Raw genomic sequence first — 55,313 nt, forward strand, 5'->3', positions numbered from 1 at the left:
GCCACCCTGAGGTGGATGGGACGAAGTAGGGGAGGGTTCACTGATTCATTTCTGCGGACCTTTGAAATAATCATATGCCAATGCCACCTTTTCATCGATGATACCAGAGAACGTATCGTCATTGGTCCGGTAATAATAATGTAAGGCTCCTGCAATGAAGTCGGCGGCCTGGATAGAGGGTTCGTTCTTTGAATCGGCATGTACGATTTCTATCGGGATCGCGGCGAGGTCGTTTGCCTGGTTCTTTTCGAACGTTTTGTACACGAGATACTGGTCGAAGGCTTCCCGCTGGATCCCGTTGAGAGATTTATCTACGGTAATCTCAACAGGGCCACCATCAAAGAACCGCTGGACGATATGGGAGATGAGAGACCCGGTCAGGTAGTTGTATACGATCTGGTGATTCGATCGCAGATGAGGATAGACTTGTTCTTTCCTGAGTACACAGTATGCAATATCTACATCTGCTGATGCGATGCATGAGAGGATTCGTTTCCTGATCTCCGGGCCGGAATTATTGAACTTGAATTCAGGGAGTTCCCGGTATTTTTTCTTCAGTTTGTTTCTCCGGACTTTTGCAAAGCACCGGCGGATTGCGAGGGGGTCATGGACGATGAGGGCCGCAATGACGAAGTAGGGCGATGAACGGTCTGTGAACCCGAGGTCTCCCGATTCGTCGATATAGATCTTCACACGGGAAGTATTGTACGGGGAAGTATATTTGTATGGGGTTTTGACGCTCATCGGGGCTCCGCCCCAAGCCTGCGTGGGCTAGCCCCTCGTTTCCCTGGGGTAAACAGAAAAGAGAAAAGCGTGGACGGATACTTGTTCATTATGGAATCACCCGAACGCAGGACCCGGGGGTTTGACGAATGGAACCTGTAAAATGCCCGTTCTGCAATCCTATCGCCGAGGATATTGTCGCCCGGAATGAACTGTGCTATGCCCTCTGGGACCGGCACCCGGTCAGCCGTGGCCACCTGCTGGTCATTCCGTTCCGCCATACGCCGGATTTTTTTTCTCTCACACCGGAAGAGAGGGCGGCTGTGATGGCGTTGATCACTTCATGTAAGGATGTGATTGAGGAGAATTTTTCACCGGCCGGGTACAACATCGGGTTTAATGTCGGCGAGGCGGCGGGGCAGACGGTGATGCATTGCCATTGTCATGTGATCCCGCGGTATGTTGGGGATGTTGGCGATCCGCGTGGGGGGGTGCGGGGGGTTGTGCCGGGGAGGAGGGGGTATTGACGCTCAAAAGGGGCTCCGCCCCTTGCCGCGTGGGCTAGCCCCGTTGTTTTTCACGGGTGAAAAAAATATCTAAAAAAATAAATTCTTCATTTTCAAAAAAAATTTGACAAACGCTAGGAATAGTAATCAAAAAGAATCACTTTGTAAATTATCTATTTTTTATGGAATACATTTCTTTTAGGACCAGAACCTGTACTCCAATAGGGATATTGTTTTGGGGAATAATTTTTATTTTGATTATTCAAATTTTCAAACCAATTGATTTTTGATTTTTTATCCAAACTTCCCTCACGTGGAAGATCTAATTTACTGGTATTTTCCAGGTTACTAAGTGATGTCAACCCTTTTTGGCAATTATGAAATACTGCCATTTCCACATCCCTTGCCCTCCAATTTATCTGAGTTTTTGAGGTTAATATTGAGGCATATTTTTGACAAAAATTTGTCCATTGATTAAATACCGTCCAGTTATTTTCAATATCTTCATCCTGGCCGCTGATCATTCCATATGGCCAGAACTCATGCGATGACCTCAATCCAAACCGCTCTTTGTTATTACACCACCAACGAGCAATTACCGAATCTGCCATTGGATATTTATCTGGTGTAAAAAAACTGAGAAATGTTATAGGTACGGCAAAACCATGAGGTTGACCGCAGATTTTCCGAAAATCTTTAAAATTCTCCAAAGTCGGACTTTCAGATAAATTGTGAAGACTGATACAAAAATTGTTAAAATTTTTCGAAGATTTGAATCGATTTAACATTAGTTTCGTCAAAGAATGTGGATCTTTTTTGGTGAAAATTTTCCAAAAGCACACTTCTCCGATAATAGAATATTTTGGAAAATTTTGCTCTTCAATCACCGTTCTGAATGAATCTTCAAAAATTCTTGTATTGGAACCATTTACTTGAGCTTGAAAACTTGGAGTTGTAAACCCGCAGGCATATTCATCTCTATCTCTGAATTTAGCGAGGTCCGCATAGTAATCATAATTTGCTAATGCGGTACTCCACGATAAGACCATTAAAAATATCCTTCTATTTGGAGGGATGTTAAATTTTTCTCTTAAAAATATAAAATTACTTGACTTTTTTTCTTTGAGGATGCAACTTATATTAAAACCGGATTAATGAAAGTTCACTTCCACTTTCACAGAGCGACTTCCAAACACATAAATACAAACTTCCACATATTAAAAAATCATGAAATCTACGGCGCCAGAGGAAAGCGAAGATCTGGACACCGCAGTGTATTCTTTTCCCGCAATACGCGGCATGCAAGCGGGGCGAGAATATTACTCTGCTATGGTCCAGCTCAAGCTGATCCCCACAATTTTTCGTTTCAATGAATCCGAAGTACCCCCCCAGATCCGTTCGCAGAGAGTGTTAAATCAGGCCAGAATTCCGGAAATTGCAAATTATATCGTGAATAATCCCAGGGATTATGTTTTTTCGTCAATATCTGCATCAATAAGCGATGGCCGTGTAAAATTTATCCCGATAGATTCAAAAAATCATGCCAGTAAACTGGGAAAACTGGTCATACCTATGGAAGCAAAAGTCCTCATTAATGACGGACAACACCGGCGGGCTGCAATCGAAGTTGCTCTTGACGACCGACCTGAACTGGGCAATGAAACCATCTCGGTTGTTTTCTTCATTGATGCGGGATTAAAGCGTAGCCAGCAGATGTTTTCAGATCTTAACCGGCATGCGGTACGGCCCACGAAATCGATCAGTATTCTCTATGACTCACGGGAGACCTTTGCACAATCTGTAAGAGAGATGTCCAATATACTTCTCATCTTCAAAGACCTCACCGAATTAGAGAAAACATCAATCTCAAACCGGTCAAGGAAGATGTTCACACTCTCAACAATTTATCAGGCCACTGCAGCTCTATTGGGGAAGAAAACGAAAGTGAAAAAAATCACTCATGAAGAAGAGAAACTTGCCCATGAATACTGGAATGAGGTAGCAAAGAACATCCCGGAATGGCAATTACTCATCCGGGGTGACGTCGCCAGCAGTTCACTTCGGTCTGATTTTATTCATGCACATGGTATCGCTCTTCACGCACTCGGTGTCGCAGGTCACGATCTTATTCAAGAGTATCCTGATTCCTGGAAAGAACAACTGAAGGAACTCCACTCTGTTGACTGGTCACGATCCAACTCGGAGATCTGGGAGGGAAGAGCAATGGTCAACGGAAGGATCCTGAAGAATCAGATGAATCTTGCCCTTACAACAAATTACCTGAAGCAGAAACTGAAGATCCCGCTTAAACCCGATGAAGCAAAGATTGAGAAACGATTCATGAAACAATATCCCGGGTCGGTACAATGACGGCCCAGCAAACCCTGAACGGGAAAAAATTATCAGTGTTTGACAGGAAAGGCCTGGCAAATCTCCATAAGGAAATTCAGGAAGTCTATCTCAGCGACACCCGTCCATGGGTTATCGGGTATAGTGGGGGGAAGGATTCAACAACTGCGCTCCAGCTTGTCTGGTATGCCCTCTCCGAATTACCGGAAGAGAAACGAACAAAGCCGATTTTTGTCATCTCTTCCGATACCCTTGTGGAAACTCCGGTGATTGTTGATTATATCACAAACACTCTCGACCGGATTAACAAAACCGCGGCCGAGCAGAAGATGCCCATTAAGGCATTCAAGCTCACGCCTCGTATCATCGATTCCTTCTGGGTGAATCTCCTCGGTAAAGGATATCCGGCCCCGAGCACTCAGTTCCGCTGGTGTACTGAACGACTGAAGATCAGTACCGCAGACCGGTTCATTCTGGAAAGTGTCACGAAATATGGTGAAGTCGTGATGATTCTTGGCGTGCGGAAAGGGGAGAGTCAGACCCGCGATTCAGTCATGGATCAGTACAAGATTGAGGGATCGAAACTTTCCCATCACTCACGGTTTCCTCAGTCATATGTGTATACGCCCATCGAGGAATTCTCGGTTGATGATGTCTGGACATATCTGTTACAGAAACCTTCCCCATGGGGGAACAGTAACCGGGATCTCCTTGCTCTGTACAAAAGTGCTTCGGATGGCGATTGTCCGCTTGTGGTTGATAAGGACACGGCACCCTGCGGCAACAGCCGTTTTGGCTGCTGGGTTTGTACGGTTGTCCAGAAAGACCGAAGCATGACCGCACTTATTGAGAGTGGTGAGGACTGGTTAGAGCCACTTCTGGAATTCCGCAATGAACTTGCCGAGACCCAGGTTCCTGAGAACAAACATCTTTACCGGGATCACCGGCGGATGAACGGGAAGATCAAGGCAATGCAAAAGGGCGATAACTGGGAGATTATCCGGGGACCGTACAAATTTGATTACCAGAAGGCTCTCCTCCGTAAGCTTCTGGAAGCCCAGATGAAAGTCCGGAAAAACGGACCCAATCCGAACTTCACCCTCATCCTTCCCGAAGAACTCTTTGAAATTCGTCGTATCTGGATGACTCAGAAGAGTGACTGGGATGACTCAGTTGCAAAGATCTATCAGGAAGTCACAGGTGAAACGCTTGACTGGACCAAGGATGATCTGGGATCGTTCTCAAAGGCCGAACAGGAATTACTGCAGAAGATCTGCGATGCAAAAAAACTCCCGCTCCGCCTTGTTACGAAACTGATCGATGTTGAGCAGCAGATGCAGGGAATGACGAAACGCTCATCAATTTACAACAGGCTTGGGGAAGTTCTGTCTGAAGACTGGCTGACCGAAGAAGAGGCCAAAAGACAGATTGCAAATCCAAACGCCGTGGACAAAAAACGCCGGGGTCTCCGGCATGAGTGAGGTGTCGGGATGTTACTTCATTCATTAACCCTGGAAAATATCCGGATCTTCAAAGGAAAGAATGTCCTGGATTTCACCCCGGTAAATACCAAAGACTCCCAGAAACCAATCATCCTGATCGGCGGAATGAACGGCGCCGGCAAGACTACGCTCTTCGAATCGATCCTTCTCTGTCTCTATGGCCAGAAAGCCCCCGGCAGCAGGATGAGCAATCCGAAATACGAGCAGTATATCCGTCAGATGGTCCCCCGTGGTAAAAAGAATGAGTCCGAATTACTTCCGGCCATTGATGTGATGTTTGATTTCACGCATTCCGGCCTGCGCCAGACCTATCATGTGAGACGTGAATGGACATTCACTCCGAAATTTTCTGAAAAACTGATCATCAAACGCAACGGGGAGATCCTCCATGACCTCGAAACGGACCAATGGCAGGATCTTCTGAATGAACTGATCCCTCCCCGTTTCGCCCGGCTCTTCCTGTTTGATGGTGAGAAGATCCAGAATCTCGTAGAGGACAATGCCGAGAATGTGTACCTCCGCGATTCGTTCAAGTCCCTTCTCGGTCTCGATCTCATCGATCGTCTCAAAGCGGATCTTGGAATTTACCTGAGTCAGAGTCTGAAAGGGACGGAGCTTACCGCGATCGGGAAGAGACTGGAAGAACTCCAGTCAGATATTGAGAAGGCTGAAGGAGAGAAGGAACTGATTGAGCAGGAACGTGCCCAGACCCAGAGCCGGAGCGATCAGATTCACGGCGATTTGGAGCGGCAGGAACAGCTTGTTGCCAGTGAGGGAGGAAGTTTTGCCCGGAAACGGGAGGACTTAAAGAAAGAGAAAATTCAGCTGGATCACGATATTCTGAAGAACCAGAATGATATCCGCGATCTTTGTGCCGGTCTCTTCCCGTTCTCCATAACCCCGAAGTACTGTGAAATTCTCCGGAAGAATCTCATCGAGGAGGATTCGGTCCAGTCCCGTATCCGGTCGCAGGATATTATTCACGGAAATATTGAGGAACTGAGCAGGATCATCGAGTCTCCGGCATTCTGGTCTGATATCTCGGTTCCCGATACCCAGAAGGCGAAGATGCGTAGTAAACTCATCAGAATCATGCATCAGCAGCTGACCGCTGATCCCACAGTCAAAAACAAGCCCCTCATCCACCATCTCTCTCAGCACGAGTACCATCAGCTCCTTCAATGGATTGAGGAAGCAACAAAAAATACCCCGAAGAAGATGCAGACATTATCCGATCAGCTGGAGAAACTGACCGGGCAGCGTCTTAAGGTTGAAGAGAAGATCAATCGTGCTCCCACCGATGAAGTCATTGGTCCGCATATCACCAGACTCAACGACCTGAACCAGAGTCTTGGCCGGTTCACTGAGCAGCTCCATACCTTTGATGAAAAAATCCATCAGCTGGAAATCCGGCTGATTGATCTGAATCGGAAGCGGGAGAGAGTCGAAGAGGAGATCCAGGGGGCAAAGGGCGGGTCCCGGAAAATGGAGCTTGTCAGGGATGTTACGTCGGTGCTGAACGAATATTCAAAGGAACTCCAGCAACAGAAGATCACCCAGCTGGGTGATAATATCCTTTCCTGTTTCAACCGTCTGATCCGGAAGGACGATTATGTCCAGAATATCCTGATTGACGATCATTACAACATCACGCTCTTCGAGCCGGATGGTCACCCGATCCCCAAGGACCTGCTCTCTGCCGGAGAGAAGGAGATCTTCGCAGTCTCCCTGCTCTGGGGTCTTACCCTGACTTCTGGCCGGCAGCTCCCGTTCATCATCGACACTCCGCTCGGCCGGCTTGACAGCGAGCACCGGGGCAACCTTGTGATGGACTTCTTCCAGCATGCCGGGGATCAAATGATCATCTTCTCGACCGATACGGAGATCGACAAGGAATATTTCCGGACACTCCAGCCCCATATTGCCCGGGCCTATCATCTTGACTACAACAAGAAAGACCGGATAACCTCAATCTCGCCGGGATATTTCTGGCAGGAGGCTGAATCATGAGCGGTAGCAGCGAATTCTACCGGCTCCGGATCAGCGAGAAGGCAACGTTCCGGCTGACGCAGCTGAAAGGAAAGACCGGTCTCACGCCTAATATTCTCTGCCGGATTGCGATTTGTTACTCGCTGAATGATCCCTCGGTTCCGGACCCTGCTGAGTACGATGAGAAGGGGCAGGAGCTGAACCGGTATACCCTTACCGGGGAATGGGATACTTTCTTCATTGCGCTCGTGAAAGAACGTTGTATCCACGACAAGCTGGACCCGGAGAAAGACCTCTATGATCAGCTCCGGGCGCATCTCAACCGGGGTGTATTCGGCATATTCCCGCAGATCAAGAGTCTGGCGGATTTCCAGATCCTCCTGAAGCATAAGGCAGCAGGGATCAAGTCCGGCATGTTATCCGAGGAGCGTAAAGATGGAAAGTAAACGGCCCGTCTACATGGATCATCATGCAACAACACCGGTGGATCCCCGCGTGCTGGAAACCATGCTTCCCTATTTTTCCGAGACGTTCGGGAATGCCGGGAGCATCGATCATGTATACGGGGCAGTTGCAGCCGACGCCGTGAGGAAAGCCCGGGAACAGTGTGCCCACATTCTCAATGCCTCAGCTGATGAGATTTATTTCACAAGCGGGGCGACCGAGTCCGATAACATCGCCATCCTCGGTGTTGCAGAGCAGTACGCTTCGAAAGGCGACCACATCATCACCTGCGTTACCGAACACAAAGCGGTCCTCGATACCGGCAAGCATCTCCAGAAGACCGGCAAGTCCGTGACATATTTGCCGGTCGATAAGTACGGGCTTGTTGATCCTTCAGCAGTTGAGGCCGCCATCACGGACAAAACGGTCCTGATCTCTATCATGACCGCGAACAATGAGATCGGTACGATTGCTCCCATCAAAGAGATCGGGAAGATCGCCCACGACCATGGCGTGATCTTCCATACCGATGCCGCGCAGGCCGTCGGTCACATCCCCATGGATATGAAGAAGATGAATATCGATCTTTTGTCGTTTTCCGGCCACAAGATCTACGGGCCTAAAGGTATTGGGGGCCTGTATGTCAGGAGCAGCAGTCCCCGCGTGAAACTTTCGCCTGTTATGTTTGGCGGAGGGCAGGAGAAGGGGGTTCGTTCCGGTACCCTGAATGTGCCGGGGATTGTCGGGATGGGGAAGGCTTTAGCTATTGCTGAGAAAGAGATGGGAAAAGCCGAGAAGCAGTACCGGCAGTGGACCACGCAGATGTTCGATTCATTTAAGGACGTTTATCCCTCGGTCATGCTGAATGGCCACCCTACCAAGCGGCTGGCTCACAATCTGAACGTCTGCTTCCCCGGCATTGAGAGCAAGGCATTGATACATCTGCTGAAGGATGATCTGGCGATCTCAGCCGGATCTGCGTGTACGACAACGAGCGTGGAGCCGTCGCATGTGTTGCTGGCGATTGGCCGGACGGTTGAGGAGTCACACTCGGCGGTGCGGTTTGGGCTGGGGAGGGGGAATGATGGGGATGATTTTCATTTTAGTATTGATATGATCATCAAATGCATACAAGCAATTAAAAAAATTTCATAGGTCTTTTTAAGTAATAAATAAAATGTAGAAATACATGGGCGATCCTGTTCCAGAGCATAAAACAATAAATGAGTTATTATTTGCATCAAAATTTAATTTTTTTATTCCGAAGTATCAACGCAATTATATTTGGAAAAATGAAAAAATCGAAGAATTGATTAATGATATTAATGGGGATCCTAAACATTTTTTAGGGACATTTTTATTGATCGATAGAAAAGAAAATGATGATGCGGATCCCAATTTTGAAATCGTAGATGGCCAACAAAGAATAATTACAATTAATTTGATTTTACTCTCTATAAAAGAAAGAATCGATTTATTAATTAAAAATAAGGAGACCAAGAGAAAAACTAAACAATTGAAGGCAATTCTAACCGAAGTGGAGAAAGCTCTTCTTAAGGTCGATAAAAAACAAATTCGTGTAAAATTGTCAGAAGAAGTTAAAAATGATGTAGATTATAAGTCACTTTTACGTGAAATGAAAATTGTCAAAAACGAAAAAATTGAAGAAAACTATAAAAAACGAAAATTATATAAATCATTCTTATTTATAACAAAACAGATGAATAAATATGATCCAGATGAAATCATTGGTTTGTTTAATAATATTCAAGCCGTTTCAATTATAAAAATAACCGTTGACGATAGTTCATCCGCAAATAAAATATTCACGTGCTTAAACGACCGCGGGCAAACATTGGCATCAATCGATTTAATCAAAAATGATTTGTTCTTCCATTTTGAGAGAGATATTGTAAAATCTTCGAAAATTTCAAAAATTTCTGAAAAGAAATCAAAAGAGCAGATTGTTGAAAAGATCAAATGGGCTTCTGATGAGTGGAAAAATTTAATCAATAATATTACAGAATCGGATTGGCAGGATCGCTTTTTAAGACATTATTATTTAGCTTTTCATTATGACAAAACAATTTTTATCGAAGGAAAGACGTTTATTCGGGATTCCGAAACACCAAAGATATATGAAAAATTGGCTGAAAGAAACATTGAATTTATTTTCAATGAGTTGGTTGAAAAATCCTCCGTATATGGAAAATTTTCTAATCCGGATAGAATTATCGATAAAGAATATAAAATTCAAGATTATGAATTACGAAAAAATTTGAATCTTTTAAAAATAATATCCGCAAAACCTGCATACATTTTATTGTTATATTTGTTTACAAAATTTGAAGATAAAATAGAATTTCAAAAAGAAGTTACAGACTTTTTGATAAAATATTTTATAAGGCGTCATTTAACTGGATTACCCGATACCAATACACTTGATAAATTATTTATTGAAATCGTTAAAAAATGTGAGAAAACTCCTAACAAAGTAAATGAATCGTTCATTATTAATGCAGTTTTAAATTCGAAAACCGCACCTCATTCAAATTATACAACACTTGAAAAAACATTAAAAGATGATATTTATGATATCAATCCGTCAGTTACTCGTGCAATTCTGATATTAATTGAAAGTCTTACATATGATAAAAAAATAGGAAGAGATTTATGGGATTCAACAAATTTTCAGGTCGAACATATCTTACCTCAAGGACCCAAACTCCCGCCATGTTGGGTAAACATGTTGGCAGATGGAAATATTGATGCGGCCAATAATATCAAAACAGAATATCAGCATAAATTAGGGAATCTTACACTCACAGCACACAATCAAGAATTATCAAATATGTGTTTTGATGAAAAGCAAAAAAGGGAACATAAAACATCAAAAATTAAGATTGGATATAATAATAATTTAACTTTAAATTCTGATCTAGTAAATGCAAATGAATGGAAAAAAGAGCAGATTATTAGCCGTACGATTGATTTAGTCAAAGAATGTGAGCGTGTGTTAAAGTTTAAAACTGAAATAAAAGCTTAAAACCTCTTTTTACAATATTCCACCATTTGTTTACCTTCAAGTCCTCGGGTCTCAGCATCCAAGCGAATGAAGAAATAATCAATTTTTTGAATAGTCACGAAGGCAGGAACTTCCGACTTGGAAATATTGATCCAACAGAGAATTTTTTCATCGATTTCCGGAAATGTAATCTTGATATAGTCGCTGAAATGGTTGTAAATATCTGGATGGAAATATTTCCGAATGATGTTATCAACGATCATTCTTCGATATCCATCCGTGCATTGATCCTCTAATTTTCCGAATTCGCTCTCAATGCCAATGATGTCGTCTGCTTCCTGAGTTTTGTTTTCTTTTACACCGATTACGAGATTCCCACCTTGAGTGTTTAAAAATCCAGAAATGGCTTTGGCAATGATTACTTTAGATGCTTCCCGACCGAACGCTCGTACTTCGCGGGATGCAGTCGGGGCTTTCAATTGTTCTTCAGTGAGATTTTTACTCCAAAGAACACTCGATTTGAATTCCACAAATTCATTCTCGCCATTTTTCACAAGTTGGACAAAATCTATCTCTTCTTGTTTTTGATATATTTTTGAGGGGATAGGTCGTTGTGATGACGTTTGTCTTTCTCCTAAATGGTTTACAATTTTATTTTTTTTACAAAATTTGCATATTTCTCGTTGACGTGTGATCATTCCCTGACTCTCTAAACTTCGGCAAGTTTGGTTGATTGTTTGTCTCGGATAAATTGAAAGAGATTCTGATAGACAATCGTCACAATATGGCTCTCCTTTTTCGACAAGGAATTGCTCTATCTTTTCTGAATTATTTCGGGTATTACGAAGATGTGAATCTTCTCGACCATAGGATGATGTGTTTTGTTGCTCTACGTCGGGGACTTCTGTAAGAATCCTTTGCACTCGGCCAATCTTTCCATCACCTAATTGCACCATTATTCCATGGGGATGAAACGATGAGTGTGTAAGTATTTCCCTAACTTTACCAGGTATCGGATTTTTACCGGCACGATCTTCTTTGAGAAATATTTCAACAGCAAGTCCAATTTTAATATTCTCCAGGTGTTTTCCCGCATCATCTGATTCTGCCATTACTTCACCCGATAAAGTCGTTCTGAATGTCGAGGTCGATCTACCTTATACGCTCCATCACTTAAATCTGCGATCCATTTATAGAGAACCTGAATATTTCCTGTAAGATCCCTTCTACTTGGAATGGGAACATCCTCACAATTCTTCTGAATCCATTCCTTCACTTCACCAAAATATCGACCTTCCAACGGTAAAAATTCCAATAATTTTTGAATAAACTTTGATGTAAAAAATCTCTCTTTTAACAATTTCCGGAATTGTGGGTAATCGAGATTCGAAGGAAGATTATACAGAACAATATCATGAATCGCACAGTCTCGTTTCTCCTTTGAATCGTGCTTGAAATTGTGTGAATAAATCTCGAACAATTCATTCACATCATAACTCATTGGGAGGGCAGATATAAGAAATTCAGATTTTTTCGGTATGGAAAAGATATCCGGCTCTTCTAATTCGGGGAGAGGTTGTAAATTTTCAATAGCCTCCAAGAATATTTTATAAATTTCTTCAGTAACTAGAACTGATTCATTCAATATTTTCTTAAAATAAATTATAGACTCTGTATCAATGAATTCAACTTTTGCATCTAGTTCATAATTATGGTCTGTTACAAGCGCAAATCCTTTGTTTGAGATATTTGCACTCCCAAAGACGCATTGAGAATAATCATTCACAAACGCTTTCAGATGAATCCGCGGATGTAAATAAAGAAAGATTCCTTTTTTCTTACAATAATTATACAGTTCAATATCAGAAATTCCAAGTTGAATATCACGTAATTTCCATGTCGTGATGATACTAATTCTCGCCGAATTTTTCTGTAAAAGTTTTTCGAGTACATTCGTGTTGATATAGGGTGAAATTATTAGAATTTCGCTATCAGCTGAAGATATAAACGTCTGGACTTTTTGAAATAATTTCTCTTTTTCAGAGAGGTAGAATTCACTCATTCTGCTCCCAATATTCCGTGAAATAATCGTAGACGTTATCAGGGCTTTTATACACTTCCAAATTATCAATTACATCGATCAATTTGCATTTTTCTTTACCGCCAATAGCGGGACCTCGCAATCCTCGTCCTACCATCTGGCTATAGAGAACAACGGACATGGTCGGCCGGGCGATAAAGATGACATCTGTTTTGGGTGCATCGAAACCGGTTGTAAGGACACCAAAATTACAGATAATATTGAGATCCCCGTCTTTGAATTCCTTAATCAAATTTCTTCGGCGATCGCGCTTTGTTGACCCATCTAAATGTTCAGCTCTGAATCCTAGGAAGTTCAGTGTCGCACAAATAAATTTCGATTGATCGACACTACCAGCGAATAAGATAATTTTCTTATTCATCTCGCATTCACGTTTCAATTTATTGATGATCTCGATATTTCTCACATCATCGCTGGAGATTTTTTCCACAAATTCCATTGGGAAATCAAAATGTGTCCGAATATATTGCCGCTCTTTATCCGTTAAATCGTATGAGCGGTTCGTAAAGAGGGGATCTTTTTCAATATGTGCTAGGATTTTTTTTCGTCGTAAATATTCAAAAACTGTCTTATCTCCAGAATCAATTTCTATTTTATTGCCAGCGAAATACTGAATTAGTAAATTTGTTCCTTCATTAGTAATGTTACCCCGACCTGGAGTAGCCGTCAACCCGATAAAGTGAGCAACATAATTACCCTCTTGTAATCGATCAACAACGTTTTTGTAGGTAGGGGCAATCACTTGATGAGCTTCGTCTACGACCATTAAAACCAGTTGTTTCGAAATAATAGGAATTAACTCGGGTTTTCGTTTGAAAATCGAATGTAACTTTGAAAATCCTCCGACAATGAACGAACTTCGAATAGGTACTTTCAGATCATTCGATCCCCATGCTCTGATGATATCAACATCGAATTGTCCTACATGTGACCAAACGTCCTTATAACATTCGATAGCTTGTTCACATAATTCTTCAGAATTGGCAAGCCATATGACAGATTTCCCCGGATTTCTATTCAAATGTGAACAGATGACCTCCATCGCAGTTCGTGTCTTGCCGGATCCCGTGGGCATCTGGATGAGGAATCTCTGGAGAGGATTATCCATTTTGGCCAAAGATTGTTCAAACACAGCAATCTGAAAGTCCTTCAGAGGTTTGAATGGTACATCGGGTTTTGTGATATGCTCAATATTTGGTATAGATTCTTTAGGACTCGGAATGTAATTTGGAGGAAGTTTAAAAAAATCAACAATGATTTTAGTCTCTGAATTATTGGTCCATGGAATTTTTGAGATTGTTTCCACAATCTCTTTGAAAGAGACTTGAGAGTTTAATCCCAATCGTTTTGCTAGATTTCGAATTTCTGTATCCGACAGCCGGCTAAGTAATTTGTTTCTGAAAGATTCAGTATAAAATATATCCTGGCCTGAGAATGAGAGAAAAATTTTCAATAAATTTTTTTTATCATAAATATCATTTGGATGTTGAATTCCACTATTAGGAATAAAATGAACAATTTTTTCGAGTCTTGAAAGTGTTTTTTCCCCGATACGTTCTTGAAGCTCCTGAATCGGGAGCCGTTCGATCATAAATCTTCCTCAAATAACTGTTCTTTTTGATAAGCTTCTGAATAGGATTTAAGATATCTTCCCCAATCTCTTATCAGATAATCAATAGAATCCGTGACAGAAAACTCATCTGAATGCGTCCAATTTTTTCTTGCCTGGACAAAAGACATCAATAAAATATCAATTAATTCATTCATCTTTTTTGCATATCGAATCGCCATTGATGGATCTTCTAATGCTTGTAATTCCGTCCGAAGTCTGCTGAGTTCATCAAAATAATAATGATTTAAATTGTATTCAAGAACTGATTGTCCATCGAGGAATGTCACTTGTATGAATGTGTCACCTTTCCACCGGGTATCTTTTATTGAGAACGGCTGACTTTTAAATTTCGCCCGCCATAATGCCCCGTTGGCTTCATCAAGCTCCCGCGTTAATTCCTCAATCCTTGAACTCTCTTCTTCCTTTGTAATTACAGGTAATTTTTTAGGAGATTCGGTAATTTTTGTTTCTGATGCAATTTTTTCTGCAACAATATGATCGGTAGGTAGCTTAGATAATCCGTCTGGAGAATATTCAACCTCTTTCTCTCTCACAATAATACTTTGATATTCTTTCCAATATGCGGAAACTTCTTCAAGACAGCGTCTTCGATATTCGATAATTTTATGGTATAAAGTAACTTTGAGTTCTTTTGCTGGTAACGCGCCTCTTTTAATATTTTTAACCGTGAAATGTTCGTCAAGTTCTGGATCAAAGGAGATTTCACAACTCCACCATCGATCTTTATCCTCCCAGGATAATTTTTTTGAATTACTCTCTTGAAAAAACGGGATAGTACTGTACAATACTTCTCTCCCGCTCCTCATAATCGATACACCCTCGTTTTCTTCTATGTATCTTCCCTTGAAATCCTGACCACCCCTACCAATTATCTGACGATATTGTCGAGGCAAGAATGAGATTTTAATATGGATTTTTGAAGTATCACCAATATCTGCATTTCTTTTAACAGATTGATGAATCGGCCATTCGATTTCATCCTCAAAAACCAGAGTTGCTACTTCATCATCAGGGAATTGATTCCGCTTTTTATTCAAGAACAGAGGATCAAAAGCAAAAATTTCATTCGTATTTACAGTCAGGTTGAGACCATCCCAGATAAAATTTCGATATGTCCTTCCAATCCAGTGGTTAAGATATCCATAAGGATCTAATGAGGCGGAAGCTTCCAATCCATCATCATAGGTATACGCATGCAAATCCTGTTCGGCAAATTTATCAAAACCTGACCAGATAACAAGAGTCCCATGATCTTGCCCACATAAATTTTGATACTCCTCGGGGGGATCTTGTTGAATTGGAGGAGCAATTCCAATTTCAATATCTTCCGTATTATTCAGATCAAAAACGATGTAATACCAAGGCTTGCCAGACTGTTTTGAGAAAACTTCAATTTTTGTTGCAAAACGAATGCCGGCTAATGTCATTCCGACACCGAACCGGCCAATACCTGACCTGTCATTAAATCGACTTGAATATCCTAATTTGATACAACAATGGAGTACCCCTTTTAGAGTTCCATCCATACCATAACCGTCATCGCCACAGAGGATTTTACTGATCAATTTGTATTTTTTCCGACCTCCGGCAAACATATCTTCAACTTTCACATGGACATTTTTTGCATCAGCTTGAATAGCGTTATCAATTAATTCTCCTATAGCGCTTGGAATATCAAAATCTGATGCTCGCAAAGATTGAAGGAGGTGCGCTCCTTCAATTGCTGAAATCCTGCCCTCATCTACCATATTTCATCCCACATTGTCCAAAGATTCTTGATAATTAATATTTTCATTCCGAATGGCTATTTTTACGATATTCCCCGATATATGTTTTGTTTTGACTGTGAAGGAAAAATAAATATTTTCTATATTGCTCATTGTAAAGAGTGATCGGATTCTATAAAAATAACTTATAAAAACAATTTATCCAACAATCAATCCCTTATTTATTTCAATACATCTGTTATTTTCTGAAACTAACTCTCTTAATCCCGCCATCACGAGTGCTTCATACGTCGAACGCATCCCAATTTCATTCGGCACAAAAATAAAGAATCCATCCCGACCTCGGGATAACAACACTCGATAACTATTCACTCGCAATTGATGAGGGTCTTTTGCCTTATTCATCCTTGTTTTCTTAGGACTCTTCCATGCATTATCTACCCAAATGAAATCATTTCCCCAACAAATAATTGGAAAATCTAATTCTAATCCTTGACATCCAAACTCGGTGACGACTTCTCGAAGTGAGCAACAAGAAGTGAATGAATTTGGAGGATCGTTATACCATTGGCCTACTTTGAGATTCTTCGTGCAATTCCAATCGTTATTGATACCCCAAGCAGGCAAATTTTTTCCTTTTGAAGACGCGAGAAGCCCAAAGCGTTTCTCTTCTTGTCCATGATATCTTTCCTTCACGTAATTCGCTGCAATATTGATGTCCTGCGTGATATAGATATTAAATCCTTGGCTCGTTACGCGTTCAGCAAGCGTTTTTGCCAATGTAAAGTCTCCGGCGAGAATCGCAGAAATCCATTGGGCGACATCCTCGGCAAGATGAGAACGGAGGGTAATGGTGAGATCTAGGACATCGGTTGTTTCAAGTTTTCTTGCTGCAGGGAAATTGCCGGCAATTTTCACGGGGCAATGCACAACCCAGGGCTTCTGCATTGTTGCAAGGGCATCGTTCCATTGCGGTAAACCGGACTCTTCCCCGAGATGGATCTCTTGGCCTTCACCAATGAGGGCGACCATCAAAGCCCACGAGTTCATCCGCTCAGCAAGTTTGAGGAAATCTTCCGGCTCACTTGTCGCATGGCCGCGTTTCTCATTCACGCGATCCGCATCCCAGGCTCGCTGCGCCTCATCATATACCCAGATATGTTCGTGAGGGATCTTAACAGTCGAACCGCCGTACTCTTTCAAAAATCCATGAACATCTTGAACAAAGATGTTGTTCTTCAAGGCATGTTGGAGCACTTTCACGAGAGGGCCGTTACCAGAAAGGAAGACCGCAATATTCCGAGAGGAATTTTTCTGATCTCTCTTCTTCTTTCCATATGCTTGCTCCCCGGAATCAGCAACGGCTTGCGAGGAAAATGTTTGAGTCAATCCTATGGGAGAAGTTGCCATTGAATACGCAGCGGAAGTTTGAGCAATCGTATCCAGATGATTCTCGTACACTAATTGAATCCCGACAAGCGTCTTTCCCGCACCGGGAACTCCAGTCACTAAAGCGAGATGTAACTCATTCTTCTCTTGGGCTTCTTTGGCAATCGCGATCAATTCAGCGATAGTCTCGGGTATACCGGCACTCAAGGCTCGTTTGATCTGTGGGAGGGGTTGCTTATCCCAAATAATCCGGGCTGCTTGAATTAAGGAGGGGAGGGGAGCATATTCAGCGGAGATCCAAACTTGAGGATCAATCAGTGGCCCATTCTCCAACTCCACTTCGAGATGGAAGACATCTGCAAGATGATCCGGTGAAATAACCAGCACTTCTTCATCTCTTTGAATGAGATCCTTCGAGCGGGCAAGAACGAGAATCGGGAGAACGGTATGCCGATGCGATGCTGCGTGATAGTTTTTCAGATCTCGAGCATAGGCAGCGACCTGATCGCTATGAGCTGCTAAGAGTTTTGTATAATCCTTGAATTCGAGGACAAAGACGCATGGCCCTAATATCACAACATCTGGCCGTCGTCCTCGTTCCCGGGGCAATTCATATTCAAAAATAATTGTGTAATTGCCAATCACCGGTTTAATCTGGACGAGTTGTTTCACTTCTTTTTGTAAAATATCAAACGAATGATCCCATGCAAGGATCTGGCTTTGATCTGCCGGGCTCGTCATGCAGCGTTGATGATGCTCTTGCATTGTAATGAGCCAGTGAGGTTTGAAGAGGTGGAGAAAATCGTGAATGGTGCCGGACCAACCGCAAGGGTTTCGAAGATCCATTGAGAAAGCAACTCGTGATGAGGAGTAGTTAGCCAGGATGAATCGATAAAGATTCGGGTATTAGTATGGGGTAAGCGGTTCTGATGCCTCTACGGTAGATCAACCATGCGAATGGTTGGCGATGCATCGCGGGTGGTTAGAGCGTTTACACTAAGAAAAGAAATTTCTGAATTTACACTGATCAACTGCATAAGCGGTTGGCGATGCGTTATTTAGAAAATCAGAACATATTCACTTTAATGAAAGGGTGGATCAATGACAAAGATTTCTGATGCTTTGAAAAATATCACTAATACTGAATGGGCCTTGATTGGTATAGCAGTGACTATTATTTGTACAATAGTAGGATTGACAATTCACCCATTTTATTTTTCTGATAGCACAGTAGTAGCCCCCACCCAGACACCAACTCCAATAAATACAGCGATACCAACTCCTGTGCAAACATCTGAACCAATAGTATCTATTATCGGAGTGAATTACCGTTATTCCTGGAACACCCCGCACTTTCTACCCTATTCAAAAGATTACTGGTATACATCGGACCAGGGGGCGTTAACCACGAATACAGGAGAAACTTTTACCTATGATATAACATTCACCAGTCATGCATGGACGTTATCACATTCTATAGAATCAATAACAATTGGTACTAATGGATTTACATTGGAGAGGATAGATCCACCAATACCCTCAGAACTAGTGACGACAGGTTCCAGTATTACAGAAAAATTAACTATACAAGCACCCAACTCGGCATATAATGGACCGTTGGAAATTAATGTAATTTCACAATAATTTTGGTGAGGTTCTGATAACTGGCAGTCAATTAATCATTCCACACGCTTCCGTAACACCAGCAGATGAGGGAAAAATCAGATTATTCTTTCTTTGGATGTGCCTGGTAGAATTCAATCAGACGGTTGATGATAGTATCATAGCTCTCCGATTTTTTCCCAAGATCCGCAAGCTTATCCCGTGTTTCCATTTGGATCTTGATCGTAGTCAGAGCCATCTCATTCTTTTATACCGGATTATACCAAGTATGTAATTATCATACCTTTGGATAAATTTATCCTGTTTCCATACCAACATTTCCTCCGGTGCACTGGTGACTCAATCTTCGTCAATCCCGGAAATCCAAAATCCCGAGTGGCCACCCCCGGCTGTAAACCAATATTCTGACATGGCACTCCGGCAGTCCGGGAAATGCTCACCAGTCACCGCACAGGAATTTTTCCCGTAAGCAAACGAACAACATCTGAAAAATTAAAAAAATCACGGACGGTGATCGCAACTGCCAGACCTTTTGAAAATCCCGGGATTCACGCCAAAACTCCTCACCGGCGCCTGCATTGCCGGGCCGGTCCTCGGCCTCATACTCTACGCCGTGCTCCGGATAAGCGACGGGTGGCGCTATACGCCGGTCGTGTTCGCAGCGGTGTTTCTGCTCGGCGTTGGTTCATTCAGCGTGTGGGCAGGGTATTACGGCCGGGAATAATTGAAGAGAATACTTGTCGAAGAATCTTGGTTGGCATGGCCCCACTGAAGACCCCACACAAGCTGCTTTATACGACTTCAGATAAACACCTGAATGACACAGGCATGACAGCAATACCCCGGAAATATATCACCGATGCCAGGAACCAGAAGCAGGCAGTAATTGTCGATCTGGAAACATTCAACCGGATGGAATCAATCATAGAAGACAATGGGCTTGCACGGTTCATGGAAGAGGCGGAGGGCGACGAAGTTCTCTCCGTGCAGGAAGCAAAGAAGCACTACCGGGCATTGAAAAAGGATTGAAATGCCGGCATGTGGATACAAAAAGATCTTTTTGAAAGATCTTGCGGCGATACCTGCCCGATATCGTTCACGGATTGAACGGCTGGTCTTTGACCAGATCCCGGAATCGAAAAACTTTTTTCACGATTTTGATGTCCACAAGATGAAAGGATATGAGAATTATTATCGCATCCGGACCGGACACTATCGGATCGGTTGTGAGATTACCTCAGATAACAGGATCATTTTTTGCCGGGTTAAGAGCCGGGAAGAAATTTACCGGGTCTTTCCCTGAATATTTCGCGGGCTGCATGCTGGAGCTCGACAGAGGTCGTACTCCCTTTCAGGTGTGCAAGGCCCCCGGCCCAGGATAAACTGAACTTCTTATGCACCACGCTTCGCTTCTTTTTTGCGAGCTCCTCGATGAAGTTGATCGCTTCCTGCGGAGGTCCGGGGGAAGGTCCTCAATCATGCGGTGAACTGAATCTGCCGAAGTCATACGAATGCTGTCCTGAAATTCCTTAAAATTGTATAGCATTCACGGCAATATATTATTCTTACCGGTGAATGGTCCCCGCGGGTTTCTCCACCGGAACCCGGAGTACATCCACATCCGTGAATCCCATCTTCTCCAGATGATGCCTCGTTTTAGCATTACGGACAAAAGCATGTTGTGCCAGGTGGAGGGGGAGTTCCGGAGCTACCAGCTGCACTGAATGAGTACCTTTGAGAGCTGCCAGCATCCAGCGTCTGCGTGTCCACGAAGGCTTAAAGATCATGCGACGTTCATAATCGGTTACACTTCGGTCATTCAGAGAAGCATTGAGCGCGATATGCCAGCTCATGTAATCCATAAAGATCCCATCAATATGATCGAATGAAAATAGGGCGAGATTCGGGAATTCTCCCGTCCCCCGGAATTTTTTCCTGTACGTACCCTCATCAGAATCACCACCGATCCATACAGACCAGTTATTTGCATACCCTGTCATGGAAAGTGCTTTGTCACAGGGTCCGACCGCATAAAATATCGGAAAGAAACCGGTATGTTCCCCCACCCATTCATATGCTGATAAGAATCCGGGATCAGAAAATTTCCGGTCCGGCCGAATCATGCCACAAACGATCTTATCGACATCAATACAATGATGAAAAAGGAGATTACCTGACAGATTTTTACAAGCGGGATCTATGGGATCGCCTCATAACGATCTCTTCCGGAGGGTATGACTCTTTTTTGGTCTGATGTGATTAGTTTCACTTTCACCAGTAGGCACAGCCTCCAGGACAAGCCAGCATGGCCCGTACATCAGGTTCCTCCCGGATTATTTTCACCCCACAGCCCTACACTATAAAAAGCCAGACATCCGGGTACGATCAAGAACAATAAGAGCGCCGAACAATGAGCACCCCTCCCGTCCCGGAACCGGTCACCCGGTCGCAGATCCTCTTCTACCAGTCCGAAAACGGGAGCAGCCGCATCGAAGTCAGGCTCGATGAGGAAACGGTCTGGCTCACCCAGGCACTCATCGCGGAACTTTACCAGACATCAATTCCGAATATCAACATACATATCCGGAACATTTTCAAAGATGGAGAATGTACCCCGGCTTCAACTGTTAAGGAATACTTAATAGTTCAAACTGAAGGATCCCGTAAGGTCCAACGCTCTATCGACTATTACAATCTCGACATGATCCTGGCCATCGGCTACCGGGTCCGCTCCCACCGGGGCACGCAGTTCCGCAGGTGGGCAACGGAACGGTTGCGGGAATACCTCATCAAGGGTTTCGTGCTCGATGATGAGCGGTTAAAAGACGGCCGCATGATCGGGGCGGACTATTTCGACGAACTCCTCGAACGCATCCGTGATATCCGGGCCTCCGAGAAACGGTTCTACCGGAAGATCCGGGACATCTACACGCTCGCGATCGATTATGATCCCCATGCGGAGACTACGCTCGAATTTTTCCAGATCATACAGAACAAACTGCACTGGGCAATCACCGGCCATACCGCCGCGGAGATCATCGCGGCACGGGCGGATGCCTCGCAGCCGAACATGGGGCTCACCACGTGGAAAGGCGCGAAGGTACGAAAAGGCGATGTAACCGTCGCGAAGAATTATCTCAATGAGGCCGAGATCAGGCAGCTGAACCGCATCATCACCATGTACCTCGATTATGCCGAGATGCAGGCCGAACAGAAACAGCCGGTTTACATGAAGGAGTGGAAAGAGAAGCTCGACGCATTCCTCAAATTCAATGAGCAGGAGATCCTGGACGACAAGGGAACCGTATCGATGGAGATTGCCCAGGCCCTTGCGCTTGAGGAGTATGAGACATTTTCCAGCCGGAGAATCGCAGAAGAATCCACCGGGCCTGATACGGAATTCGAGCTGGCAGTAAAACAGATCGAACGGAAGAGCCGGGCCGGGAAAAAATCCTGATAACCACAGGGAAACGGACCCGTCAAAATGACAATGTGGTTTCGACCAGAGACCCGTGTTTTAACCCATCGAATTCGATGGGATTAAAATCCGGATTGCAGATATTTCCGGACAACCGGGCACCCAGTACCGGGGGTACTCCAAAAATGCGACCAGCTCAATTATCCACTCAGTGAGTGGACTTTTTGTCGTTCCGTGAAACCTTCATGGACCTTTTAAAAATCCGGTTAAATGACAACCGAAATGACAACCGAAATGACAATCATCATTTCATGATATACCGGGCCCCACGCCGGTCACCTTCGCGTTGGATCAGATCTTTTTCCAGAAGAACGGTCAGCTCTTTGAGAGCCGCCTGTCGCGAGATCTTAAACATCGCGACGAGATCGCTCGATTTCACCGACCCGTTCGCGTGGATGAACTCGATGATCTTCATCTGCCGATCCGACAGCGCAACCTGTCCCCCGGTGACCTTCCTGTGCTCATCGGACGAGAGCAGCAGCACCCGCTCCTTCACCCGGTGCAGCGAGATCTCCACCCCTTCCAGGAAATATTCGAGCCATGGGGTACAATCCGGGTAGGTCCCGTTCACGCGTTTCAGCACTGCGTAGTACGCGGCCCGGTCGCTGTCGTAGAAATCATCGAGAGTAAAGAACCGCTTGATATCGAACTCCCGCATCGTGAGGATAAGTGTCGCGAGTGCCCGGGCGGTCCGGCCGTTGCCGTCCACGAACGGGTGGATCCGTACCAGCTCATAGTGTGCAATCCCGGCAACGAGGACCGGGTGCATCTGCCGGGCTGCCTCAGAGTTCAGCCACACGATCAACCCATCGACAAGGGGCCGGACATCTTTTGGTGCAGGGGGAGAATACACGACCTCCTGTGTGCGCCGGTTCCCTACCACGACCCGGACCATCCGGAACGCGCCTTCTGTTGCCGGATCATCAAGAGTATCCAGCGTGACGTCCCGGTGAAGCGAGAGAATGTTTTTTCCGGAGATCACCCCCTTCTCCTGGTACGACTCAATATGCTCCAGCACCCGGAGATAATTCAGCACCTCGGCTTTCGCCCGCCGGGCCGCCATCACCTCCCGGCCCTCTGCAAGCTGGCTGACTTCCTCGAGCGAGAGCGGGTTGCCCTCGATTGCGGTGGACGCGTGAGCCGCCCGTACGAGCTCTTCCCGCCGTACCGATACCTCCCACTTCGGAACAAGATGCGCATGGAGGATAATTTCCCGGTCGGCGGTGATACCGGTAAGCCGTTTTACCATGCCGTGGGTGTACCTGAACTCCGGTGAAAACGGGGGGATCTCTTTCATGCTCACTCCTACTGATCACTTCTCGCCTCAACCATCATGGATATTGCGGTGTCCTGGCATAGCCCGCCCGGGCCTGTAATAGGCCTCGTGCTCTACGGCGTGCTTCGTGAATTTGGCGGGTGGCGTTATACGCCGGTGGTGTTCGTGGCGGTATTTCTCCCGGGAATAGGATTTTTAATCGTATGGGCTCGAAATTCCGGCGAGAAATAGAACTCTTGAAACAACTTACCCACCTCAGTACAAGGATCAATAAACATTATGCCCTGAGCGATACTTCTCCTGCTTAATGAAGGGGATAATTCCACATGGAGAATACTACCGAATGGATCAATTACCGGGATGAGATCTGTTATCCTGTAGAAAAATATCTTCTTGGATACTCAGTTCAGAATAAAGAACGCCTCGTGAGTGCGATAATCAGCAACGCTTTCATCAATGAGAAACCGGAATTCAAACAACTCACGAAAATCCCCGCAGACAAAAGCCTGGAAACAATCGGCGATTTTGTCCTCGATTTTGCAATACTCGAACATTTTCCAAAAAAAGAGAGCACAACCCCGCAGGAAGTTGATGACAACCGGGCTTTTTACGGGAAAAACGGGACACTTACCTGGTTCTCGAAAAATCGTCTCCATTTACAAAATTTTATTCTCTGGGGGCCGGATGAGAGAGTTCGGGAAGTATGGAATTCACCTGAAGTTCTGGCAGACCGTTTCGAGATGCTAATCGGGGTAATTTATCTTGAACGCGGCATTGAAGCGGTGAAGGATTTCCTGATTAAACAAAAATTCTTCGAAGAGATCGATAAAAATAAAGAGAACCTGCAATAGGATCCAACCCCCGGGGCAAGCCCACGCGGCGAAGGGGCAGCGCCCCTTTGAGCGTCAGACCTCTCACACGTTCATCGAATCCCACTCAAACGGTAAAATCAGACTGCCTTCTCGCGGTCCGGGTAATTCTGCCGGGTTATTGATGTGCATTGGAATGCGAGGGCTTTCTTTTGAAAAATTAAAGCATTTGCTGATTACAAAATTCAATTATTTATTTTACTTTTTTGGTGCATACGAAGATTTTATATGTCACAGATCGATTATTGTGTAAGCGATATGGTTCAATTATCAGAAGTAATTTCACGCAGAGTAAGAAGTGCAGGCTTCAACTCAAAAAAATTTAAGCAGGTTCTTCATTATTTTATTCACAAGACCTCATCACAAGATAATATTGGAAAAAAGGCATTGTTTAAATTGCTTTATTTTAATGATTTTGACTACTATGAACTATTTGAGAAGCAATTAACCGGGGAAGTTTATTCGAAATTAGAGCATGGCCCTGCACCCCGCCATTTTAATGATATTATCAAAGAATTGAAAGAGGATGGAAGTATAGTCGAGAAAAGAACGGAATATTTTGGGAAAACCCAAATAAAATTTATTTCGAAGAAAAAACCGGATGTTTCCCTCCTGACTGCCAACGAATTAGAACATCTCGAGGATACAATTTGTCGATATGGGAAGATGAATGGTTCACAAATAGAGGCTTTATCCCATAAAGATACCCCTTGGGAGATTGCAGAAACTAATAAAAATCTTGATTACGAAATGGTTTTTTACCGCGATCCTTCCATGTCCGTAAGAGAATATGCGGATGACTGATTTTTCCAGCGTCCCTGAATTTGATGCCGATTTTTCTCATTTATCAGAAAGATTTCCCACATTAACTGATGATTTTCCAAAATTAGTGGATGTTATTAAATTGCGAAAGCCCACCCACACACCGGGGACATTCAGAATCCCAATGGGCGCAAGTGTCAGAGATCCCATTTACAAAGTTAAGCAATTCAGATGCAGAGGTCTCGCAGGAAAAGGTAATAAAAGCGGATTCAGAATAATTTTTGCCTATAAAGAAAATCCCGGCGAAATTGTATTTATTCAGATTTATCATAAGGACGAACATGCGAATGAAGATCGTGATCGTATAAGAAAATATTTCGAAACATCTTAAAAAATATTTTACCGTCTGTTCAATCATCGTCCCCCGGTTCCCGATTGATCGGAATGTTTGCCATTTATTGTAGATATTTTTTGTCGATCATTCCCGGGGGTAAGCCCACGCGTCTCGTGCCTCCGCCCCGATTGACGCGTCAAACCCTCTTACGCTTCACGCCTTTCTTCGCCATGTAATCCGGATCCTTCTTCTCGTAAATCGAGAATAGTTCAGACGGCGCAATATCAAGGGCAGAACAGATCTTCAGAATAGTAGAAAATGTCGGGCTTCGTTTTCCGTTCTCGATGAGGCTGATGAAGGTCCGGTCGAGGCCGGCGAGTTTTGCAAGTTTCTCCTGGGAAATTTTTTTGGCTTTCCGCTCTTCCTGCAGCATCCTGCCAAAAATTTCTTCCTCGTGCATATTCACTGGATGAGATTCCGTTGAAAAGAGGGTAATGTCTATCGCAGACTATAGTCGACAAATTTATCCTCCCCGCCAACCAACATATTCCCTGGTGCCTGGTGAACCATATTCGTCAAACCCCGGACCAAAAAGAAAATCCCGAGTGACCACCCCCGGCTGTAAACCAATATTCTGACATGGCACTCTGGCAGTCCGGGAAAATATCACCAGTCACCGGCATACGGGATAGAGGCAAACGCTACGCTCACCCGACACCCGGAAAGGAAATTTTTTCCCTTCCGGGATCGGCCCGGCCTGCAGAAAATCCGGTGCCACTCATTCCCGGGTACCGCGACGATGCGGCGGTATCCGCGATGGGGTTCGTCGGCCCGGATCTCCGCAGGCTCAAGCAGTGCCGGAAAATCTTCCGGGTCGTTGATGTTCACAGGACTGTGGGGCAAGCCCACGCAGGCCCGGGGCGCCAGCCCCATTGAGCGTCAAATCATATGTCCTTATGACCAGCCCCACCGGATATCCCCTCTGGATGCCTGCATTGCCGGGCCTGTAACAGGCCTCACGCTCTACGCCGTCCTCCGCGTATTTGACGGGTGGCGCTATACGCCGCTCGTGTTCGCAGCGGTATTTCTCCCCGGCGTTGGTGCGTTCAGTGTGTGGGCGTGGTATTTCTGCGAGGAATAAGCTCGCGGCGACCCGGACCCGGGTGAACGGTGAAACGATAAAAAGCCTGTTGAAGAAAAAAATCCTATGAGAATAGTATCATGCATTATTCCGATGCCATCCCGCCAAAAAAGGTCCGGAAGGGAAGTCCAGAATCTTCCCGCACTACGGTAGCTTCTTCCCGGGTATCCGTCCCGTGCGTGATGGAGTCGGTCCCCGGTACTCCCGGCAACCAGAAGATCGAAAGGATCCTCTCAGATATTCTCACCAGGCTCGAACGCATCGACGAAAAGATTGACGAGGCAGTTTACCCGCCGGAATCTGCTATCAAACCTGCCTATGTGAAAAAAATAAAAGAGAGTGATGCAGGACTTAAGGAAGGAAAGGGGAAGACATACCCCTCGATGGATGACTTCATCCGGAATATCAGACAATGACCTGGACGGTAGTTACGGATCCCAAAGTCGAAGCCACCCTCAGGAAAATGTGGAGAAAGATTCCGCCAGGTTCGGACAGATTGAAAAGAAGCTGCGGGAACAAAGCAGAAAATCCGGAAATCGGATAAGCCCCTCAAAAAACCGCTCAGGGGATTCTGGCGCCTGCACACCGGGCACTATATCCTTATGTATAGAATCGATAAGAAAAACCAGAAAATAACTCTCGTGGACTATTCGCATCACGACGATGCGTACTGAAAATTCTCCCCTTCTCCCAAACAGCCTCCACCCCGGGCCCCCGCCGTCCCGGCCCGGTTCCCCAACCCATCATATCTTATACTCCGGAGTTCCATAGAATAGAACACTGTTTTATAAATCAGACAGTCAAGAGAAATCATTATGTTCGGATCATCGAATTTTGGTGGAAACCGCGGTCCCCGTGATATGGGTCCCCGTGAAATGACAAAAGTAGTCTGTTCAGACTGCGGAAAAGAGTGCGAAGTACCGTTCAAGCCAACTGAGTCAAGGCCCGTCTATTGCCGGGACTGCCTCCCGAAACACCGGAAGCCCCGCTTCTGAGTGTCTTAACGGTTTATCATTTTTTCTTTTTTTAGTTCGTTCCTGTAAGGATCCCGTATAGTACGGAACGGTTTCTTCTGCCATGGGAATACCCGGGCCGGAATGTGAGCGGCAGTGGGAATACCTGCCGGCGAACAGGGGATTCTGCCTGATCAGACTTCTTATCAATCCCACCTGCCATACCTGTGGTTATGGAACGCACAGTAACGTACTTTGAGACCCTCAGCCCGGAGAACACGGATGTCACGTTCCGGCTGGCACGCGAACGGGCGCACGAGCTCGGGATCCATAAGATCGTGATCGCATCCACAACCGGCGCGACCGCGAAAAAAGCGATGGAGTATTTCAAAAACGACGGCGTGCAGCTGGTAGTCATCCCCCACCAGTGGGACTTCCACCGCGAGGTCAATGTCTTCCCTTCGGAGCTTGCTGCCACTCTGCGGGGGGCGGGACACGCGGTTCACTTCGGTACCATGCTTTTTCACACCTCCGAGCTGTACGAATCAACCATCCCCACGGTGATGGCAAACCTGCTGCGCTGCTTCTGCCAGGGGTTCAAGGTCTGCTTTGAGATCGTGCTCATGGCAACAGATGCAGGTCATGTGAAGAGCGGCGGGCAGATCATCGCCATTGCCGGGACAGGACGGGGATCGGATACGGCGCTGGTCATGCAGGCGGCGTCCTCGCAGCACTTAAAAAAGCTCCGGGTCAACGAGATCCTCTGCAAACCGCTCAACCCGCTGAACATCGAGGAGCTCCATGCAAAGATGGCACAGGAGTCGCCCCGGTAATCCCGCAGGCAGTTGTTTCTTTTTCAGGCCGGGTCTTGCAGGGTGGTTACGGCGCCTGTACCGGAGAACAGCCCGTGCAGGTTCACCAGGAAACGGGTGCCGGCCGGGGAATGGTATAAATAAGAGTCCCGGATAAGAGAAGCGTACCGCGAAGGCGGGGTGATGGTATGGAATTCAAGGAAATTGTCATGTCGCGGTACGCGACCAAGAAATTTGACGGCCGGAAGATTCCCGAAGAGAAAGTGGGCGAGCTCCTGGAACTCGTGCGGTTCGCCCCATCGGCGATCAACCTCCAGCCGTGGAAGATCAAGCTGGTCACTGACCAGGCTGTAAAAGAGCAGCTGAAGCCGGCAACGTGGGGCCAGGAGCAGATCACGTCCTGCTCGCACCTGCTGGTCTTCTGCGCGGACCCGGACTTTGAAGGCCTGATCAAAAAACTCGGGCAGCTGATGAAAACGTCCGGCGCACCGGAAGAGACGCGGAAGATGGTGATCGGGATGGCAACGGAGATGACCGCAAAGATGAGCCCGGAGCAGAAACTCTGCTGGGCACAGTCCCAGCTCTTCCTCGCGCTCGGAAATGCCGTGAATGGAGCAAAGTCGCTTGGCTTTGACTCCTGCCCGATGGGAGGGTTCGACCCGAAGGAATATACGAGGATCCTGAAGATCCCGTCGCCGCTTGTCCCCACGATGCTCTGCCCGCTGGGGTACGCAGCGGACAAGCCCCTGCAAAAAGTACGGTTTGCAAAAGGGGAGATCGTATTTTAAAAAAATTTTCTCCCTTTTTACACCCACCTTTTAACGCTATGGATTTCCTCAATGGGAATCAGAAGAGAGACGGGGAATAACATGAGGGAGGAGCTCCCTGATCCGGAGCCGGCATGCTCCCGCCTTTTTGCACCCGTACCCCTGTTGCAGAATCCTGCAGGAAAAGCACGCGATTGTTTTAAAAAAGATCCCTGATACATACGTTTTCCCTTTTTTACCGCTGAGGGTGGAGGAGCGTCAGAAAATCCCGGGCCGGCATCCCGGGAACCATCCCGGTACCCGGAGCAGGGAGCAAGCGTATATACCAGAAAATGTAAAGTAAACTTGACACACATGAAAGGCACCTATCTTCTCATCGGATGCATCTGCCTCATTGCGTGTGCAGTTATGCCTGCACAGGCACTGACGGCAAAAGCGCTTACCGTAAACCTCGATACGAGCGGTAATGCGCAGATTAATTTCCAGTATGATCTCACGTTCGCGGAACAGGCCGCGATATTTTTCAATATCGCCAACCCCTCCAACGAACTCAAAAACGCCCTTGAGAGCAATCTCAACGAGCCGGTCACCGTTACGAAAGCGGACAGTTCCTCTGCTGACGTGACCATCCCCTCCTTTGCCACGGTCAGCCAGAACAACGGGACCGAGACGATAACGTCACCGGCATTCTCGTTCGTCAATGCGCAGAACCAGATCCAGCAGCAATGGTGGGCGGGCATCAACTCGGTCGACATGACGCCCGGTATGACGACCATCACGTTCCCGGACGGTTACCAGTCAGTGTATTACAACCAGATCAGTTTCCCGTCCGTCACCCACCAGATCGGCTGAGCAGGTTTTTCATTCCCCGTGCATGGGGGGGAAAAACCGAACGCTCTTTTTTCCCTGCACGATACCGGCCTCCCTGCCCCGCGTCACCATCCGGCAGGCGTTGCCCCGGGTGCCCTGTCCTTCCCCGGGTGATAGTATGGCCGGTTTTGCATGAACCAGGTCCCCTCAAGCCCTCGGGGTCATCTGCCTCCGGGTGGGGATCGCAGGCGGGAAGCATACCCGGGTCCAAAAAGAAAGAATTATCTTAAAAAGAAGATAATCACCGGATTATGCAAAAACGGATAATTCTTACGCTTCTTGTGATCTGCATCGGAATGCTCTTTGCGGCAGGGTGCACGAGCGCGGGAGCGGGTACCAGCCCGGCAGCCTCGTCCGCAGTCAAGCCGTCGGTCCCGTCCGCCTCCGCCACCCCGGCTGTGACCATAGCCGGTGGCGGTTACCACCTCACCGGCCAGGGGATACAAAACACCGGCGAATTCCATCTCGACAAGGGCACCGCAACCTTCACTTTCAGGATAACCCAGCCCTCGAGAAACCCGGTATTCGAGGCAAACCTGTATGACAGCAAAGGCAACTGGTGCGCCACCATCGCCAATGCGCCGACCGGCAGCGCCACCCCGATCACCCGCAAGCAGATCATCTCGTACGCGAGCGATTATTACATCAACGTGAACACGCAGGACATCTGGGACATCACCATAACCCCGTAAACCACGTTTTTATCTCCCGGCCCGGCAGAACAACCATTTTCTTTTTTCCGGTGCGGGACTGGTACCGGCAGCACCTCCTCCGCAACACCCGACAACTCCCACGACTAAAGCCGGGGTTTTCCTCAAGACCCGGTTCAAAGAGCATAAATAACCCGCCGTACCCTATGTTCCCATGGTGACAAAATGCCGGAACTGGAAATAAACAAAAAGACAACGGCCCTCGTGGTCATCGACCTGCAGAAGGGTATCACGGGCCGCCCCATGGAGCCGCATACCGCACAGGAAGTAGTGAAGAACGCCGCACACCTCGTAAAGACATTCCGGAAAAACAGCATGCCGGTATTCCTCGTGCATGTCGTTACCTCGCCGGAGACGATGCTGCAGGCAAAGAGCGACACTACATTTTCCCGCCCCGCGTCCATGCCCCCGGACTGGTCGGAGTTTGTCCCGGAGATCGCGCCGGTCCCGTCCGATGTCGTGATCGCGAAGAAGCAATGGGGGGCGTTCTACGGCACGGATCTCGAACTCCAGCTGCGGAGGCGGGGGATGGATACGATCGTACTCTGCGGGATCTCCACGGAATACGGCGTAGAGAGCACGGCCAGGTTCGCTTACGAGTACGGCTTCCAGCAGGTCTTTGCAGATGACGCGATGTCCTCGATGTCGGCAGAGTCGCACAACGCGGCGGTCAATTTCATACTCAAACGGATGGGCAGGGTGCGGAAGACCGGGGAGATAATCGCGGCGATCGGGTAACGGTGCCGGTACCTCAAGGACGAATAAACGGCAGATATCAGGGCCGCTCCCCTTTCTGCGCCGTGAAATCCGCATTGTCAATTTCCGGGTTGCGGTACCGTACCCGTCCTGCCGTCTTTTTTCCCCCCTGGATCGCCTCCACCGGGCAGAGGTGGATACAGCCGCAGCAGAGCTCGCAGTGGTGCTTCCATACCGGCCTGCCATCCACCAGTTCGATATTTTTTGCCGGGCAGATGGCTGCACAGGTACCGCACGAAGTGCATTGATCATTCACGGAAAATTTCCTGTCATCGGCATGGACATGGGATGCAAACCGGGAATAAAACAGGAAATGCACCAGCTGGGCTAAGGGAGAATACCCCGGTGCGGTCTTTACCGAATTGTTTACCGCCTGCGCAATACTCTCCAGCTGTGCATGAGCAGCAGACAGGATCTCCTCGCATTTCTTTCCCGCGGGGGGTTCGTACAGGAGAATGTAATTCGAGGGCATCTTCACCATGAAACCGGCATCGGGTCCCCGCCCCGGCCGGTCCTTAAGGATGCCAGCCAGTTGCCGCAGGGCGGACTGGCCGCCAAAACCGCCAAGGGTTACCACGGAAAACGTGTAGTGCGAACGGGAAAGGTCAAGGCGCCCTGCAAAGGACGCCACCATCGCCGGCAGGCCGGTAAAATACACGGGGCAGACGATCCCGACACGGTCAGCCCCGGGGAGGATATCCCCTTGTGTGTCCTGCAGCGATGCAATCGGGACTACCTCGCAGTCACCAAGTCCTGCGGCAATTTTTCTCGCTGCGGCAAGAGAGTTGCCGGTACCGGTAAAATAGTAAATGATGGTCTTCATGATCCGCCTGTATCAGGGTATAAAGATACATACATTAAAATCTGCTTCCGAAAGAACGGTGACTGACGGGGTGCAGGAAGACCGTGCGATCAATAGACGTCCTCGACATAGACCCGGTACTTCCAGTCCGCCGGGAGGTTGTGGTTCCTGAAGATGATCACCTGGTAAGGGGACTGCCCGTACGGTTCTATCCTGACTTCACTGTCGCCGGTTGCCAGCTGCATCCTGCCCGACCCGTCATAAATCTCGGCAGCGATAACGGCAGTGACCGGCACACTGGTGTCGGACTTCACCGTCCCGGAAAACTCGGGCGCTCCCCAGGAGGTGTAATCCGCTATCGTATTGACAATCTCCACGACCGGGGCCGCGGGAGTCACGGCAGTATACATCCCGTATGAGGCCGGGACCGTGGAGCCGGGATATCCGAGATAGATAGCCAGGAAGATGATCACGATACCGGTGATTAGCAGGAGGGGGACCGTTCTTCCGGACATATGTCCCTGATTATATCATCAGGGCATAAGGGTTTGCATCCCGGACCCCCGTCTCTTCATAAAAATCCATCAATAAATATTGGTTGTACGCTTCAGGTGCCGGGTATTACCAGGAACGTATACGCCAGCCGGGCATAATCAGGCAGATACAGCGCGAATACCGGGCCCGGCCACAGGGAGAGGGGCCAGAAAACCGCTAAAAAAAGATTAGTCTTTCCGGAACGTGAACTGGCCGATGTCGATGGATCCATCGTCGTTGAGGTTGCCGGTCGTGCACTGGTCCGTATCCTTGATGCAGACCGTGAGGGTCTTGCCCTGGACGGTCCAGGTGTCCGCAACGGGGCTCGACGTATCGCTCGATCCCATACCGGTCCCGTCGTTATTCAGCTGGAGGGTGGTATGGTCGGAGTCACCGGCAGCGGTATAGGTACCCGCAACACTGGCTGAGGTGGAGGTACAGCCGGTGATAAGGAGGAACGATACAAGCACGCCGGCAAGGAGTGCATTCAGGAGAAATTTCGCAGACGGCATAATTGACCATTACCCTTTGCTGACAGCATGTATAGTCGTATGCCCCGCCGCACGGACGCTTCAGGAATTCGGCGATTCCGTCCGGAGAATGAGAGGGAAACAGCAGTACGATAAAAAAATCCGGGATAAGAGGAAATACTTACTTTACGCCTTTCCCGCTGTCGAACCCGCACCGCTTGCAGCGGTAGCTGCCGTCGGGCTTCTGGACGATATTGGGATCATGACACTGCTCACAGATCGGGCGATCACGTTTCACCCGAAGGGCCTGGGGTTCTTTTTCCATGGGGAATGATTGACGGGGTCGGTATAAAGATATGACGGGAGCCTGCCGTTCATCAGAAAGGTTGGCCGGAGAAAATATCCGTAGGGAATTTTCGACTTGCACCGCCGTTTGTCAGAATACCGGACCTGAAACAGAAACCTGAATCGGATTTTCTCCAGCCTGCACCCTCATGCTTATGCACCCCCCCGCCCAATCCATGAACAGCCATGTCACCCGATCCCGAGCAGCCCGCCGTCCCCGATCTCGAAGCCATCGACCACTTCTTCGATAACTGGTGCAACCTCACCTGGACCGAATGGATCCCATTCAGTGCAACGAAGCAGGTGTTCCACAGGATCCCAAAGGAGCCCGGCCTCTACCGCATCCGGCCGGTGGGTAAGGAGTACCTCGTGTATATCGGTGAGACAAAACGGGCGCTCCACCAGCGCCTGCACAACCTTCGCATCGAGCTTTCGAAGGCAGAGCAGATGCCCTGGAGCGATCCCCATACGGAAGCGCCGGCGCTCTGGGCCTTGCGGGACGCTGAAAGGCTGGCAGCGGAGAGCGAACCACACCCTGAGATAGTAAGTGCTATACAGAAAGAATCGGCTGATGACCAGTTGCAAGTCCCCGGGGGTGCTGATAACCTCGAAGAAGAACCTCCCGTAGAAGCATTCGCGTACGAGTGCTCGGCCGCACCGCTCGATGCCTCCGACAGCGGGCGCCGGGGCATGGAAAGTTTCCTCCTGTACCGGTACCGGCAGGAGTACGGGGAGTCGCCGCTCTGCAGCCTCGGCCGGTTCCATCCCCGGTACCGCAGGTCCACCACGAAGAAAGAGGGGATGCGGGGCGGACGGCTCGCCGGGGGACAGAAGGACAACCCGGCCGGGGGACCGAGCCGGCTCCCGCTCTGCCCCTCGGGAACGCCCGGGGACCGGGACTGGATGGGACTTGCATGGAGCGCCCCTGCGACACTCGATGAAGAGCAGCTCCGGAACGTTCCCCACAGCCAGGGCCTGTACCTCCTGCTTGATGCCGGATCAAAGGAGGTCATCTTCATCGGCAGGGCCGACAACTGTGCTTCGCAGCTTTCCGGGCAGGCCGGGAGAGCATGGGAAGGAAAGGATCCTGTCTTCTCGTACCACGCTACGGACGGGCCCGTGCTCCTGCACCAGCTCCGGGAGCTGGAGATCGATCTCATCGGGAACTATTACGAGCAGTTCCGGAAAGCGCCGGAGTTCCAGTTCCGGGGCAGCAGCCACGGGACCCGCGGGCCGGCAACGGAATAAGAGGCTGCAACAGGGCCGTAGTGCCGGCCATGCCCCGCAACCGTCCCGCTCAGCAGTCTGCCATCCCGGTCTTCTGCAGCGGAACCATCCGGTACTGGTAAATGATCTGGCGCATATCCTGCATGTTCATCTTCTCGATGAGCAGTTTCTTTTCCTTGAGTTTTTTTAACGCATAGCGCACGGTCCTCGGGGAGTAGTGGGACCTGCTCACGATATCCTTGTGGGTCATTGCACCTTCCATGCCGAGGATCTCGAGCACGGTCTTCTGTGACTGGGGTAACGGATCCATAATCCTCCTTTTTGTCATCGGGGAGAGTTCAATCGCAGCTGGTCCCGCAGCCAGCCTCCTGCCTGTTGTCCGCCTCATCCTTCTCAGAAAGGATCCTGGCGAGTGCTTTTTTCACAAAATCGTCAAATGTTTCCATAGGTCCCCAGGACTCCACCAGGTAGGCATCGGAGATACGGGGATCCGGCAGGATCAGGACATTGCCGTCCTGGTTGGGACCGGATACGTATTTTTTTCCCTGGTGCAGGTGGTGGAGTCCTTCCGGGTGGCTCTTTGGGATCCGGGCGTGAATAATCCAGTACGTCAGCGCATCGGTGGCGTCGACATAAACCTCGTAGTCCCGCTCGAATTTTTTTAAGAGTTCCTGCGTTGTTTCCCTCATGGTTTCATCTCCTGCTGCATGCACCGGGCCACGTCAGGTGAGTACGCAGATTGCTTCCGGTGCCCGGATGAGGAGCGCAAGGCTCTCGGAGATGCTGAATTCCAGCGAGTCCCCGGCCGGGCCGTTGTACCCGATGCTCATGTCCTGCCCGATCACGATCGAACAGTACTGGCGACCGGAGGCGAGCAGTACGCCGCCTTTTTTCAGGACCGGGGCCTTGACTACATCCCCGCCAAGGATCGTCCGGACATGGTCGAGTTCGGTGCCATCTCCCTGCGGGTACCGGCGCAGGAGGAGGTTGTACTGGGCCGGGGCAAGGCCCATGCAATAGGGGCCGTGGAACCCGGCATCGTCCAGCAGCGTGACGGCACTGATGACCTGGTCTGCCGCTGTCCCGACCTTGTCCCATTTTGCCAGGGCGAGCGAGGCAGAGCCTTCGGCCCCGAGAAGCCCGGGGGTGTCCAGGATCCCGTTGAAGATGATGCCATCCTCTTTTGCCGCACACGCCATCGCGGCGCAGGCAACCGCATCCGCATCCAGGACCAGCCGGTCCCGCTCGCTCGCGGCAAGGTCCCGCTTGTTGAGGAAGAACGAGCTGGTTATAAGGTTCACCGGGAGGAACGGGCTGCCCGAGATCCCGTCGGCAACCTCGCAGTCGCTGAGTGGTATGACCTTGAGCCCGAACCCGAACGGGCCTTCAATGCTGATCAACCGCCGTCCCGAGAGCTGGCTCTTTGCTGCTTCGATCATCGTAGTATCAAGCAGTTTCCAGGTCCCGTCGCTGATGGGGGCGTCTTCCCGCCCCAGGTAGGTTTTTTCCATGACTTTCATCTCCTAAGAGGATTTTAACGATCCGATGGTGGTTTCACCCGCGTCCTGCGGGGGGTTCTGCTCCGGTGGTGCCAGCGATGCGGCCATGGCGTCGACTTCGAGGGTGCCCTTCATGAGGTGTGCGTCCTCGTCGCCCGTCAGGATGGCTATGAGACGGGCAAATTCACCGGCATGCACGCGCTCTTCGTTCGCGATATCTGCCAGCACCGCTTTTGCAAGGGGGTTGTCCGTTGCATCCGCATGGGCAAGATAGGTATGTACTGCCTCGTGTTCGGCAGCCAGGTCAAGGCGCAGTGCCCGGACCAGTTCTTCAGTACTCATTCTTCGTTCCGGGATCATTCCGCTGAACGGGTTGACAAATTCCGGCATAGTTTTCACACTCAGGTTAATCTCTCGTGCAGGTCACGGGACGGCCATGGCAAACAGCGGGCCGTCCCCTCCCGCGGGCGTCTTATTTCTTCAGCTGGTCGAACCGTTTCCCGACCGCATCCCAGTTCACAATGTTCCAGAATGTGTCGACGAATTTTGCCCGGTCGTTCCGGTAGTCAAGATAGTAGGCATGCTCCCACACGTCGAGAACCATAAGGATATCGAAACCAGGGAAGACGTTCGTGTTGTGCTTCTCTATCTGGGCGATGAGCGGCCGCCCGGTCCTCCGGCAGAACGTCAGGGCTGCCCACCCGGAACCCTCGGCACTGGCTGCGGCCTGGGTGAACTCTTTTTTGAACCGGTCGAATGTGGAAAATTCACCGGCGATCACCTTGGCCAACTCACCCTTCGGGGCCCCGCCGCCGCCTTTTCCCGCGGGAGCAAGGTTCTCCCAGAAGAGGTTGTGGAGCTTGAAACCGCCGATATGGAATGACAGTTCCTTGAGCGTGGCCTTCATATCGAGGTCGGCATTTTCCCTGCGAGCCTTGTCCAGTTTTTCAAAGACAGCATTCGCGCCGTTCACGTATGCCTGGTGGTGTTTCTGGTGGTGAAGCTTGAGCTGCTCCTCAGAAATATGAGGCGCCAGGGCACTGTATTCGTACGGCAGTTTCGGTAGTGAATAAAATCTGTTTTCTTCCATGGATCTCTCCTCGGAAACCGGGGAGCTGCCGGTCCCGGCAGTTCCTCCTCTGCTTGGAACTGCACAACGTGAGGGTATAGGCTCTTTCCCTAAAGGCAAACCATGAAACAAAAACTGAAACGATGGACGGGGGCTGGTACCAGGAAGCGCCTGGTCCCCTCCTCTTCACCGGGTGCCGTATACGCAGACCCCGGTATCGGAGGCCGGGGTATCGTGCCGGACCGTTCCGTAGTCATGGCCTGTCACCGGTCCGTCCAGTGACTGCCCGGCTGCAGCGGGAAATTTCCCGCCGGTTAATCGCACTGCGGATATCTCCAGTAATGCCGGATAAAACCCGCGTACATACAGTCCGGGGCAGTACAATGGTGACAGCCCTATGCAGAACACTCTGTCTCGACCCCGTCGGGCACGGTCCATAAATCCATCCGAAGGTCACCCTTGCCGCGACAGAATGTCGGCCAGATCTGGTCAAGGTCCTCTCCGGCAACGAAGAGTTCTTCCGGGATCTCCAGAAGGGGAATCGGTCTCACCTGCCGGGGTATTGATACGGGGGTCTTATAGGGTCTCCCCGTAAAAACAGACTTCGAAACAAATTCTGAAACAAAATGCGGGCAGACCATCAAAAGTGCACATAGTTTGTACGACCGCAGGCCTTACAACGGTCGTTCGAGGATAATTTCCAGGATCCCGTCGCGGAACTTCTTTCTGCTGATCCGTGAGCCCGCCGGGACCGTTATTTTCCGCATGACGGTCTCTGTCCGTAGCAGCGCGGATATGATGAGCTGGGTCTTCTCCAGATCGATCCTGATGTCCTCTTCCGGAATCCCGTGCAGCTGGCTTATTATGCAAATCGATCTCCCGTTTTCAGAGATACCGGTCGGAGGAACGATCACGATTTTTTTATCTTTTTGCTCTTTTTTAGGCTTTACCATAGTGTTCCCCCGCACCGGCATGAAAAATATGCCGGAGTGTATGCCGGCCTCCCCGTGTACCTCCCGATGGGAGAGGTAAACAGGCGGGTACACCCGCCTGATCCGGCATATATTCCTCTTCGTTGCAGACTGAGGCGATCATCTTCTTGTGCTGGTCCCGGCGTTGATCTTCCCTGGCGTGGGGATATCTCTCCAGTACCCGTAACCCGTCTTGAGATTTTCCGGGTAAGGTCCATGCTGCAGGAGGGTGTCCCTGGAAGCCGGTTCCATCCCGGTGCAGGTACAGGGCGGCCCGCACGCATCCCGCATTCAACCGCACGCGGGAAATAGGTATTCAGGTATGGCAGGTATTGTTTCATGGTTTGGAACACCGGCTTGTCACGGTTCCCTGCAGGGTACCGGTGAATGCAGGGGAATTTTTTTAATGGTTATCCTGTTTTTGATCCGGTTCTGCGCTTCCAGAATCGCGATCCGGATAATGCCGTGGTTTATACACTGACCTGGCTCAGCCCCGGGCCGTGCCAGACTTCCACATTGTCCACGTACTCATCCGGGAAGTACTCAACGGAGGGCATGAACCGGAATTTTTTGAGAATGTGCTGCATGATGGGACGGGGCATTACCACGCTGACATGATAGCCTTCCTCCAGCCACCGGCGGATCAGCTTCTGGACATTGCCCTCGTTTTTATCCCGTGATATGATATAATGGAGGCAGAGCCGGTGCTCCTCCCGCTCCAGCCAGCCGGAGAAGAGATCTTCAGAGAATCCCAGGGCGTCACCCTCAGGAGTTCCGGTCTCGATGCGTGTTGCGGTCATTTCATGTATTTCCTCTCGTATGCGATCCAGACTGCACCCCTTCGTTCCCGGGTGCATCTTTTAATCCCATTGCAGAGCCTGCCTCTTTTTCACGGGACATGGGATAAACCTGTCCTGTTGTTGCAAAATCTGCATCAATCCGGAATTTCCGGGGTATTATACAGGGGAACATCTCGTCCACGACCATGCATCAGACCGGTTCATGTTCTCCCTGCCGCATCAGCAAAGACAAAAAAATAGTATTTTTTTTACGGATTTTTTACGGATTATCACCGTCGACTATTGTGTTGTTTTTTAAAACCTGCTGCACCAGGCCGGCTGCCACGGCCGGTATCCTTCCCCCCACAAAAAAAGATCAGGCTTTCTTATCCGGGGCACCGGATTCGTCCCCGAGGATGTGCCGGAAGACAAACTTGAACTCGTTCAGCCGCTGCCGGAGGTATTTTTTCCCGGGTTCGGTCGGGGAGTACAGCTTTGATTTGCCGGATATCTTCATCTCCAGGTATCCCGCGAGCTCGAGATCGTGGAGGACCGTGTAGATACGGGCCTGGGGGATGAGGACCTTGTACCTGTTGTGGATCTCGTGGACGATATCATACCCCGAGATCGGTTTTTCAAGGAGGGATAAGATCACCGGCTCCAGCATTTTTTTTACCACATCTTCCACCGTTGCCTGGGGGACGATGGTGAGGGACTCTGCCGGGAACGTGGGATGGGCAAAGGAGATGGTCGTGTCCTTGCCGGTCGATACGATGATCTTTGCTATGCCTTCCGAGAGCAGACGGATCTGGTTATGGTCGAGATCTGCCATGTTCATGCCGATGATACCGGTGACGGGGACCCCGGCTTCCTTCCTGGCAAGGACCAGGTTCTTTACGGCAATGATATCAGCAAACTCTTCCGTATCGGAGAAATCGAGGAGGATCTGGAGGCTGCCCGGTGGGCCGGCGGGGGGAAGGGTCGCTGTGCACTTCTCAAGTATGCGGGGCAGGAAGAAGAGTTCGCCTTTTTTTACGCGCCGGGTGAACATCCCGCCGTCCCTGATCTCCTGAAGGAAATATTTCTGCAGTACGGAACGGTGATAGGCAAAGAATATCCGTCCTCCTTTCTTTAACCCTGCCTCGATGGCGAACTTGAAGATCGGATCCTTCACGGACGGGTCCGTGTACAGGAAGAGGACAATATCGGAGAAGATATCCTTCAGGAGGACCGTTTTTACCTCGGGCAGGTTCAGGTACTCCGCTTCCGGCACCCCTTCGGCACCGGGTGCCGCACCGGGCGGCGCCCGGGCCCGGGCTGCTTCCGCGATCTTTTTCATCTCAAGTTCTGCGGCTTTGCGGAAAAGGGCCACCTCGATAGCAGCCTTTATTTCCAGTTCATTGAAGGGTTTCACGATATACCCGTACGGCCGGACCTGCTTGGCTTTCTCGATGATCACATCATCCGCGTACGAGGTGACAAAGACCACCGGGATGTCCAGTTCGCTGATAATGGCCTGCGCCGCTTCGATACCGTTCAGCCGCCCGGGCATCACGATATCCATCAGGATCAGGTCAGGCATCAGCCTGCGTGCCTTCTCGATCGCATCCTCACCGGATGCCGCCATACCAACGACAGTATACCCCATCGCATGCAGCCGTTCCTCGAGCTGCATGGTAATGATCGCTTCATCATCAACCACAAGAATCTTCGACATCGTCCTCATCTCCCCGTCTGAAGCGGGAATTCAACATTCACGACAGACCCCAGGTCTGTACTCTCGATCACCAGCGTCCCCCGCAACTGCTGCACCAGGCTCCGGATCAGTTTCAGGCCCAGGCTCGTGGCACGGCTGATATCCACGTCCTTCGGGATGCCGGTGCCGTCATCCCGGATACTGATGTGGATATTCCCCCCGTCCTGCCGTGCAGAGACGGTGATCGCCCCATGACTACGCCCCCGGAAGGCATGTTTGAATGCATTCGACAGGGCCTCGTTCACCACAAGCGCACAGGGAATTGCCTGGTCGACCGGGAGATAGAGATCCTCCGCATCCACCTGGCACGTGATCCCGGGGCCGGACCGGCCGTAGATGCTGGAGAGATCGGCCACCTGGTCCCGGATCTGGCCGCCCATATTGACCCGGTCGAACTGCTTGCTCTCGTACAGCCGCGTGTGGATCTGGGCCATGGTCTTGATCTTCATCATCATATCGGTCAGGATACCGGTCGTTGCCGGATCGCCGGTCCTCATCCGTGTCATGTCGAGAAGGCCGGAGATGATCTGGAGGTTGTTCTTGACCCGGTGGTGGATCTCCCGGATCAGGATCTCTTTTTCCGCCAGTGCGGCAACGATCTTCTCGTTGGCCTGTTTTGTCTCGGTCACGTTCTTGAAATACCCGATAATCCCGTCGATCTCGCCGGCAGCATTCCGTTTCGGGACATAGGAACCGGCAAAGTAATTCTTCTCGCCACGGGCATTAACCAGGGGGATTTCGTCGTGAACCGCGGTACCGCTCTCCAGCACATGCCTCTTGATTTTCGTCAGCGCATCCGCATCTTCCCGGGATAAGATATCATAATCGGTTTTCCCGAGCATGTCCGCTTCTGTCAGGCCCATCTGGGGATTGATCACCTGGGTATACCGGAGGTCCCGGTCCTGCATAAGGATGTGATCAGGAGTATTAGTGGCAATGATCCGGAATTTTTCAAGGCTCACCCGCAGGGCCTCCTCCACCTGCCTGCGCTCGGTGATGTCGCGATAGCTCCAGACCCGGCCGACAATGGTCTCCCCGATCTTCTGGGGTTTGGAATATCGCTCGAAGACCCGGCCGTCCGGGAGGCTGACCATGTCATAGCTCTCCCGTCCCGGGTGGGCATACAGTTCCTTTAACCGGGCGACAAAATCCCGTGAGTCCCCGATCAGCGGCGTCATATAGGCAAGCGCCGTCTTCTCTCCCGCTGCGTCCAGCATATGTTCCGGGATATTCCAGATCGCACAGAATGTCTTGTTGTAACTCGTGATCTTCCCGTCCGTGTCGACAACGAGGATACCATCGGCAGTGGAATCAAGGGCCGCATTGAGCAGTGACGCGGTGTTCGTAGCAGTCTCTTCTGCGATTTTGCGCTCCGTGATATCCTGCCCCTGGGCAATGGTGGAGGAGATCGTGACGCCGTCTCCATCGTGGATATTCGCCGAGTTCCAGAGTACGATCTTTGTCGCACCGGAGACATGCCGGATGGGGATCTCTACGGATTCCCACCGCTCGCCGCTACCCGTCTTCTGGATCAGTTCCATGGATTCACGGCGGGATTGTTCCGGGAAGAGGATATCGAGAGGTTTCCCGATGACCTTCGCGGCAGCCATTCCTGTCAGGAACTCGAAAGCATGGTTGAACCGGATAATGTTCAGTCCCCGGTCCCAGACGATGATCGGGGCATTGGCATAATCGATCAGGTTTTCGAGGTACTGGCTGGTGCCGCGGAGGGTGTCCTCGATCTTTTTCCGCGCCATTGCCGTGGCCACAAGGTCCGTCACTGCCCGCATAAGGTCCAGCTCATCATCGGTAAAGTACGCCTGGTCGCAGGTCCCAAAGGAGAGCGTCCCGAGAGTACGGCCCTGGTAGACAAGCGGGTGGACCGCACAGACGGAGATGCCGAACGAGCGGAGCAGGCGGGTTTTTTCGTCATCTCCCGCGAGAATGTCCCGGACAACCACGCGCTCCCCGTCACAGGCTGCCACTCCGCAGACCAGTTCGCCGAGCTCCAGGTACGCGATCCTGCCTGCATCCTCCTGAGGGATACCGGCATACGCGTTCAGCCGCATCCGTTGCCCGCTCTCGTCGATAAGGTAGTTGAAGAAGGTGTGGCAGTGGAGGTACTGCATCACCCGTTCCCCTACGGTCTGGACGATGAGTTCGGGCTTCTCCGGGCTCAGGAGCAGCCGGGCTGATTCTGCCAGGATGTCCAGCTTGCCACTCTCCTGTTTCAGTCTCTCTTCGATCTGCCTGCGTTCTGTAATATCCTGGAACGTGCCGATAACTGAGGAACGTGCCCCATCTGTTACCGGGCTCAGCCCGCGCAATTCGGTCCAGACCGTCTTTCCGGACCCGGTCGTAATCGGGATCTCAAGGGTAAAGGGTTCCCCGGTGGAAAAACAGGCCTCGATCCGTTCCCTGATGCGGGTCCGATCTTCCGGTGAAAAATACTTCATTCCCTCGGCAAGACCCGGCCGGTAATCACGGGGCGCCTCGATGATGTCGTAAATCCCCCCGGTCCACTGGAGGTAATCGGTATGCGGGTTCGCTTTCCAGCCGCCGAGCTTCGCAATCTTCTCGGTCTCCCGGAGGAACCGTTCGCTCTCCTCCAGTGACCGTGCAGTCCTGTTGCGCCCGGTCACATCCAGCACCTGGGACTGGATGGAGACGAGGTTCCCCTCCGCATCCCGGAGCGCTGAATTGTACCATTCGCATTCGATCACGGTGCCGTCCTTGCGGTAGTTCCGGTTTTCGTGCAGGTTCCGAGAAGCCTTCCCGTTCAGCATATCGGCGGAGATGGCGGAGACCCGCTCTATATCATCCTCATATACCCAGGGGAAGTCACCAATCGCCTTCCCCATGACCTCCTCCCGTGTCCAGCCGAACATCCGGATGGCCTCATCCGACCATATGGTGATGCGGAACTGCGAATCGAACCCGATCACCGCCAGCGGGGAGTTGTCGATATGGTGGGTGAGACGCTCCTCGCTCTCCCGCAGCTCCTTCTCCGTTTTCGTGAGTGCATCGATGTTCTGCCGCAGCTCTTCTTCAACGGCCGTGAGTTCCTCGTTGAGTTCCCCCAGCTCCTCGTTCCTGTGCACGAGTGCCTGTTCCGCCCGGTCAAGGGCCTGGCCAATCTCCACCGACAACTGCCCGACAATGGACGCGGTCGCAAACGTAAAAATGACCAGGCTTACCGAGATTATGACCACGTTGGAGAGATGGTACCAGAACGAAATGACGTAAAAAAGGATATTTTCACAGAGGGTGATGGCAACTGCCAGCGTGACAAAATTCCGGAGCAGCAGGGCCCGGATGGACCTTCCCATGAGATAATGGACAGGCGGTGTTTCCCGCCCTGCTGCAGCAATAAGCCCGGCCCCGGTAAAGAATGCCGCAAGTGCAGAGACGGCCGCAACGGGGATGATCGTCGTGCCATAGAGGAGCGGGTCCCCGTAGAAATAACTCATGACCAGCGTGAACCCGGCGAGCGTGATGATGATCCCTGCCACGACCGTGATCTCCCGTGCCCGTCGCAGTTCCGGCGTGAGAAAGGCCGGGTCGACACAGAAGAACAGCCCGATCGCGGCAAGGATGATAAGACCGGCCGCCACCGGGGAAACGGGCGTTGACAGGGGGCCGGATATCGCAGCCCCGGCCGCGACAGACCAGGACTCCACGATAAAGTGCCTGCCCGCAAAGGCAGAGACGATCTCGGCAGCTTCCGTGCATGCAACAAGGACAAGGGCTGTCCGCACGAGGAGGCCCCCGGTACGGTCCACCGGCCGGGCGGAAATGTATACGAGCAGGGCGCCAAAAAAGATCCAGATGAGCGCGGCACTCAGTGCCATGGTCTTGCAGCCCGGGCACACGCTGCTGAGGAGGACGTTTCCGGAGATATTCCCGATAAGACCTGCAAGGCTCGCGAGGATGGCAAGCAGGCCAAAGGCACGGGTGAGTTTCCTGAACAGGTTTGCATCCGCTACGGCGCGTGGTACATCAGCAGTGCTGAACAGTCCCGGTGTGATCATTACGCATCTTCCCAAAGAACAGGTACAGGATCCAGTACAAATAAAAACCCGGTAACCTCATTTAAAGGTTTTTATATGTTCCAAAAAGTGTGAACATGTCCACAGGAGATATTTGCAGCCGGTGCATTATACCTGACTGGACAGTTTCACATGACAAAATTACACAAAAAACGGCATACCGGGTGCCGGAAACGTCTCCAAATTGTGTCACACCCGTTGAAAACCGGGCAAAAATATATCTCCGCATCCGCGCTAAGCAGGGTTCAGTCCGGTTCGCCGGAACAATCAGGAGTTGGATACACTATGCATGAACAGGGAGCGGGCCCGGGCATGATGCAGCAGCACGAGATGATCATGGCCGAGATGTGGGAAATGATGACCGAGGACCAGAAGAAGGCCCTGATGAAACGCATGATCGACGGAAAGATCCTGATGAAAGAAGGCATGATCAAGCACTTCCAGTTCAAGATCGAGACCATGAAAATGGTTAAGAAGATGCTGGATGAGTGCTGAAAAGCCGGGAATACAAATTTTTACTCTTTTTCTCCAGTCTGCCTTTCTGATGAAAGATCATCAGGTCGAAATCGCCTTGCCGGGCATTTCTGCCATCCGGATTTCCGGCTGAACGGCAACCAAATCGAAAATACCATTCGGGTATTTCTGCCATCCGCTTTTCCTGATGAACGGCAGCCAAGTCGAAAATACCATTCGGGTATTTCTGCCATCCGCTTTTCCTGATGAACGGCAGCCAAGCCAGGTCGAAAATATCCTTCGGATATTTTCTCCAATCTGCCCTTCTGATGAACGGCAGATTTTTTACATCTTCGACTGGTCGCGGGGCATTGCTGTACCGCGGGCGCCGGGCCCTTTCGCGCCAAGGCCGAGCATCGGGTCGCGCTTCTTCTTCCTGGGCTCACCGTCGTCAGGGGATGCTGCCGGCACCTTGTCCAGGAAACATTCGACCGGGTCGCGATCGCCGGGACAGGTCTTTGCCTTGAACTCCCCGCACTCTGCGCAGGTCGGCACCTGGGTTGGCAGCAGCGAGGGAAAGTTGTTCTTCCAGAGGGTGGGATCGATCTTTCCCTGTTCGAGAAAACGCTGGATATGCCGCGCCGTATATTTCATGCTCAGTTAATAGGCGCTCGATCCTCATATGCCCTTCTTTGCAGGAAGCTGGCCGGGCAGGTTCCCGGGCTCAGGCCGGCCGGTGGCCCTGCAGGTACCAGCCTGCGCCGATCGGGACGAGGAATGTCACCGCATAGTAGACGATCACGTCGGCCTGATAGTACGCAGCGGGATGGAAAAGCTGGACTATGAAGAGATAATCGAAGACGACGGCGATCGCCGTCCAGGCCACCGCGAGCTGCACAAAATACGACAGCGGGAGCCCGCGGCGCGAGAACCACCGGTATGTCACTACGGCCATGACCGGGGTCAGGCAGACAAAGAGGACCCAGCCCATGACAGGGGCAAGGGGCGTGAGGAAGAGAATGATACCGAGGAGGTAGCCGATGAGCCAGAAGGCGAGGCCGAGGCCGGCGGTATCAGTGAAGAACTGCTTCATGGAAAAGTATCGTAGCCCGGGGAAATTGACGCTTTCGGAAGGGTTCTAAAGATCCGTCTGTTCCCGCAGGATCTCCTCAAGGAATACCTGCCCGTATTTCTCCCGCTTGAACTCCCCGACACCAAAAACCGCCGAAAAACCGGTCATGTCAGAGGGGCGGGCAACGGCCAGCTCCCGCAGGGTACGGTCCGGGAAGATCACGTACGGCGGCACGCCCTTCTCGTCCGCGAGCTCCTTCCGGAGCGCCTTTAAGCGCAGGAAGAGATCCCCGGCGTGTGAGTCAAGCCGGGCCGGGGCCTTTGCCTCCGCCTTCACCGGGCCGGTCCCGGGCACCGGGAGCATCACCCGGCACTGGCCCTTTACGAGCTCGTCGGTCCGGGGCGTGCATCGGATCACCGGGTACTTGTCGCCTGACCGGGACAGGAACCCCTGCCGGGCCAGCTCGTTGATCCAAGTGCGGTACTGGGCCTTGCTGTGCTTCTTCCCGGCCCCGTAGGCAGGCAGGGAGGCAAGGCCGTACTCCTGGATCTTCGCGCTCTTCGAGCCCCGCAGCACATCGGCGATCAGTTCGATGCCGAAGTTTGCGGGCAGCTGCTTTACGCAGGCCGCGATCATCTTTGCAGCATCCGTGCAGTCCACCATGTCGGGAGGGTGGTCGCAGGTATCGCATGACCCGCAGTTCTCTTCCGGGTACTCCTCCCCGAAGTAGGTGAGGAGAAATTTCCGCCGGCAGCCAGTCGTCTCGCAGTACTCCGCCATGTCCTGCAGTTTCTTCAGTGCGATCCGCAGGTGCTGGCTGCCGGTATCGTCGTGCTCGAGCATGGAGCGGACCCGGGCATAGTCGCCCCGGCTGTAGAGGAGGATGCACTCGCTGTACTGGCCGTCCCGTCCCGCCCGGCCCGTCTCCTGGTAATAGCCCTCGAGGGTCTTTGGCAGGTCGTAGTGGATCACGTACCGTACGTCCGGCTTATCGATGCCCATCCCGAACGCGACCGTGGCGCAGACTACCTGCACCCGGTCCTTTATGAATGCATCCTGCACATCCTCCCGCTGCTGCTTTGGGAGCCCCGCGTGGTAGGCAAGCGCCGAAAACCCCTTCTTCCGGAGTTCCGCTGCCACCTCCTCGGTCTCCTTCTTGGAGAGGCAGTAGACAATCCCCGACTCTTCGCGGTGCCGGCCCAGGTAATTGACCAGGAAGATGAGCGGGTTCTTCTTCTGCACCACCCGGTACCGGAGGTTCGTGCGGTTGAAGCTGCCCACGAACTCCCGGGCACCGGCAAGGCCGAGCTGCTGGCGGATGTCGCGGCGCACCTCGGGGACAGCGGTCGCGGTCAGGGCGATGAGGGGGACGCCGGGAAAGTACTTCCGGAGCTGGGCGAGCTGCCGGTACTCCGGCCGGAAATTGTGGCCCCACTCCGAGATACAGTGTGCCTCATCGATCGCGATCAGCCGGACCGGGGCACGCGAGAGCGACGTGAGGAAGCCCGGCTGCATACACTTCTCGGGCGAGATGAAAAGGAGCCGCAGGCTGCCATCGGCAAGGCCCTCTTCAAGCTGGACCCGGTCGCGGTAATCGAGGGTGCTGTTCCAGGCCGCGGCAGGGATACCCCGGGCGTTCAGGTCGTCAACCTGATCCTTCATCAGCGAGATTAAAGGGGAGATGACGAGCGTGATGCCCCCGAGGACCAGGGCCGGCAGCTGGTAGCAGAGCGATTTGCCGCCGCCGGTCGCCATGATCGCGAGGATGTCACGTCCGTCAATGACGGAGCCGATGATCTCCTCCTGGTGCGGCAGGAAGGCGGAGGAGCCCCAGTAGGTATGCAGGAGTTCGCTGGTTGTGACCATAGGGATCCTGATTAACGCAGCCCGGACTGGCGGGAGAACGCTACCGGAGAATGGGGAGGCCGGCGGGAAGAACTCTTGGGGCGGGGTGAAAGTGAACGGATCCCTCCGGGATCCCGGACTTTGAACCAGAGGTTTTAAGCACCTCCCGTTTTTAACCAATATGGAGTACATGACACGAAAATGCGGGAGCTGCGGCATCCCTGCCCCGAACGACAGGGCAAAGTTCTGTAACGAGTGCGGTTCAACCATTGTTGACGTGCAGGATACGCACTTCCCGGTCTGCGACAGCTGCGGGGACACCGTCTCGGACACGCTCGCGCAGTTCTGCGACAAGTGCGGTGCGCAGGTCCGTCCCTCCTGCCCGTCCTGCGGCAATAAGGCGATCAACAAGGACTCGAAATTCTGCACCCGGTGCGGCACCGTCTTTGCCACCGCCGCTGCCCGCACGGCCCGGCAGCCGGCCAGCCAGGCGGCGTCCGTTGTCATGAACAGGAAGCGGACCGCGCTGCCGGTACAGGAAGAGCCCGGGCCGGTCGCGCAGCCTGATGAGTGGGATCCCTGGTCCGACGGCAGTTCGGAGTTCGATGCCCAGCCGCTCCCGGTTGTGGAGGAGAAGCGCTACGCCCACCTGCCGCTCATTGCGGACGAGCCCGACCAGGCCCGGGCCTCGCGGGCACCCCAGATCTCCATGGCCCCGAAAAAATACGGCCACCTGCCGTTGATCGCCGACGAGCTGAAAGGCTCAAAACCCTCGTACAAGGATGCCGGGGACGTTCCTGAACCCTCGCGGAAAGGACGACCTCCTGATAAGAAGGGCGTCTTCGGGTTCCTGAAAAAATAGACGGTTCCTGTACAGATCACCGGGAGCCGCAGTTCCCGGTATTGCCGTTATACCAATGTTCCGGCAGAGACATTTTTATTCCGTGTTCCGGCAACGGAGGTATTGTTTCCCGGGCCCGTTTATCCCGCACGTTCCTCCACCTCCGTTCATCCGGGGATACGGCCGATACCTGTCATACCCCCGTGACGTACCTCCAGAAACAGGGTTCATGGAACGGCGGATATGCCGGCACGCTCCCCACCACCGCCACAGTTCCGCAACCTATATTGAATAAGAGACCGGACATGGAAAGATATGTCGTGGGTGCAGGTCTGGACCGGAGAGGCGGGATGGATACAGAGCGAGGTAATCCAGATGCTCACGTACCGGCACATGAAAAAGGGCAGGAAGGAGGACTGGATCGAGGTCGTTGCCCACCCGCAGCAGCGGGTGCTCCTGCAGACCTGCCTGAACGTAGGCACCTGCCCCAAGAATGAGGGGGACCGGAGAGCCTGGAACGTGATCGTCGAGAGCCGTGCCCAGACCGTGATCGCCGAGGTAGTCCGGATCATCAGCGACCGGAAATACCACGGCCGCGTGATCCAGCTCCGGAACGTTTACACCCTCACCTTCGAACGGGAGCCGCCAAAGACTGTGGACATCGACGTCTGGGTCTGGGACATATCCTGCTCATCCTGCCACAGTTATACCCCCGTGGTCTGCCCGGTGGGCTCCCATTTCGGCCAGTCCTCGTCCCCCGTGGCCTTTGCAAATCTTGCCCCGCTCATCGCCGAGAGATACCCGTTCTACAAGAAGATCCCGGTCCAGGACAAGGACACTGGAGAGTACGCAAGCACCTGCATCAGCTGCGGGGCGCCGCAGGACGAGTGGCGGGTGATGGAATCGTACCTGACCGCGCCGGGCGAGGATGGCTCACGGGTGGAGAAGACCACGTTCACCATCCCGCTCACCGAAGAGGAGCGGGCTTCCTATGCAAAGGCAGTATAAGCGGAAGGCCCCCTGCGGGAGACCGGGCACGTTTTTATACGACATTCAGGTGCCAGGGCCCGGCCCCGGGGTTTACCATGGGTGCCAAAAAAGGTAACGTTATTTTTAGCGGGTTTTAGTCAAAGTACGCGACAATATTCCGGAAGATCTGCATATTGAGCGATTCCATGGGAAGGACAGTACCGGAGCGCTTCATCTGCTCTTTTAAGAGTGGCCAGTCATAGAGGTTCACAAACTCCATTGCCCGCTCCGGGTGCGGCATCATGCCGAGCACCCGGCCGCTCGCCGAAGTGATCCCGGCGATATCCTCCACCGAGCCGTTCGGGTTGAAGGGGTACTCGCCGTTTGCCGGGATCAGGTCCTCCCGGCAATAGGTGAACGCTACCATCTTCTTCTGCTTGATCTTCTGGAGGGTCTCTTTCGAACACGAGAGGTTGCCCTCACCGTGGGAGACCGGGCACCAGATCCGCTCGATTCCTTTTGTCCAGAGGTTTTCGTTCGCCGGCTTTATGGTGACGAACCGGCACTCCAGCCGGCCGCCCCGGTTGGGCATCAGGGCGATGTCCCGGGCGCAGGTCCTGTCAAATGCCGGGACGAGCCCGAGGTTTGCCAGGATCTGGAACCCGTTGCAGATCCCGAGCACAAGGTTGTCGCCATCGAGAAATTCGAGAAGATCGTCCCAGAGGTTGTTCCTGATCCGGTTCGCGTAGGCATTGCCTGCTCCGGTGTCATCCCCGTACGAGAAGCCGCCGGGGAAGACAATGAGCCGGTAGGCGGAGAGACCCGTGCGGCCTGCGATCAGGTCGTTGATATGCACGATATCCGCACCCATGCCGGCCCGGGCGAGTGCCCTCTGCGTCTCCATCTCAGAGTTGATCCCAAAGCCGCTCAGGATCAGGGCCTTCTCGGGAATCAGCTCCGGTACCGGGACGGGTTTTGTCATGGCCGCAGGTCGTTTAACATTCCTGTGCACTGATGCCATATCAGTACCCCCCGAACGGCGCCTTGTAGGCCTTCTCTAGGTCCCTGATATCCGTATCCAGCAGGAGAGTCGTTGCTGTTATCCGCAGACGGCTGCCGGCCACCCGGCCAAGCAGCACCGCATCGGGCCCGAGCGCCTGCTCGAACGCCCGCTTGTGGTCCGGGGCAATCGTCACCACGAATCTTCCGAGCGACTCAGAGAAAAGATAGTGATCGGAACGCATGCCGTCAGGAACCGGGACCGTGAGTTCCAGGCCGTGCCGGCCCGCAATCGCAACCTTGGCCAGCGCCACCAAAAGACCCCCGTGGCTGACCGGGAAGGCCGAGGCCACAAGCCCGTGGCCGATCGCGCCGGCAAGCCGGGTGTAGCGCTCCTTTGCCGCTGCTGCGTCGAGGGACGGCACCTCGTTCCCGACACCCCCGAGCATCGCGAAGTACTCCGACCCGCCGAGCTCCTCCTTCGTCTCACCAATCACGTACACGAGATCACCTGTGATCTTCGCGTCCATCGAGACTGATTTCCCTGCATCCGGATGGACACCGATCGACGAGATCAGCAGGGTCGGCGGCACCGAAACCTTCACCGGGCTGCCCTCCGCATCGAAACCGGAGAAATCATTGAACATGCTGTCCTTACCAGAGATAAACGGGGTGCCAAACACCTTCGCAAAGTCATAGCACCCCTGTGCCGCACGCTTCAGCTGCCCGAGGCGCTCAGGCTCGTCGGACGAGCACCAGCAGAAATTGTCGAGGATCGCAATCCCGGACGGCGGGATACCCATGGCGACAAGGCCCCGGATCGCCGTATCGATCCCGGCGCCGGCCATCCGGTAAGGATCGATCTCGGAGTAAGACGGGAAGAGCGCCTGCGAAAGCCCCACGGCCTTCTTCGAGCCTGGCACGACTTTTGTCAGCGATGCAACGCCCTGCACCCGCCCCTTCCCCTGAACCGGGCCGAGCACGTGGCCACCCTGCACAGTATGGTCGTACTGGATGGAGATGAACTCCGTGGAGCAGAGGTTCCTGCGTTTGAGCATTGCAAGCAGAGCTGTATCGAGCCGGTCCGGACACGGTGCGTCCGGCTCAGGGAATGTCTTTCTGGTAAACGTGGTTTTCAGGTGCTTCTTCGGCAGGCCGTCGTGCAGGAACTTCAGTTCGAGGTCCATCACGCACTTCCCGCCGCACTCCACCACGCACCTCCCCGAGTCCGTAAACTCACCGATCACGGTCGCTTCGACTTCCCGGCGCCCCATCAGGTCCATGAAAGCCGTGAGCTGCTCCGGCGGAACAGCGAGCGTCATCCGCTCCTGCGACTCGGAGATCCAGATCTCCCACGGGGCCATGCCATGGTACTTCAAGGGCACTGCATCGAGCTGTACCCGGCAGCCGTTGCATTCCTTGGCCATCTCCGCCACCGAGCAGGAGAGGCCACCCGCCCCGTTGTCGGTGATGCTGCGGTACAGCCCGAGGTCCCGGGCCTCTTTCACGATCACGTCCGAGAACTTCTTCTGGGTGATCGGGTCGCCAATCTGCACCGCAGTGACCGGGCTCTTGTGATCGAGCACTTCAGAAGAGAAGGTGGCACCGTGGATTCCGTCCTTGCCCACCCGGCCACCTACCATAACGATCAGATCGCCGGCCTGCGCTGCCTTCTCGTGCAGCTTCCGGCCTCCCTGCATACGGGGCATCACCCCGACCGTGCCGGCAAAGACAAGGGGTTTTCCGGCATAGCGGTTGTCAAACCAGCAGAACCCCTGCGGGGTCGGGATGCCCGAGCAGTTCCCGCCCACACCCACGCCCCGCACCACACCATCGAGGATCTGGCGGGGCGGGAGGACCGGGTTCGAGGCGTCTTTCCCGCGGAAGAGGGTGACTGACGTATCCGGGTCGCCGACACAGAACCCGTAGATGTTGATACAGGGCTTTGCGCCGAGGCCGAAGCCGATCGTGTCCCGGTTCACGCCCACGATACCCGTGAGGGCACCACCGAACGGGTCAAGAGCCGACGGGGAGTTGTGGGTCTCGACCTTGTGGGTGACGATGTACTCGTCGTCGAAGACGATCGCGCCGGAGTTATCGGAGAAGACCGAGACGCAGATGTCTTTGTCCCCCGCCTCCAGCCGGATCTCGTTCGTTGCCGCCTGGATGTACGTTTTGTACAGCCCATTTGGCACATCGTCATCCATTGCCGAGGCGAAGATCGTATGCTTACAGTGTTCGCTCCAGGTCTGGGCGAGCGACTCCAGCTCGAGGTCCGTTGGCCTGCGCCCGAGCGTGCGGAAGTAATCGCGGATCGCGTGGAGCTGGGTGAGGTCGAGAGCGAGAGGGCCCCGACGCTGGTGTGTCCGGGGATCCATAATCCCCTCCTTCCCCAGCCGTGCGAGTTCCGCATCATCGAGATCGAGGTCTACCGTCTCTGTGGTCGGCAGCTCGTGGAGCTCCACGTACGGCACAATGCGGTCCATTCCCGCCTGCCCGTACTCTGCCCGGGTCTTCGTGAGCACCCGGTTCACGAGCGGGTTTGCAAGCGTAGCGGCAAGTCCCTGCAGCGCCCCCGCGTCGAGCCGGCCACGGACAAAATAGAGCTGGGATGAGTAAACCGCTTCCCCGTCCCCGAATTTCATGGAGAAGAAGTCCTCGATCATCTGCCGGGCCGTGGTGCCTACGTTGTCGGTCACGCCCGGGAGGAAACCGACCTCGATCGCATAATCGAAGAGAGGTTTTGTTGCTTCATCCACCGTGAACTCCTGCACAACCGGGTTGATCAGCTGATTGCCGATCTGCACGAGCTCGTCCCGGGTGAAGTCCCGGGCGGAAGTCGCGATCGTATAGACCTCGGCAAGGTGTAGCTCATCAACCGGAAACCCGAGCGTTTTGATCCGGTCCGTCCGGGTCTTCAGGCGGGGATCCTGGGTATAGTGAACTTCTATGCGGTGGACAAAAGAAGCCATGTATACAGATTTTGGCGGGATGAAAGAAAATAGGTATCGCAGGGGGCCTGCGCCCGGATGGCGGGGAGCTCCCCGGGCCTCACCGGTTCTCCCGGGTTTCCAGCCGTTTCTCGATCCGCGAAAGTGACTGCTGGATCATGAAAAGGACCGCAAAGGCAACTGCCCAGAGCAGCCACTGGCCGATCACCGGGCTGACTACGGCAAAGAGAACGCCGGCGATGATCGCCTCCCCCTCCCCGGGGAGTTCCTGGTACAACTCCGCCCGCCCGCTGAGGAATTTCACAAGAAGCGCACATGCCACGATCAGTACGATCACAACGGCAGAGGCAAGCAGCTGCATGGTTGCAATCCCTATCATGCCGATGATAATGATGACGGCAGCAAGGAGGATAAGGATCGTCGTCTGTTTTGGATACGCCAGGTAATAATCTTCCCGGACCCCCGTCCGCCCGCTGACGATTCCGAAAATCAGCGCAGACGCCACAAGCAGGATGATTCCAATTGCCGCAGGCAGCATCTGGTGCGTTATCACCCCGGAAATACCGAGCGCGATAATGACGCCGGCAATGAGGACAAAGAGTGTTGTTTTATTTGGATATGCCATGTAATATTCTTCCTGTATTATACACAGATTGGAAGGAGAGGGTCATAAAGATTCCGGCACAACAGGCCATCCAACCGGGCCATCGGGAGCTGCACTTCCCGTGCCAGAATCTGAGAGCATAATCGTTCATCCACCCATCAAAAGGGGGCTCCTCAAACGATGAAGCCGTGAGATCGATCTTTACGGGGGTGAAAACGGGCCGGAGGTCCGGTTGATCGTAAACGTTCGGTTTCGATCGATCGTGAACGTATACTCGTACTGCTTCTCGTCAATGGAGGAGAAGGCGGTTGACGGGATTTCCTGCCAGGACAGCCGAAA

The 55,313-nt window shown here is 51.4% G+C and carries 62 protein-coding genes (1 of these 62 running past the window's edge); 29 read left to right on the forward strand and 33 right to left on the reverse strand.

Going from position 1 to position 55,313, the window contains the following annotated elements; all coding sequences use genetic code 11:
* Positions 1 to 45: 45 nt before the first annotated feature.
* Complete coding sequence (locus ABSE13_RS09110) at positions 46 to 744, reverse strand: DUF3800 domain-containing protein (protein ID WP_424028204.1); 699 nt, start codon at positions 742 to 744, stop codon at positions 46 to 48.
* Positions 745 to 872: 128 nt separating this feature from the next.
* Between ABSE13_RS09110 and ABSE13_RS09115 the strand changes: the two genes are divergently transcribed.
* Complete coding sequence (locus ABSE13_RS09115; protein WP_424028205.1) at positions 873 to 1,250, forward strand: HIT family protein; 378 nt, start codon at positions 873 to 875, stop codon at positions 1,248 to 1,250.
* A 152-nt stretch (positions 1,251 to 1,402) separates the two neighbouring features.
* On the opposite strand, the gene ABSE13_RS09120 is transcribed toward ABSE13_RS09115, so the two are convergent.
* Complete coding sequence (locus ABSE13_RS09120; protein WP_424028206.1) at positions 1,403 to 2,278, reverse strand: hypothetical protein; 876 nt, start codon at positions 2,276 to 2,278, stop codon at positions 1,403 to 1,405.
* A 178-nt stretch (positions 2,279 to 2,456) separates the two neighbouring features.
* Here ABSE13_RS09120 and dndB point away from each other — a divergent pair, with 178 nt between their 5' ends.
* From dndB to ABSE13_RS09150, 6 genes are read left to right on the forward strand one after another with little or no spacing between them, the layout of a single operon-like run.
* Entirely contained in the window at positions 2,457 to 3,599 is a 1,143-nt protein-coding gene (gene dndB, locus ABSE13_RS09125) for a DNA sulfur modification protein DndB (protein WP_424028207.1), read from the forward strand.
* Positions 3,596 to 5,059 (forward strand): DNA phosphorothioation system sulfurtransferase DndC, encoded by a 1,464-nt coding sequence (gene dndC / locus ABSE13_RS09130; protein WP_424028208.1) that lies wholly within the window; start codon positions 3,596 to 3,598, stop codon positions 5,057 to 5,059. The genes dndB and dndC overlap by 4 nt, the downstream gene beginning before the upstream one ends.
* Before the next feature lie 9 nt (positions 5,060 to 5,068).
* Positions 5,069 to 7,090 carry a DNA sulfur modification protein DndD gene (gene dndD, locus ABSE13_RS09135; protein WP_424028209.1) on the forward strand — a complete coding sequence of 674 codons (2,022 nt, stop codon included), beginning with the start codon at positions 5,069 to 5,071 and terminating at the stop codon, positions 7,088 to 7,090.
* Positions 7,087 to 7,515: a DNA sulfur modification protein DndE gene (gene dndE, locus ABSE13_RS09140; protein ID WP_424028210.1), complete on the forward strand. Its 429-nt coding sequence runs from the start codon at positions 7,087 to 7,089 to the stop codon at positions 7,513 to 7,515. The genes dndD and dndE overlap by 4 nt, the downstream gene beginning before the upstream one ends.
* Positions 7,505 to 8,668, forward strand: coding sequence for a cysteine desulfurase family protein (locus ABSE13_RS09145; RefSeq protein ID WP_424028211.1), 1,164 nt, complete (start codon positions 7,505 to 7,507; stop codon positions 8,666 to 8,668). Before dndE ends, ABSE13_RS09145 begins: the two co-directional genes overlap by 11 nt.
* A 34-nt stretch (positions 8,669 to 8,702) precedes the next feature.
* Positions 8,703 to 10,559, forward strand: coding sequence for a DUF262 domain-containing protein (locus ABSE13_RS09150; RefSeq protein WP_424028212.1), 1,857 nt, complete (start codon positions 8,703 to 8,705; stop codon positions 10,557 to 10,559).
* On the opposite strand, the gene ABSE13_RS09155 is transcribed toward ABSE13_RS09150, so the two are convergent.
* From ABSE13_RS09155 to ABSE13_RS09175, 5 genes are all read right to left on the reverse strand, one after another.
* A complete protein-coding gene (locus tag ABSE13_RS09155) occupies positions 10,556 to 11,650 on the reverse strand; it encodes a YwbE family protein (protein ID WP_424028213.1) in 1,095 nt (364 codons plus the stop codon). The two genes, ABSE13_RS09150 and ABSE13_RS09155, sit on opposite strands and share 4 nt — an antisense overlap.
* Positions 11,650 to 12,600, reverse strand: coding sequence for a phospholipase D family protein (locus ABSE13_RS09160; protein ID WP_424028214.1), 951 nt, complete (start codon positions 12,598 to 12,600; stop codon positions 11,650 to 11,652). Before ABSE13_RS09160 ends, ABSE13_RS09155 begins: the two co-directional genes overlap by 1 nt.
* Positions 12,593 to 14,230: a DEAD/DEAH box helicase gene (locus ABSE13_RS09165; protein WP_424028215.1), complete on the reverse strand. Its 1,638-nt coding sequence runs from the start codon at positions 14,228 to 14,230 to the stop codon at positions 12,593 to 12,595. Before ABSE13_RS09165 ends, ABSE13_RS09160 begins: the two co-directional genes overlap by 8 nt.
* Entirely contained in the window at positions 14,227 to 16,020 is a 1,794-nt protein-coding gene (locus ABSE13_RS09170) for an ATP-binding protein (protein WP_424028216.1), read from the reverse strand. The genes ABSE13_RS09165 and ABSE13_RS09170 overlap by 4 nt, the downstream gene beginning before the upstream one ends.
* Before the next feature lie 177 nt (positions 16,021 to 16,197).
* Positions 16,198 to 18,234 (reverse strand): DNA/RNA helicase domain-containing protein, encoded by a 2,037-nt coding sequence (locus ABSE13_RS09175; protein WP_424028217.1) that lies wholly within the window; start codon positions 18,232 to 18,234, stop codon positions 16,198 to 16,200.
* 255 nt (positions 18,235 to 18,489) lie between these two features.
* Here ABSE13_RS09175 and ABSE13_RS09180 point away from each other — a divergent pair, with 255 nt between their 5' ends.
* Positions 18,490 to 19,032, forward strand: coding sequence for a hypothetical protein (locus ABSE13_RS09180; protein ID WP_424028218.1), 543 nt, complete (start codon positions 18,490 to 18,492; stop codon positions 19,030 to 19,032).
* An 82-nt stretch (positions 19,033 to 19,114) separates the two neighbouring features.
* Here ABSE13_RS09180 and ABSE13_RS09185 read toward each other — a convergent pair whose 3' ends face one another.
* Complete coding sequence (locus ABSE13_RS09185) at positions 19,115 to 19,249, reverse strand: DUF7557 family protein (RefSeq protein WP_424028219.1); 135 nt, start codon at positions 19,247 to 19,249, stop codon at positions 19,115 to 19,117.
* A gap of 294 nt (positions 19,250 to 19,543) precedes the next feature.
* Here ABSE13_RS09185 and ABSE13_RS09190 point away from each other — a divergent pair, with 294 nt between their 5' ends.
* The 3 genes from ABSE13_RS09190 to ABSE13_RS09200 all read left to right on the forward strand — a co-directional run bounded on the left by ABSE13_RS09190 (position 19,544) and on the right by ABSE13_RS09200 (position 20,314).
* On the forward strand, positions 19,544 to 19,735 hold the full coding sequence (locus ABSE13_RS09190) for a hypothetical protein (protein WP_424028220.1): 192 nt from the start codon (positions 19,544 to 19,546) through the stop codon (positions 19,733 to 19,735).
* Positions 19,736 to 19,839: 104 nt separating this feature from the next.
* Positions 19,840 to 20,040 carry a RelB antitoxin-like protein gene (locus ABSE13_RS09195; protein ID WP_424028221.1) on the forward strand — a complete coding sequence of 67 codons (201 nt, stop codon included), beginning with the start codon at positions 19,840 to 19,842 and terminating at the stop codon, positions 20,038 to 20,040.
* 1 nt (position 20,041) lies between these two features.
* The gene (locus ABSE13_RS09200; RefSeq protein WP_424028222.1) at positions 20,042 to 20,314 is read left to right on the forward strand and encodes a type II toxin-antitoxin system RelE family toxin; all 273 of its coding nucleotides are present in this window, start codon (positions 20,042 to 20,044) and stop codon (positions 20,312 to 20,314) included.
* Positions 20,315 to 20,576: 262 nt separating this feature from the next.
* Here the strand turns inward: ABSE13_RS09200 and ABSE13_RS09205 are convergent, their stop codons facing one another.
* Positions 20,577 to 20,873 (reverse strand): hypothetical protein, encoded by a 297-nt coding sequence (locus ABSE13_RS09205; protein WP_424028223.1) that lies wholly within the window; start codon positions 20,871 to 20,873, stop codon positions 20,577 to 20,579.
* Positions 20,874 to 21,421: 548 nt separating this feature from the next.
* On the opposite strand from ABSE13_RS09205, the gene ABSE13_RS09210 reads away from it, so the two are divergent.
* The gene (locus ABSE13_RS09210; RefSeq protein WP_424028224.1) at positions 21,422 to 22,468 is read left to right on the forward strand and encodes a virulence RhuM family protein; all 1,047 of its coding nucleotides are present in this window, start codon (positions 21,422 to 21,424) and stop codon (positions 22,466 to 22,468) included.
* Between the two features lie 265 nt (positions 22,469 to 22,733).
* Here ABSE13_RS09210 and ABSE13_RS09215 read toward each other — a convergent pair whose 3' ends face one another.
* Positions 22,734 to 23,786 carry a Fic family protein gene (locus ABSE13_RS09215; RefSeq protein WP_424028225.1) on the reverse strand — a complete coding sequence of 351 codons (1,053 nt, stop codon included), beginning with the start codon at positions 23,784 to 23,786 and terminating at the stop codon, positions 22,734 to 22,736.
* Between the two features lie 305 nt (positions 23,787 to 24,091).
* Here ABSE13_RS09215 and ABSE13_RS09220 point away from each other — a divergent pair, with 305 nt between their 5' ends.
* The 3 genes from ABSE13_RS09220 to ABSE13_RS09230 all read left to right on the forward strand — a co-directional run bounded on the left by ABSE13_RS09220 (position 24,092) and on the right by ABSE13_RS09230 (position 25,787).
* Positions 24,092 to 24,616, forward strand: a complete 525-nt coding sequence (locus ABSE13_RS09220) for a ribonuclease III domain-containing protein (RefSeq protein WP_424028226.1) — start codon at positions 24,092 to 24,094, stop codon at positions 24,614 to 24,616.
* Between the two features lie 246 nt (positions 24,617 to 24,862).
* A complete protein-coding gene (locus ABSE13_RS09225) occupies positions 24,863 to 25,438 on the forward strand; it encodes a Panacea domain-containing protein (protein WP_424028227.1) in 576 nt (191 codons plus the stop codon).
* A complete protein-coding gene (locus ABSE13_RS09230; protein WP_424028228.1) occupies positions 25,431 to 25,787 on the forward strand; it encodes a hypothetical protein in 357 nt (118 codons plus the stop codon). The genes ABSE13_RS09225 and ABSE13_RS09230 overlap by 8 nt, the downstream gene beginning before the upstream one ends.
* A 139-nt stretch (positions 25,788 to 25,926) precedes the next feature.
* Here the strand turns inward: ABSE13_RS09230 and ABSE13_RS09235 are convergent, their stop codons facing one another.
* Complete coding sequence (locus tag ABSE13_RS09235) at positions 25,927 to 26,190, reverse strand: helix-turn-helix domain-containing protein (RefSeq protein ID WP_424028229.1); 264 nt, start codon at positions 26,188 to 26,190, stop codon at positions 25,927 to 25,929.
* 420 nt (positions 26,191 to 26,610) lie between these two features.
* Between ABSE13_RS09235 and ABSE13_RS09240 the strand changes: the two genes are divergently transcribed.
* The 9 genes from ABSE13_RS09240 to ABSE13_RS09280 all read left to right on the forward strand — a co-directional run bounded on the left by ABSE13_RS09240 (position 26,611) and on the right by ABSE13_RS09280 (position 31,721).
* Positions 26,611 to 26,871, forward strand: coding sequence for a hypothetical protein (locus ABSE13_RS09240; RefSeq protein ID WP_424028230.1), 261 nt, complete (start codon positions 26,611 to 26,613; stop codon positions 26,869 to 26,871).
* An 80-nt stretch (positions 26,872 to 26,951) separates the two neighbouring features.
* Positions 26,952 to 27,287, forward strand: a complete 336-nt coding sequence (locus tag ABSE13_RS09245; protein ID WP_424028231.1) for a DUF2683 family protein — start codon at positions 26,952 to 26,954, stop codon at positions 27,285 to 27,287.
* A gap of 111 nt (positions 27,288 to 27,398) precedes the next feature.
* On the forward strand, positions 27,399 to 27,545 hold the full coding sequence (locus tag ABSE13_RS09250; protein ID WP_424028286.1) for a type II toxin-antitoxin system RelE family toxin: 147 nt from the start codon (positions 27,399 to 27,401) through the stop codon (positions 27,543 to 27,545).
* Between the two features lie 141 nt (positions 27,546 to 27,686).
* Positions 27,687 to 27,866: a CxxC-x17-CxxC domain-containing protein gene (locus ABSE13_RS09255; protein WP_424028232.1), complete on the forward strand. Its 180-nt coding sequence runs from the start codon at positions 27,687 to 27,689 to the stop codon at positions 27,864 to 27,866.
* Between the two features lie 191 nt (positions 27,867 to 28,057).
* On the forward strand, positions 28,058 to 28,657 hold the full coding sequence (locus ABSE13_RS09260; protein WP_424028233.1) for a pyruvate kinase alpha/beta domain-containing protein: 600 nt from the start codon (positions 28,058 to 28,060) through the stop codon (positions 28,655 to 28,657).
* A 167-nt stretch (positions 28,658 to 28,824) separates the two neighbouring features.
* Positions 28,825 to 29,424: a nitroreductase family protein gene (locus ABSE13_RS09265; RefSeq protein WP_424028234.1), complete on the forward strand. Its 600-nt coding sequence runs from the start codon at positions 28,825 to 28,827 to the stop codon at positions 29,422 to 29,424.
* A 333-nt stretch (positions 29,425 to 29,757) separates the two neighbouring features.
* On the forward strand, positions 29,758 to 30,255 hold the full coding sequence (locus ABSE13_RS09270; RefSeq protein WP_424028235.1) for a hypothetical protein: 498 nt from the start codon (positions 29,758 to 29,760) through the stop codon (positions 30,253 to 30,255).
* Between the two features lie 269 nt (positions 30,256 to 30,524).
* Positions 30,525 to 30,965: a hypothetical protein gene (locus ABSE13_RS09275; protein ID WP_424028236.1), complete on the forward strand. Its 441-nt coding sequence runs from the start codon at positions 30,525 to 30,527 to the stop codon at positions 30,963 to 30,965.
* A gap of 183 nt (positions 30,966 to 31,148) precedes the next feature.
* Positions 31,149 to 31,721, forward strand: coding sequence for a hydrolase (locus ABSE13_RS09280; protein WP_424028237.1), 573 nt, complete (start codon positions 31,149 to 31,151; stop codon positions 31,719 to 31,721).
* A gap of 37 nt (positions 31,722 to 31,758) precedes the next feature.
* Here the strand turns inward: ABSE13_RS09280 and ABSE13_RS09285 are convergent, their stop codons facing one another.
* From ABSE13_RS09285 to ABSE13_RS09300, 4 genes are all read right to left on the reverse strand, one after another.
* Positions 31,759 to 32,562 (reverse strand): EFR1 family ferrodoxin, encoded by an 804-nt coding sequence (locus tag ABSE13_RS09285; protein WP_424028238.1) that lies wholly within the window; start codon positions 32,560 to 32,562, stop codon positions 31,759 to 31,761.
* 89 nt (positions 32,563 to 32,651) lie between these two features.
* The gene (locus tag ABSE13_RS09290) at positions 32,652 to 33,056 is read right to left on the reverse strand and encodes a hypothetical protein (RefSeq protein ID WP_424028239.1); all 405 of its coding nucleotides are present in this window, start codon (positions 33,054 to 33,056) and stop codon (positions 32,652 to 32,654) included.
* 207 nt (positions 33,057 to 33,263) lie between these two features.
* Positions 33,264 to 33,587: a hypothetical protein gene (locus ABSE13_RS09295; RefSeq protein WP_424028240.1), complete on the reverse strand. Its 324-nt coding sequence runs from the start codon at positions 33,585 to 33,587 to the stop codon at positions 33,264 to 33,266.
* 139 nt (positions 33,588 to 33,726) lie between these two features.
* Positions 33,727 to 33,870: a hypothetical protein gene (locus ABSE13_RS09300; protein ID WP_424028241.1), complete on the reverse strand. Its 144-nt coding sequence runs from the start codon at positions 33,868 to 33,870 to the stop codon at positions 33,727 to 33,729.
* Positions 33,871 to 34,076: 206 nt separating this feature from the next.
* Here ABSE13_RS09300 and ABSE13_RS09305 point away from each other — a divergent pair, with 206 nt between their 5' ends.
* A complete protein-coding gene (locus tag ABSE13_RS09305) occupies positions 34,077 to 35,138 on the forward strand; it encodes a hypothetical protein (protein WP_424028242.1) in 1,062 nt (353 codons plus the stop codon).
* Between the two features lie 49 nt (positions 35,139 to 35,187).
* Here the strand turns inward: ABSE13_RS09305 and ABSE13_RS09310 are convergent, their stop codons facing one another.
* The 11 genes from ABSE13_RS09310 to ABSE13_RS09360 form a co-directional block, all read right to left on the reverse strand.
* Positions 35,188 to 35,427, reverse strand: a complete 240-nt coding sequence (locus tag ABSE13_RS09310) for a winged helix-turn-helix transcriptional regulator (RefSeq protein ID WP_424028243.1) — start codon at positions 35,425 to 35,427, stop codon at positions 35,188 to 35,190.
* A 28-nt stretch (positions 35,428 to 35,455) separates the two neighbouring features.
* The gene (locus tag ABSE13_RS09315; RefSeq protein WP_424028244.1) at positions 35,456 to 35,806 is read right to left on the reverse strand and encodes a hypothetical protein; all 351 of its coding nucleotides are present in this window, start codon (positions 35,804 to 35,806) and stop codon (positions 35,456 to 35,458) included.
* 33 nt (positions 35,807 to 35,839) lie between these two features.
* Positions 35,840 to 36,628, reverse strand: a complete 789-nt coding sequence (locus tag ABSE13_RS09320) for a family 1 encapsulin nanocompartment shell protein (RefSeq protein ID WP_424028245.1) — start codon at positions 36,626 to 36,628, stop codon at positions 35,840 to 35,842.
* Between the two features lie 12 nt (positions 36,629 to 36,640).
* The gene (locus ABSE13_RS09325) at positions 36,641 to 36,958 is read right to left on the reverse strand and encodes a ferritin family protein (protein ID WP_424028246.1); all 318 of its coding nucleotides are present in this window, start codon (positions 36,956 to 36,958) and stop codon (positions 36,641 to 36,643) included.
* A gap of 130 nt (positions 36,959 to 37,088) precedes the next feature.
* Positions 37,089 to 37,706 carry a superoxide dismutase gene (locus ABSE13_RS09330; RefSeq protein WP_424028247.1) on the reverse strand — a complete coding sequence of 206 codons (618 nt, stop codon included), beginning with the start codon at positions 37,704 to 37,706 and terminating at the stop codon, positions 37,089 to 37,091.
* Between the two features lie 165 nt (positions 37,707 to 37,871).
* Positions 37,872 to 38,009: a hypothetical protein gene (locus ABSE13_RS09335; RefSeq protein WP_424028248.1), complete on the reverse strand. Its 138-nt coding sequence runs from the start codon at positions 38,007 to 38,009 to the stop codon at positions 37,872 to 37,874.
* A gap of 71 nt (positions 38,010 to 38,080) precedes the next feature.
* Positions 38,081 to 38,236 carry a hypothetical protein gene (locus ABSE13_RS09340; RefSeq protein ID WP_424028249.1) on the reverse strand — a complete coding sequence of 52 codons (156 nt, stop codon included), beginning with the start codon at positions 38,234 to 38,236 and terminating at the stop codon, positions 38,081 to 38,083.
* A gap of 123 nt (positions 38,237 to 38,359) precedes the next feature.
* Positions 38,360 to 38,638 carry an Hsp20/alpha crystallin family protein gene (locus ABSE13_RS09345; RefSeq protein ID WP_424028250.1) on the reverse strand — a complete coding sequence of 93 codons (279 nt, stop codon included), beginning with the start codon at positions 38,636 to 38,638 and terminating at the stop codon, positions 38,360 to 38,362.
* 488 nt (positions 38,639 to 39,126) lie between these two features.
* On the reverse strand, positions 39,127 to 39,456 hold the full coding sequence (locus ABSE13_RS09350) for a hypothetical protein (RefSeq protein ID WP_424028251.1): 330 nt from the start codon (positions 39,454 to 39,456) through the stop codon (positions 39,127 to 39,129).
* A 355-nt stretch (positions 39,457 to 39,811) separates the two neighbouring features.
* On the reverse strand, positions 39,812 to 41,152 hold the full coding sequence (locus tag ABSE13_RS09355; RefSeq protein WP_424028252.1) for a response regulator: 1,341 nt from the start codon (positions 41,150 to 41,152) through the stop codon (positions 39,812 to 39,814).
* Between the two features lie 5 nt (positions 41,153 to 41,157).
* Positions 41,158 to 45,222 carry a PAS domain S-box protein gene (locus ABSE13_RS09360; RefSeq protein WP_424028253.1) on the reverse strand — a complete coding sequence of 1,355 codons (4,065 nt, stop codon included), beginning with the start codon at positions 45,220 to 45,222 and terminating at the stop codon, positions 41,158 to 41,160.
* A 303-nt stretch (positions 45,223 to 45,525) separates the two neighbouring features.
* On the opposite strand from ABSE13_RS09360, the gene ABSE13_RS09365 reads away from it, so the two are divergent.
* Complete coding sequence (locus ABSE13_RS09365; RefSeq protein WP_424028254.1) at positions 45,526 to 45,735, forward strand: hypothetical protein; 210 nt, start codon at positions 45,526 to 45,528, stop codon at positions 45,733 to 45,735.
* Positions 45,725 to 45,847, forward strand: a complete 123-nt coding sequence (locus ABSE13_RS09370) for a hypothetical protein (protein ID WP_424028255.1) — start codon at positions 45,725 to 45,727, stop codon at positions 45,845 to 45,847. Before ABSE13_RS09365 ends, ABSE13_RS09370 begins: the two co-directional genes overlap by 11 nt.
* A 191-nt stretch (positions 45,848 to 46,038) precedes the next feature.
* Here the strand turns inward: ABSE13_RS09370 and ABSE13_RS09375 are convergent, their stop codons facing one another.
* From ABSE13_RS09375 to recQ, 3 genes are all read right to left on the reverse strand, one after another.
* The gene (locus ABSE13_RS09375) at positions 46,039 to 46,347 is read right to left on the reverse strand and encodes a hypothetical protein (protein WP_424028256.1); all 309 of its coding nucleotides are present in this window, start codon (positions 46,345 to 46,347) and stop codon (positions 46,039 to 46,041) included.
* A gap of 70 nt (positions 46,348 to 46,417) precedes the next feature.
* On the reverse strand, positions 46,418 to 46,786 hold the full coding sequence (locus ABSE13_RS09380) for a hypothetical protein (protein ID WP_424028257.1): 369 nt from the start codon (positions 46,784 to 46,786) through the stop codon (positions 46,418 to 46,420).
* 45 nt (positions 46,787 to 46,831) lie between these two features.
* Positions 46,832 to 48,631, reverse strand: a complete 1,800-nt coding sequence (gene recQ / locus ABSE13_RS09385) for a DNA helicase RecQ (RefSeq protein WP_424028258.1) — start codon at positions 48,629 to 48,631, stop codon at positions 46,832 to 46,834.
* A gap of 169 nt (positions 48,632 to 48,800) precedes the next feature.
* Here recQ and ABSE13_RS09390 point away from each other — a divergent pair, with 169 nt between their 5' ends.
* Positions 48,801 to 49,472, forward strand: a complete 672-nt coding sequence (locus tag ABSE13_RS09390) for a zinc ribbon domain-containing protein (RefSeq protein ID WP_424028259.1) — start codon at positions 48,801 to 48,803, stop codon at positions 49,470 to 49,472.
* Between the two features lie 294 nt (positions 49,473 to 49,766).
* On the forward strand, positions 49,767 to 50,459 hold the full coding sequence (locus ABSE13_RS09395; protein ID WP_424028260.1) for a hypothetical protein: 693 nt from the start codon (positions 49,767 to 49,769) through the stop codon (positions 50,457 to 50,459).
* Between the two features lie 115 nt (positions 50,460 to 50,574).
* On the opposite strand, the gene ABSE13_RS09400 is transcribed toward ABSE13_RS09395, so the two are convergent.
* From ABSE13_RS09400 to ABSE13_RS09415, 4 genes are all read right to left on the reverse strand, one after another.
* A complete protein-coding gene (locus ABSE13_RS09400; RefSeq protein WP_424028261.1) occupies positions 50,575 to 51,441 on the reverse strand; it encodes a phosphoribosylformylglycinamidine synthase subunit PurQ in 867 nt (288 codons plus the stop codon).
* Position 51,442: 1 nt separating this feature from the next.
* The gene (locus tag ABSE13_RS09405) at positions 51,443 to 54,391 is read right to left on the reverse strand and encodes a phosphoribosylformylglycinamidine synthase subunit PurL (RefSeq protein ID WP_424028262.1); all 2,949 of its coding nucleotides are present in this window, start codon (positions 54,389 to 54,391) and stop codon (positions 51,443 to 51,445) included.
* A gap of 79 nt (positions 54,392 to 54,470) precedes the next feature.
* A complete protein-coding gene (locus ABSE13_RS09410; RefSeq protein WP_424028263.1) occupies positions 54,471 to 54,995 on the reverse strand; it encodes a hypothetical protein in 525 nt (174 codons plus the stop codon).
* A gap of 180 nt (positions 54,996 to 55,175) precedes the next feature.
* Positions 55,176 to 55,313, reverse strand: partial view of a hypothetical protein gene (locus ABSE13_RS09415; RefSeq protein ID WP_424028264.1) — the 3' portion only. Its footprint extends 9 nt past the window's final position; only the last 138 of its 147 coding nucleotides appear in the window; its start codon lies beyond the right edge, outside the window — the gene reads right to left on this strand; the stop codon is at positions 55,176 to 55,178.

It is taken from the genome of Methanoregula sp. (assembly GCF_049518935.1).
In the GTDB taxonomy this organism is placed as follows: Archaea; Halobacteriota; Methanomicrobia; order Methanomicrobiales; family Methanospirillaceae; genus Methanoregula.

Bases quoted from the DNA above. Each gene is read 5' to 3' on its own strand.
- ABSE13_RS09155 (WP_424028213.1), bottom strand. From the start codon at position 11,650: ATGGCAGAATCAGATGATGCGGGAAAACACCTGGAGAATATTAAAATT.
- ABSE13_RS09115 (WP_424028205.1), top strand. From the start codon at position 873: ATGGAACCTGTAAAATGCCCGTTCTGCAATCCTATCGCCGAGGATATT.
- ABSE13_RS09405 (WP_424028262.1), bottom strand. From the start codon at position 54,391: ATGGCTTCTTTTGTCCACCGCATAGAAGTTCACTATACCCAGGATCCC.
- ABSE13_RS09165 (WP_424028215.1), bottom strand. From the start codon at position 14,230: ATGATCGAACGGCTCCCGATTCAGGAGCTTCAAGAACGTATCGGGGAA.
- ABSE13_RS09110 (WP_424028204.1), bottom strand. From the start codon at position 744: ATGAGCGTCAAAACCCCATACAAATATACTTCCCCGTACAATACTTCC.
- ABSE13_RS09325 (WP_424028246.1), bottom strand. From the start codon at position 36,958: ATGAGTACTGAAGAACTGGTCCGGGCACTGCGCCTTGACCTGGCTGCC.
- ABSE13_RS09350 (WP_424028251.1), bottom strand. From the start codon at position 39,456: ATGACCGCAACACGCATCGAGACCGGAACTCCTGAGGGTGACGCCCTG.
- ABSE13_RS09365 (WP_424028254.1), top strand. From the start codon at position 45,526: ATGCATGAACAGGGAGCGGGCCCGGGCATGATGCAGCAGCACGAGATG.
- ABSE13_RS09215 (WP_424028225.1), bottom strand. From the start codon at position 23,786: ATGAAAGAGATCCCCCCGTTTTCACCGGAGTTCAGGTACACCCACGGC.
- recQ (WP_424028258.1), bottom strand. From the start codon at position 48,631: ATGGTCACAACCAGCGAACTCCTGCATACCTACTGGGGCTCCTCCGCC.
- ABSE13_RS09265 (WP_424028234.1), top strand. From the start codon at position 28,825: ATGGAATTCAAGGAAATTGTCATGTCGCGGTACGCGACCAAGAAATTT.
- ABSE13_RS09395 (WP_424028260.1), top strand. From the start codon at position 49,767: ATGTCGTGGGTGCAGGTCTGGACCGGAGAGGCGGGATGGATACAGAGC.
- ABSE13_RS09220 (WP_424028226.1), top strand. From the start codon at position 24,092: ATGGAGAATACTACCGAATGGATCAATTACCGGGATGAGATCTGTTAT.
- ABSE13_RS09235 (WP_424028229.1), bottom strand. From the start codon at position 26,190: ATGCACGAGGAAGAAATTTTTGGCAGGATGCTGCAGGAAGAGCGGAAA.
- ABSE13_RS09260 (WP_424028233.1), top strand. From the start codon at position 28,058: ATGGAACGCACAGTAACGTACTTTGAGACCCTCAGCCCGGAGAACACG.
- ABSE13_RS09245 (WP_424028231.1), top strand. From the start codon at position 26,952: ATGCATTATTCCGATGCCATCCCGCCAAAAAAGGTCCGGAAGGGAAGT.
- ABSE13_RS09280 (WP_424028237.1), top strand. From the start codon at position 31,149: ATGCCGGAACTGGAAATAAACAAAAAGACAACGGCCCTCGTGGTCATC.
- ABSE13_RS09145 (WP_424028211.1), top strand. From the start codon at position 7,505: ATGGAAAGTAAACGGCCCGTCTACATGGATCATCATGCAACAACACCG.
- ABSE13_RS09230 (WP_424028228.1), top strand. From the start codon at position 25,431: ATGACTGATTTTTCCAGCGTCCCTGAATTTGATGCCGATTTTTCTCAT.
- ABSE13_RS09315 (WP_424028244.1), bottom strand. From the start codon at position 35,806: ATGAGGGAAACAACGCAGGAACTCTTAAAAAAATTCGAGCGGGACTAC.
- ABSE13_RS09120 (WP_424028206.1), bottom strand. From the start codon at position 2,278: ATGGTCTTATCGTGGAGTACCGCATTAGCAAATTATGATTACTATGCG.
- ABSE13_RS09300 (WP_424028241.1), bottom strand. From the start codon at position 33,870: ATGGAAAAAGAACCCCAGGCCCTTCGGGTGAAACGTGATCGCCCGATC.
- ABSE13_RS09295 (WP_424028240.1), bottom strand. From the start codon at position 33,587: ATGCCGTCTGCGAAATTTCTCCTGAATGCACTCCTTGCCGGCGTGCTT.
- dndC (WP_424028208.1), top strand. From the start codon at position 3,596: ATGACGGCCCAGCAAACCCTGAACGGGAAAAAATTATCAGTGTTTGAC.
- ABSE13_RS09275 (WP_424028236.1), top strand. From the start codon at position 30,525: ATGCAAAAACGGATAATTCTTACGCTTCTTGTGATCTGCATCGGAATG.
- ABSE13_RS09180 (WP_424028218.1), top strand. From the start codon at position 18,490: ATGACAAAGATTTCTGATGCTTTGAAAAATATCACTAATACTGAATGG.
- ABSE13_RS09150 (WP_424028212.1), top strand. From the start codon at position 8,703: ATGGGCGATCCTGTTCCAGAGCATAAAACAATAAATGAGTTATTATTT.
- ABSE13_RS09205 (WP_424028223.1), bottom strand. From the start codon at position 20,873: ATGGATTACATGAGCTGGCATATCGCGCTCAATGCTTCTCTGAATGAC.
- ABSE13_RS09370 (WP_424028255.1), top strand. From the start codon at position 45,725: ATGAGTGCTGAAAAGCCGGGAATACAAATTTTTACTCTTTTTCTCCAG.
- ABSE13_RS09360 (WP_424028253.1), bottom strand. From the start codon at position 45,222: ATGATCACACCGGGACTGTTCAGCACTGCTGATGTACCACGCGCCGTA.
- ABSE13_RS09390 (WP_424028259.1), top strand. From the start codon at position 48,801: ATGACACGAAAATGCGGGAGCTGCGGCATCCCTGCCCCGAACGACAGG.
- ABSE13_RS09375 (WP_424028256.1), bottom strand. From the start codon at position 46,347: ATGAAATATACGGCGCGGCATATCCAGCGTTTTCTCGAACAGGGAAAG.
- ABSE13_RS09170 (WP_424028216.1), bottom strand. From the start codon at position 16,020: ATGGTAGATGAGGGCAGGATTTCAGCAATTGAAGGAGCGCACCTCCTT.
- dndB (WP_424028207.1), top strand. From the start codon at position 2,457: ATGAAATCTACGGCGCCAGAGGAAAGCGAAGATCTGGACACCGCAGTG.
- ABSE13_RS09285 (WP_424028238.1), bottom strand. From the start codon at position 32,562: ATGAAGACCATCATTTACTATTTTACCGGTACCGGCAACTCTCTTGCC.
- dndD (WP_424028209.1), top strand. From the start codon at position 5,069: ATGTTACTTCATTCATTAACCCTGGAAAATATCCGGATCTTCAAAGGA.
- ABSE13_RS09320 (WP_424028245.1), bottom strand. From the start codon at position 36,628: ATGGAAAAAACCTACCTGGGGCGGGAAGACGCCCCCATCAGCGACGGG.
- ABSE13_RS09310 (WP_424028243.1), bottom strand. From the start codon at position 35,427: ATGGATCCGTTACCCCAGTCACAGAAGACCGTGCTCGAGATCCTCGGC.
- ABSE13_RS09160 (WP_424028214.1), bottom strand. From the start codon at position 12,600: ATGAGTGAATTCTACCTCTCTGAAAAAGAGAAATTATTTCAAAAAGTC.
- ABSE13_RS09410 (WP_424028263.1), bottom strand. From the start codon at position 54,995: ATGGCATATCCAAATAAAACAACACTCTTTGTCCTCATTGCCGGCGTC.
- ABSE13_RS09175 (WP_424028217.1), bottom strand. From the start codon at position 18,234: ATGGATCTTCGAAACCCTTGCGGTTGGTCCGGCACCATTCACGATTTT.
- ABSE13_RS09270 (WP_424028235.1), top strand. From the start codon at position 29,758: ATGAAAGGCACCTATCTTCTCATCGGATGCATCTGCCTCATTGCGTGT.
- ABSE13_RS09380 (WP_424028257.1), bottom strand. From the start codon at position 46,786: ATGAAGCAGTTCTTCACTGATACCGCCGGCCTCGGCCTCGCCTTCTGG.
- ABSE13_RS09330 (WP_424028247.1), bottom strand. From the start codon at position 37,706: ATGGAAGAAAACAGATTTTATTCACTACCGAAACTGCCGTACGAATAC.
- ABSE13_RS09305 (WP_424028242.1), top strand. From the start codon at position 34,077: ATGTCACCCGATCCCGAGCAGCCCGCCGTCCCCGATCTCGAAGCCATC.
- ABSE13_RS09345 (WP_424028250.1), bottom strand. From the start codon at position 38,638: ATGGTAAAGCCTAAAAAAGAGCAAAAAGATAAAAAAATCGTGATCGTT.
- ABSE13_RS09225 (WP_424028227.1), top strand. From the start codon at position 24,863: ATGTCACAGATCGATTATTGTGTAAGCGATATGGTTCAATTATCAGAA.
- dndE (WP_424028210.1), top strand. From the start codon at position 7,087: ATGAGCGGTAGCAGCGAATTCTACCGGCTCCGGATCAGCGAGAAGGCA.
- ABSE13_RS09255 (WP_424028232.1), top strand. From the start codon at position 27,687: ATGTTCGGATCATCGAATTTTGGTGGAAACCGCGGTCCCCGTGATATG.
- ABSE13_RS09200 (WP_424028222.1), top strand. From the start codon at position 20,042: ATGCCGGCATGTGGATACAAAAAGATCTTTTTGAAAGATCTTGCGGCG.
- ABSE13_RS09195 (WP_424028221.1), top strand. From the start codon at position 19,840: ATGACAGCAATACCCCGGAAATATATCACCGATGCCAGGAACCAGAAG.
- ABSE13_RS09355 (WP_424028252.1), bottom strand. From the start codon at position 41,152: ATGTCGAAGATTCTTGTGGTTGATGATGAAGCGATCATTACCATGCAG.
- ABSE13_RS09210 (WP_424028224.1), top strand. From the start codon at position 21,422: ATGAGCACCCCTCCCGTCCCGGAACCGGTCACCCGGTCGCAGATCCTC.
- ABSE13_RS09240 (WP_424028230.1), top strand. From the start codon at position 26,611: ATGTTCACAGGACTGTGGGGCAAGCCCACGCAGGCCCGGGGCGCCAGC.
- ABSE13_RS09290 (WP_424028239.1), bottom strand. From the start codon at position 33,056: ATGTCCGGAAGAACGGTCCCCCTCCTGCTAATCACCGGTATCGTGATC.
- ABSE13_RS09400 (WP_424028261.1), bottom strand. From the start codon at position 51,441: ATGGCATCAGTGCACAGGAATGTTAAACGACCTGCGGCCATGACAAAA.
- ABSE13_RS09185 (WP_424028219.1), bottom strand. From the start codon at position 19,249: ATGGCTCTGACTACGATCAAGATCCAAATGGAAACACGGGATAAGCTT.